Source organism: Rhodococcus sp. PvR044, from assembly GCF_040548995.1.
GTDB classification, from domain to species: domain Bacteria; phylum Actinomycetota; class Actinomycetes; order Mycobacteriales; family Mycobacteriaceae; genus Rhodococcus_G; species Rhodococcus_G oryzae.
This window is the reverse complement of record NZ_JBEPSX010000002.1, coordinates 224,201-281,355: the sequence shown is the minus strand read 5'-3', so window position 1 is coordinate 281,355 and position 57,155 is coordinate 224,201. Positions and strand designations below refer to the sequence as shown.

At 68.6% G+C, this 57,155-nt stretch carries 50 protein-coding genes (2 of these 50 running past the window's edge); 24 read left to right on the top strand and 26 right to left on the bottom strand.

The genetic code is table 11. The annotated features are described in order from the left end of the window. A protein-coding gene (gene leuS / locus ABIC28_RS07460; RefSeq protein WP_097210781.1) for a leucine--tRNA ligase crosses the window boundary here: on the top strand, nt 1-927 show its final stretch. It extends 1,920 nt beyond the left edge of the window; 927 of the gene's 2,847 nt are visible here — the last part of the coding sequence; its start codon lies beyond the left edge, outside the window; it ends in the stop codon at nt 925-927. A 70-nt stretch (nt 928-997) separates the two neighbouring features. On the opposite strand, the gene ABIC28_RS07455 is transcribed toward leuS, so the two are convergent. Further along, nucleotides 998-2,467: a lipase family protein gene (locus ABIC28_RS07455; RefSeq protein WP_245221093.1), complete on the bottom strand. Its 1,470-nt coding sequence runs from the start codon at nt 2,465-2,467 to the stop codon at nt 998-1,000. A 202-nt stretch (nt 2,468-2,669) separates the two neighbouring features. Here ABIC28_RS07455 and ABIC28_RS07450 point away from each other — a divergent pair, with 202 nt between their 5' ends. Beyond that, nucleotides 2,670-3,044 carry a nuclear transport factor 2 family protein gene (locus tag ABIC28_RS07450; protein WP_077039956.1) on the top strand — a complete coding sequence of 125 codons (375 nt, stop codon included), beginning with the start codon at nt 2,670-2,672 and terminating at the stop codon, nt 3,042-3,044. A gap of 198 nt (nt 3,045-3,242) precedes the next feature. Continuing rightward, entirely contained in the window at nt 3,243-4,394 is a 1,152-nt protein-coding gene (locus tag ABIC28_RS07445; protein ID WP_354578212.1) for a heparan-alpha-glucosaminide N-acetyltransferase domain-containing protein, read from the top strand. Here ABIC28_RS07445 and ABIC28_RS07440 read toward each other — a convergent pair. Further along, complete coding sequence (locus tag ABIC28_RS07440) at nt 4,387-4,998, bottom strand: FAS1-like dehydratase domain-containing protein (protein WP_245221094.1); 612 nt, start codon at nt 4,996-4,998, stop codon at nt 4,387-4,389. The genes ABIC28_RS07445 and ABIC28_RS07440 overlap by 8 nt on opposite strands. A 241-nt stretch (nt 4,999-5,239) precedes the next feature. Here ABIC28_RS07440 and ABIC28_RS07435 point away from each other — a divergent pair, with 241 nt between their 5' ends. From ABIC28_RS07435 to lipP1, 6 genes are all read left to right on the top strand, one after another. Then, the gene (locus tag ABIC28_RS07435) at nt 5,240-6,403 is read left to right on the top strand and encodes a 3-ketosteroid-9-alpha-monooxygenase, oxygenase component (protein WP_097210784.1); all 1,164 of its coding nucleotides are present in this window, start codon (nt 5,240-5,242) and stop codon (nt 6,401-6,403) included. 48 nt (nt 6,404-6,451) lie between these two features. After that, on the top strand, nt 6,452-7,633 hold the full coding sequence (locus ABIC28_RS07430) for an acyl-CoA dehydrogenase family protein (RefSeq protein ID WP_097210785.1): 1,182 nt from the start codon (nt 6,452-6,454) through the stop codon (nt 7,631-7,633). A gap of 42 nt (nt 7,634-7,675) precedes the next feature. After that, nucleotides 7,676-8,581 (top strand): biphenyl-2,3-diol 1,2-dioxygenase, encoded by a 906-nt coding sequence (gene bphC / locus ABIC28_RS07425; RefSeq protein ID WP_209928021.1) that lies wholly within the window; start codon nt 7,676-7,678, stop codon nt 8,579-8,581. Nucleotides 8,582-8,691: 110 nt separating this feature from the next. Next, nucleotides 8,692-10,200, top strand: a complete 1,509-nt coding sequence (locus ABIC28_RS07420) for an FAD-dependent oxidoreductase (protein WP_097210787.1) — start codon at nt 8,692-8,694, stop codon at nt 10,198-10,200. Between the two features lie 235 nt (nt 10,201-10,435). Then, the gene (locus tag ABIC28_RS07415; RefSeq protein ID WP_097210788.1) at nt 10,436-11,299 is read left to right on the top strand and encodes an IclR family transcriptional regulator; all 864 of its coding nucleotides are present in this window, start codon (nt 10,436-10,438) and stop codon (nt 11,297-11,299) included. After that, a complete protein-coding gene (lipP1, locus tag ABIC28_RS07410) occupies nt 11,296-12,228 on the top strand; it encodes a LipP1 family hormone-sensitive lipase (protein WP_097210789.1) in 933 nt (310 codons plus the stop codon). The genes ABIC28_RS07415 and lipP1 overlap by 4 nt, the downstream gene beginning before the upstream one ends. A gap of 4 nt (nt 12,229-12,232) precedes the next feature. On the opposite strand, the gene ABIC28_RS07405 is transcribed toward lipP1, so the two are convergent. Continuing rightward, nucleotides 12,233-12,850, bottom strand: coding sequence for a PadR family transcriptional regulator (locus ABIC28_RS07405; RefSeq protein ID WP_097210912.1), 618 nt, complete (start codon nt 12,848-12,850; stop codon nt 12,233-12,235). A gap of 250 nt (nt 12,851-13,100) precedes the next feature. On the opposite strand from ABIC28_RS07405, the gene ABIC28_RS07400 reads away from it, so the two are divergent. Then, complete coding sequence (locus tag ABIC28_RS07400) at nt 13,101-13,598, top strand: flavin reductase family protein (protein WP_097210790.1); 498 nt, start codon at nt 13,101-13,103, stop codon at nt 13,596-13,598. Nucleotides 13,599-13,607: 9 nt separating this feature from the next. Here ABIC28_RS07400 and ABIC28_RS07395 read toward each other — a convergent pair whose 3' ends face one another. Next, nucleotides 13,608-15,203 (bottom strand): AMP-binding protein, encoded by a 1,596-nt coding sequence (locus ABIC28_RS07395; RefSeq protein ID WP_354578207.1) that lies wholly within the window; start codon nt 15,201-15,203, stop codon nt 13,608-13,610. Between the two features lie 183 nt (nt 15,204-15,386). On the opposite strand from ABIC28_RS07395, the gene ABIC28_RS07390 reads away from it, so the two are divergent. The 3 genes from ABIC28_RS07390 to ABIC28_RS07380 are packed head-to-tail and all read left to right on the top strand — an operon-like array spanning nt 15,387 to nt 17,715. Next, nucleotides 15,387-15,758, top strand: a complete 372-nt coding sequence (locus tag ABIC28_RS07390) for a nuclear transport factor 2 family protein (RefSeq protein WP_077039968.1) — start codon at nt 15,387-15,389, stop codon at nt 15,756-15,758. A 20-nt stretch (nt 15,759-15,778) separates the two neighbouring features. After that, on the top strand, nt 15,779-17,443 hold the full coding sequence (locus ABIC28_RS07385; RefSeq protein ID WP_097210792.1) for an FAD-binding protein: 1,665 nt from the start codon (nt 15,779-15,781) through the stop codon (nt 17,441-17,443). Nucleotides 17,444-17,457: 14 nt separating this feature from the next. Then, entirely contained in the window at nt 17,458-17,715 is a 258-nt protein-coding gene (locus ABIC28_RS07380; RefSeq protein ID WP_097210793.1) for a hypothetical protein, read from the top strand. Nucleotides 17,716-17,800: 85 nt separating this feature from the next. Here ABIC28_RS07380 and ABIC28_RS07375 read toward each other — a convergent pair whose 3' ends face one another. Beyond that, complete coding sequence (locus tag ABIC28_RS07375; RefSeq protein ID WP_209928024.1) at nt 17,801-18,649, bottom strand: alpha/beta fold hydrolase; 849 nt, start codon at nt 18,647-18,649, stop codon at nt 17,801-17,803. Nucleotides 18,650-19,075: 426 nt separating this feature from the next. Here ABIC28_RS07375 and ABIC28_RS07370 point away from each other — a divergent pair, with 426 nt between their 5' ends. Both ABIC28_RS07370 and ABIC28_RS07365 read left to right on the top strand, forming a co-directional pair. Beyond that, nucleotides 19,076-20,596, top strand: coding sequence for an MFS transporter (locus ABIC28_RS07370; protein WP_269588838.1), 1,521 nt, complete (start codon nt 19,076-19,078; stop codon nt 20,594-20,596). Nucleotides 20,597-20,787: 191 nt separating this feature from the next. Further along, nucleotides 20,788-21,666: an alpha/beta fold hydrolase gene (locus ABIC28_RS07365; protein WP_097210795.1), complete on the top strand. Its 879-nt coding sequence runs from the start codon at nt 20,788-20,790 to the stop codon at nt 21,664-21,666. Between the two features lie 70 nt (nt 21,667-21,736). Here the strand turns inward: ABIC28_RS07365 and dmpG are convergent, their stop codons facing one another. Genes dmpG through ABIC28_RS07350 form a run of 3 tightly spaced genes read right to left on the bottom strand, consistent with a single transcriptional unit; the run spans nt 21,737 to nt 24,533 of the window. Continuing rightward, a complete protein-coding gene (dmpG, locus tag ABIC28_RS07360) occupies nt 21,737-22,771 on the bottom strand; it encodes a 4-hydroxy-2-oxovalerate aldolase (protein WP_354578203.1) in 1,035 nt (344 codons plus the stop codon). Then, nucleotides 22,768-23,712 (bottom strand): acetaldehyde dehydrogenase (acetylating), encoded by a 945-nt coding sequence (locus ABIC28_RS07355; RefSeq protein WP_097210796.1) that lies wholly within the window; start codon nt 23,710-23,712, stop codon nt 22,768-22,770. Before ABIC28_RS07355 ends, dmpG begins: the two co-directional genes overlap by 4 nt. Next, nucleotides 23,709-24,533: a 2-keto-4-pentenoate hydratase gene (locus ABIC28_RS07350; RefSeq protein ID WP_097210797.1), complete on the bottom strand. Its 825-nt coding sequence runs from the start codon at nt 24,531-24,533 to the stop codon at nt 23,709-23,711. The genes ABIC28_RS07355 and ABIC28_RS07350 overlap by 4 nt, the downstream gene beginning before the upstream one ends. Before the next feature lie 69 nt (nt 24,534-24,602). On the opposite strand from ABIC28_RS07350, the gene ABIC28_RS07345 reads away from it, so the two are divergent. Both ABIC28_RS07345 and ABIC28_RS07340 read left to right on the top strand, forming a co-directional pair. Further along, on the top strand, nt 24,603-25,364 hold the full coding sequence (locus ABIC28_RS07345; RefSeq protein WP_097210914.1) for an IclR family transcriptional regulator: 762 nt from the start codon (nt 24,603-24,605) through the stop codon (nt 25,362-25,364). A gap of 128 nt (nt 25,365-25,492) precedes the next feature. Further along, entirely contained in the window at nt 25,493-26,170 is a 678-nt protein-coding gene (locus ABIC28_RS07340; protein WP_097210798.1) for a PaaI family thioesterase, read from the top strand. A gap of 69 nt (nt 26,171-26,239) precedes the next feature. Here the strand turns inward: ABIC28_RS07340 and ABIC28_RS07335 are convergent, their stop codons facing one another. The 8 genes from ABIC28_RS07335 to ABIC28_RS07300 form a co-directional block, all read right to left on the bottom strand. Next, complete coding sequence (locus ABIC28_RS07335) at nt 26,240-27,727, bottom strand: HNH endonuclease signature motif containing protein (protein WP_354578199.1); 1,488 nt, start codon at nt 27,725-27,727, stop codon at nt 26,240-26,242. 117 nt (nt 27,728-27,844) lie between these two features. Further along, nucleotides 27,845-28,522 (bottom strand): SDR family oxidoreductase, encoded by a 678-nt coding sequence (locus ABIC28_RS07330; protein WP_097210799.1) that lies wholly within the window; start codon nt 28,520-28,522, stop codon nt 27,845-27,847. 31 nt (nt 28,523-28,553) lie between these two features. Further along, nucleotides 28,554-29,315, bottom strand: coding sequence for an ABC transporter permease (locus ABIC28_RS07325; protein WP_269588835.1), 762 nt, complete (start codon nt 29,313-29,315; stop codon nt 28,554-28,556). After that, nucleotides 29,312-30,280 carry an ATP-binding cassette domain-containing protein gene (locus ABIC28_RS07320; protein ID WP_245221096.1) on the bottom strand — a complete coding sequence of 323 codons (969 nt, stop codon included), beginning with the start codon at nt 30,278-30,280 and terminating at the stop codon, nt 29,312-29,314. Before ABIC28_RS07320 ends, ABIC28_RS07325 begins: the two co-directional genes overlap by 4 nt. Before the next feature lie 39 nt (nt 30,281-30,319). Continuing rightward, a complete protein-coding gene (locus ABIC28_RS07315; RefSeq protein WP_269588834.1) occupies nt 30,320-31,468 on the bottom strand; it encodes a sulfate/molybdate ABC transporter ATP-binding protein in 1,149 nt (382 codons plus the stop codon). Next, a complete protein-coding gene (locus ABIC28_RS07310) occupies nt 31,465-32,277 on the bottom strand; it encodes an ABC transporter permease (protein ID WP_097210916.1) in 813 nt (270 codons plus the stop codon). The genes ABIC28_RS07315 and ABIC28_RS07310 overlap by 4 nt, the downstream gene beginning before the upstream one ends. A gap of 23 nt (nt 32,278-32,300) precedes the next feature. Continuing rightward, entirely contained in the window at nt 32,301-33,101 is an 801-nt protein-coding gene (gene modA, locus ABIC28_RS07305) for a molybdate ABC transporter substrate-binding protein (RefSeq protein WP_097210917.1), read from the bottom strand. Between the two features lie 17 nt (nt 33,102-33,118). Continuing rightward, nucleotides 33,119-33,523 carry a TOBE domain-containing protein gene (locus tag ABIC28_RS07300; RefSeq protein WP_097210918.1) on the bottom strand — a complete coding sequence of 135 codons (405 nt, stop codon included), beginning with the start codon at nt 33,521-33,523 and terminating at the stop codon, nt 33,119-33,121. A gap of 231 nt (nt 33,524-33,754) precedes the next feature. On the opposite strand from ABIC28_RS07300, the gene ABIC28_RS07295 reads away from it, so the two are divergent. Together ABIC28_RS07295 and ABIC28_RS07290 are read left to right on the top strand one after the other, a co-directional pair. After that, complete coding sequence (locus ABIC28_RS07295; RefSeq protein ID WP_354578194.1) at nt 33,755-35,392, top strand: GMC family oxidoreductase; 1,638 nt, start codon at nt 33,755-33,757, stop codon at nt 35,390-35,392. A gap of 34 nt (nt 35,393-35,426) precedes the next feature. Then, entirely contained in the window at nt 35,427-36,926 is a 1,500-nt protein-coding gene (locus tag ABIC28_RS07290; RefSeq protein WP_097210804.1) for an aldehyde dehydrogenase family protein, read from the top strand. A 39-nt stretch (nt 36,927-36,965) separates the two neighbouring features. Here ABIC28_RS07290 and ABIC28_RS07285 read toward each other — a convergent pair whose 3' ends face one another. The 6 genes from ABIC28_RS07285 to ABIC28_RS07260 all read right to left on the bottom strand — a co-directional run bounded on the left by ABIC28_RS07285 (nt 36,966) and on the right by ABIC28_RS07260 (nt 45,839). Beyond that, nucleotides 36,966-38,480 carry an MDR family MFS transporter gene (locus tag ABIC28_RS07285; protein ID WP_269588831.1) on the bottom strand — a complete coding sequence of 505 codons (1,515 nt, stop codon included), beginning with the start codon at nt 38,478-38,480 and terminating at the stop codon, nt 36,966-36,968. Between the two features lie 135 nt (nt 38,481-38,615). Then, the gene (locus ABIC28_RS07280; RefSeq protein WP_354578191.1) at nt 38,616-39,395 is read right to left on the bottom strand and encodes a thioesterase II family protein; all 780 of its coding nucleotides are present in this window, start codon (nt 39,393-39,395) and stop codon (nt 38,616-38,618) included. A gap of 2 nt (nt 39,396-39,397) precedes the next feature. Continuing rightward, entirely contained in the window at nt 39,398-43,774 is a 4,377-nt protein-coding gene (locus ABIC28_RS07275) for a type I polyketide synthase (RefSeq protein WP_354578189.1), read from the bottom strand. Then, a complete protein-coding gene (locus ABIC28_RS07270; protein WP_354578187.1) occupies nt 43,771-44,058 on the bottom strand; it encodes an acyl carrier protein in 288 nt (95 codons plus the stop codon). Before ABIC28_RS07270 ends, ABIC28_RS07275 begins: the two co-directional genes overlap by 4 nt. A 45-nt stretch (nt 44,059-44,103) precedes the next feature. Next, on the bottom strand, nt 44,104-44,457 hold the full coding sequence (locus ABIC28_RS07265) for a hypothetical protein (RefSeq protein ID WP_502944998.1): 354 nt from the start codon (nt 44,455-44,457) through the stop codon (nt 44,104-44,106). 44 nt (nt 44,458-44,501) lie between these two features. Beyond that, complete coding sequence (locus tag ABIC28_RS07260) at nt 44,502-45,839, bottom strand: AMP-binding protein (protein WP_354578183.1); 1,338 nt, start codon at nt 45,837-45,839, stop codon at nt 44,502-44,504. Between the two features lie 209 nt (nt 45,840-46,048). Between ABIC28_RS07260 and ggh the strand changes: the two genes are divergently transcribed. The 4 genes from ggh to ABIC28_RS07240 all read left to right on the top strand — a co-directional run bounded on the left by ggh (nt 46,049) and on the right by ABIC28_RS07240 (nt 50,584). Continuing rightward, on the top strand, nt 46,049-47,389 hold the full coding sequence (gene ggh, locus ABIC28_RS07255; RefSeq protein ID WP_077039987.1) for a glucosylglycerate hydrolase: 1,341 nt from the start codon (nt 46,049-46,051) through the stop codon (nt 47,387-47,389). A gap of 106 nt (nt 47,390-47,495) precedes the next feature. Next, nucleotides 47,496-48,371 carry a TIGR03619 family F420-dependent LLM class oxidoreductase gene (locus ABIC28_RS07250; RefSeq protein ID WP_209928036.1) on the top strand — a complete coding sequence of 292 codons (876 nt, stop codon included), beginning with the start codon at nt 47,496-47,498 and terminating at the stop codon, nt 48,369-48,371. A gap of 74 nt (nt 48,372-48,445) precedes the next feature. Then, complete coding sequence (locus ABIC28_RS07245; protein ID WP_354578180.1) at nt 48,446-49,189, top strand: glycoside hydrolase family 25 protein; 744 nt, start codon at nt 48,446-48,448, stop codon at nt 49,187-49,189. Between the two features lie 90 nt (nt 49,190-49,279). Then, the gene (locus ABIC28_RS07240) at nt 49,280-50,584 is read left to right on the top strand and encodes a DUF2254 domain-containing protein (RefSeq protein ID WP_354578178.1); all 1,305 of its coding nucleotides are present in this window, start codon (nt 49,280-49,282) and stop codon (nt 50,582-50,584) included. An 11-nt stretch (nt 50,585-50,595) separates the two neighbouring features. Here the strand turns inward: ABIC28_RS07240 and ABIC28_RS07235 are convergent, their stop codons facing one another. After that, entirely contained in the window at nt 50,596-51,708 is a 1,113-nt protein-coding gene (locus tag ABIC28_RS07235; protein ID WP_354578176.1) for a serine hydrolase domain-containing protein, read from the bottom strand. A gap of 168 nt (nt 51,709-51,876) precedes the next feature. Next, on the bottom strand, nt 51,877-53,958 hold the full coding sequence (locus ABIC28_RS07230) for a PhoX family protein (protein ID WP_209928038.1): 2,082 nt from the start codon (nt 53,956-53,958) through the stop codon (nt 51,877-51,879). 397 nt (nt 53,959-54,355) lie between these two features. Between ABIC28_RS07230 and ABIC28_RS07225 the strand changes: the two genes are divergently transcribed. After that, entirely contained in the window at nt 54,356-56,104 is a 1,749-nt protein-coding gene (locus tag ABIC28_RS07225) for an AIPR family protein (RefSeq protein ID WP_354578174.1), read from the top strand. Nucleotides 56,105-56,368: 264 nt separating this feature from the next. Here ABIC28_RS07225 and ABIC28_RS07220 read toward each other — a convergent pair whose 3' ends face one another. Both ABIC28_RS07220 and ABIC28_RS07215 read right to left on the bottom strand, forming a co-directional pair. Beyond that, on the bottom strand, nt 56,369-57,109 hold the full coding sequence (locus ABIC28_RS07220) for an amino acid ABC transporter ATP-binding protein (protein ID WP_179800475.1): 741 nt from the start codon (nt 57,107-57,109) through the stop codon (nt 56,369-56,371). A 3-nt stretch (nt 57,110-57,112) separates the two neighbouring features. Then, on the bottom strand, nt 57,113-57,155 hold the 3' portion of the coding sequence (locus ABIC28_RS07215) for an ABC transporter substrate-binding protein/permease (protein WP_209928040.1). It continues 1,760 nt past the right edge of the window; 43 of the gene's 1,803 nt are visible here — the last part of the coding sequence; its start codon lies beyond the right edge, outside the window — the gene reads right to left on this strand; its stop codon occupies nt 57,113-57,115.

The following is a 57,155-nucleotide window of genomic DNA, read 5'->3' as shown; positions in this document are numbered from 1 at the left end:
GGCGGCGTCGAGCACGCGGTGCTGCACCTGCTGTACTCGCGGTTCTGGCACAAGGTCCTCTTCGACCTCGGCTACGTGAGCTCGAGCGAGCCGTACCGCCGGCTGTACAACCAGGGCTACATCCAGGCCTACGCCTACACCGACTCGCGGGGCGTCTACGTGCCCGCGGAGGAGGTCACCGAGCGCGACGGTGAGTACTTCCACGGCGACGAGCCGGTCCACCGCGAGCACGGCAAGATGGGCAAGTCCCTGAAGAATTCCGTTGCGCCGGACGAGATCTGCGAGGAGTACGGCGCCGACACCCTGCGCGTGTACGAGATGTCGATGGGGCCGCTGGACACCTCACGGCCGTGGGCGACCAAGGACGTTGTCGGGTCGCACCGGTTCCTGCAGCGCGTCTGGCGCACGGTCGTCGACGAGGAGACCGGTGAGCTGCGGGTCACCGACGAGGTGCCGACCGACGACACCCTGCGCGCGCTGAACAAGACGATCGACGGCGTCAACGCGGACTACGCCGCGCTGCGCGACAACACCGCGGCGGCCAAGCTGATCGAGCTGAACAACCACCTGACCAAGGAGTACCCGAACGGGGCGCCGCGGTCGGCGGTCGAGCCGCTGGTGCTCATGCTCGGCCCGCTGGCCCCGCACCTCGCCGAGGAGCTGTGGTCCCGGCTCGGGCACGAGACCTCGCTTGCGCACGGTCCGTTCCCGCTGGCCGAGGACAAGTGGCTGGTCGACGACACCGTCGAGTACCCGATCCAGGTCAACGGCAAGCTGCGCAGCCGGCTCACCGTGGCCGCCGACGCCGACCCGAAGTCCATCGAGGCCGCGGCCCTGGCCGACGAGAAGATCGTCGCCCTCCTGGAGGGCAACGCGCCCCGCAAGGTGATCGTGGTGCCGGGCAAGATGGTCAACATCGTCAAGTAGGCGCTCCGCGCCCGTGCGCGGTTAGCGGGTCCAGGGACCCGCTAACCGCGCACAGGTGGCGAAGCCGCCTTCAGCACTCGGTCGGTGCCGGTTCCCCGCGCAGCCGGGCGTCGACCCAGTCGAATGCCCCGGAGTTCCCGGTGAGTTCGCCGAGGATGTGTTCCCCGGGCACCTGCCGGTACAGCGCGCGCACGCCGTAGCCGCACTGCTCGTCGTACAGGTTGCGGGAGCCGAGCGCCGGGATCCAGAACTCCTGCCCGCCGCTGTAGATGTACAGCGGCGTGCCGGACTTACGGTCCGCCATCTTCATCTTCGTGTAGATGTCATGTGCGACAGGTGAATCCAGTGCTTGCTTCACATTCGCGAGTGCTTCGGCCGGTATCCCGAGGACGCCGGCCAGCGCGAGGGTGTTCGCGCACTGGTCCTTGATGGACGTGATGCTCAGCCGCTGACCGAGAGTGTTGATCAGCGGGAGGATCTCGGGGTTCTCCCTCGTGATCCCGAACAGCGCCGCGAGGAACAGCCCCCCGGCGAGGTTGCCGTTCATGGTGCGTCCGAGCATCTCGAAGTCCGCCGGTATCCCGCCCATCGCGGCGCCGACGATGTCGCCTGCCAGTTCGGGGGCATAGGAGTCGATCAGCTTGACCGCGCCGTGCGTCGCGATCGAACCGCCGGAGTAGCCCATCATGGCGAGCTTGCTGCTGCCGAACTCGGCGGGGAACACGGTGCGCATGCCGCGGATGGTGTCGAGGATCGCGTGCCCGGCGACGAAGGGTTCGGCGTACGCCATCCGGGGGCCCTCGTGATCGGGGATGAGCACCGCGTAGCCGCGTTCCTCGGCCTTCGTGGTGACGGGCCGGAGCAGCTCGAGGAAGTTCTCCGTCGGTGTGATCCCGTTTCCGAGGGTGTGGCCCGGGGTGCAGCTCCGCCCGAGCCCGTTGATCGGCACGTTGTTGACCAGGACCGGCCGCGGTCCCGGGCCGGGCCAGGGGGTTGCGGGTACGACGAGAGTCGCGGTCGCGAACGACGGCGCGCCTGCCGAGTCGGTGCTCTTCACCTTGATCTGGCGCACCTCCCGCACCGGCCCGCGCAGGAGCGCTCGGGCGGCAGGCGTCACATCGCGGGTCTCGATGACCTGGCCGTTGGTCATGCCGGGGAGGCCGGGCGGGTACACGTCGAAGAACGGATCCCCGATCGGTTTGGGCAGCATCTCGGCGCGCAGCGTCTCGAGGGGCGGGGGATCGAGATCGGGCCCCGGGATCACCGAGCCGACCACGCCCGGAATCGCGGACCCCAGCGGTGATCCGGCGGCGGAGCCGGTTCCGAGAGATCCGGTGATCAGCGTCGTCCCGTTCAAGGGCGTGCCGTCCGAGGCGGTGCCGTCGGTCAGGGACCCGGTGCCGATCGAGCCCTCACCTCCGGCGCTGCCGGAGGATTGGGCGACGGCGGTGCCGACCGACGTGCCACCCCCGATCGCGACGCTGACCGCCAAGGCGGCCACACCCATTCGTACCCAGAAACCCCCGTGCTGGATAGGCATGCGCGGCACCGTAACACCGGATTGCCGCGGCCCGAACGGCTTTCGGAGACCACGGTTATCACATCGTGAGCTGCGGTCCACCGAATACGGACGAACCGGACGCGGAGACGGATCGATGCCGGCTCCTCGTTCCATGGAATCCCGTCGGCATCGCCGGTACCCTCGCAACTAGAACAGGTTCTAACAATGAAGGGGTACCGGCATGGCGGCATCACGCGAAGACATCCTGAACACCATCGAGAGCTACGTGAAGTCGGTGGCGGGCGGCACCGTGGACGACGTCCTGGCGCTGTACGCGCCCGGCGCCACCGTCGAGGATCCGGTCGGCACCGACCCGCGGACCACCGAGGAGTCGCTGCGCGAGTTCTACGGCATCATCGAGCCGCTCGAGCAGACCGCCGAGCTCGGCGTCGTCAAGATCGCGGCGGGCACGGCCGCCTTCAATTTCACCCTCACCACCATCATGGGTGATCAGAAGGTCGAGATCTCCGTCATCGATGTGATGACCTTCGACGACGACGCCAAGATCACCACCATGAAGGCGATCTGGGGTCCGGAGGACATGGTCGCCAGCTGACCGCTCGCCCGGGTTCGGCCTGCGGGTCATACTCAGGTCGGACCCGGGATCAGCTCCAGGCCTGACGACAGCTGGCCGTCGCCGCAATACGTTCGGATCGCAACAGAATCACCAGGCGACCGAAAGCGTGTGATGACCCAGATCTTGTCCCAGGCCGAGGCCCCGCCGACTCCCCGCTCACTTACGCGCATAGTGGGCGTGGACGTCGCGCGGGGCCTTGCCGTGCTCGGGATGATCGCCGTGCACACCGCCAGCGCCGAACAGATCGGCGAGTTCGCCTTCTTCGCGCTCAGCGGCCGATCCGCCATTCTCTTCGCGGTCCTCGCCGGGGTGTCGCTGGCCCTCACCACCGGCGGCACCCGCCCGCCCTCGGGGCCAGGGCTGGCCGCGGCGCGCAGGTCCATCGCCGCGCGGGCTCTCGCCCTCTTCGTCCTCGGCCTCGTCCTCACCCAGCTCGGTTCGCCGGCGATGGTCATCCTCGCGACGTACGCGGTCCTGTTCCTGATCGCGCTGCCGCTGCTGCGGCTGAGCTGGCAGTGGCTGGCCGCCGCCGCGGCCGTGGCCGCCGTCGCGGGCCCGCTGCTCTCGTTCGCCATCCGTTCGCACGTGGCGGTGCCCGACACCTTCGGGGAGACCGCGCGATTCGACATGCTCACCTCGGTGGACGGGATCCAGCACCTCGGTTCGGTGATCCTGCTGCAGGGCACCTACCCGGTGCTCACCTGGGTGCCGTTCCTGCTCGCGGGCATGGCCATCGGCCGCTGGGGCCTGCGGCGTGAGCGGGCGGGCCTCGTCCTTGTCGGGCTCGGCTCGGCGCTGGCCGTGCTCGGGCTCGGCGGGTCCTGGGTGGCGCTGAACCTGTTCGGCGGCAAGGACGCGCTGGTGGCCCACCTGGACGAGATGATGCCGGGCGAGGGTGCCCAGCTGCTCGCGGACCTGCTCCGGATGGGGAGCTTCGGCACCGTCGGCACCGATCCCTGGCAGTGGATGCTCACCAGCACCCCGCACAGCGGGACCGCGTTCGAGGTCGTGGGATCCGGCGGCGTCGCCGTCGCCGTTCTCGGCCTGTGCCTGCTCGCGGCGAGGGTCGCCCCGCGAATCCTGGCGCCGCTGGCCGCGCTCGGTTCGATGCCGCTGACGATCTACGCCGGGCACATCGTGGCCCTGGCGCTCCTGCTGCGCATCGAGTCGTTCACCCAGTCCTGGGCGACCCTGCTCTGGTTCGTGGCGGTGCCCCTGGTCTTCGCGACGCTGTGGCGGCGCTACCTCGGGCGGGGTCCGCTCGAATGGGCTCTGAACAAGATCGGGGCGGGCGCCGCCCGGCTCGGCTCCCGGCCCGCGGTCAGCTAGCGCGCGCGAACGTCGCCCAGGCCTTGGCGGCGACCGCGCCGCCGGGCCGGGTCGCGGTGAGCACCACGTCCACCCGCGGCTCGCCGTCCTGGACGTACTCCTGCAGCACCTCGCCGGAACAGGCCAGGGTGTCCGCGGCCGACACCCGCTCCAGGAACCGGGTCCGGAACCGCCGCACCGACTCCGGGCCCAGCCAGTCGGTGGCGAAGTTGGCCAGCAGGCCGGAGGCGACGGCATCGGTCGCCGAGCCGTGCGACCAGGAGTCGGCGATCAGCCTGCCCTCGGCGTCGCGGAACTCGGTCAGCTGCTCGGACTCGTTGCCGCGGGAGTGCACGTTGAGCCGATCGCCCGCCCGCGGCGGGGGGCCGAAGAACCGGCAGTCCTGCTCGGCGGGCATGGCCTGCTGATCCGGCCTGGCCGACCCCGGCACGAACCCTTCGGAGCAGAGGTAGGTCGGCGGCACCACCGGGCGCTCGGCGTCGCGGTACGCGCCGTGGGTGGAGCGGATGGCCTCCGCGAACTCGAGGATCTTGCCGCGCTCCAGGTCGACGGTGATGCCGGTGAACGGCGCCCCCACCGGGCTCGCTGCGGTTGTGGTGATCATCGATCCGCACCTCCTTCGATCAGTTCGGATACCGCGACGTTAGGTCCGCGCGAGGGTTCGACGGCATCCCCTTCCCGCTGATCGGGAGACCCCGGGCACCGGCTTGCTGGGCGGGGGCGAAATCGTCCCGGTCAGCGGGAAGGCCCCATGAACTCGCATGCCGTCGCCCCGAAGTATGAGGCGCATCACATCAGTGCGTTTCTCGAGCGCGTTTGTCTCGAGAGTGAGAGAAGAGGTGGCAATGGCGCTGCAATCCAAGTCCGAAGCCGACGAGGTCAGGATGATCGAGGCGGCGGCGGCCCCTACCCGGTTTGCCCGCGGGTGGCACTGCCTTGGCCTGCTGAAGTCATTCCAGGACGGAAAGCCGCACGAGGTCAAGGCATTCGGCACCTCGCTGGTGGTGTTCCAGTCGGAGTCGGACGGCAAGATCAACGTGCTCGACGCGTTCTGCCGGCACATGGGCGGCAATCTCGCCCAGGGCACCGTCAAGGGTGACTCGATCGCCTGCCCGTTCCACGACTGGCGCTGGGGCGGCAACGGCAAGTGCACCGACATCCCCTACGCCCGCCGCGTTCCCCCGCTCGCGCGCACCCGCTCCTGGCCGACGCTCGAGCGCAACGGCCAGCTGTACGTGTGGCACGACCCGCAGGGCAGCAAGCCCACCGATGAGGTGACCATCCCCGAGATCGAGGGCTTCGGCTCCGACGAGTGGACCGCCTTGACCTGGAACTCCATGCTGATCGAGGGCTCGCACTGCCGCGAGATCGTCGACAACGTCGTGGACATGGCGCACTTCTTCTACGTGCACTACTCGTTCCCGCGTTTCTTCAAGAACGTCTTCGAGGGCCACGTGGCCACCCAGTACATGCGCTCCACCCCGCGGCACGACATCTCGGTCGGCACCAGCTACGACGATCCGAACTCCACCCTGCGTTCGGACGCCTCGTACTTCGGTCCGTCCTACATGATCGACTGGCTCTGGAGCGATGCCAAGGGCATGACGATCGAGACGGTCCTCGTCAACTGCCACTACCCGGTCGACGAGAACTCCTTCGTGCTGCAGTACGGCGCGATGGTCAAGAAGCCGCAGGGCATGTCGGACGAGGCGGCCGAGGGCATGGCCGAGCAGTTCGCCGAGGGCGTCGAGATGGGCTTCGAGCAGGACGTCGAGATCTGGAAGAACAAGGCGCCCATCGACAACCCGCTGCTGTCCGAGGAGGACGGCCCCGTGTACCAGCTGCGCCGTTGGTACAAGCAGTTCTATGTGGATGTCGAGGACATCACCGAGGACATGACCAAGCGCTTCGAATTCGAGATCGACACCGATCGGGCCGTGAAGAGCTGGGAGGCGGAGGTCGCCGAGAACATCGCCAACGGCGTCGTCCCGCTCCAGAGCAACGCCTGAACCACCACCGACTTCCAGCCTCACAGCTAGACAAGAAGGAACATCACCATGACCAACAAGGCCATCGACAACCTCATCGAGATCGCGGATCAGATTCGCGACCAGGCAACGGAGGCCGAGCGGATCGGCCGCCTGCCCGACGACACCGCGAAGAAGCTCAAGGCGGCAGGCCCGATCAAGCTGCTGCAGCCCAAGCAGTACGGCGGCTTCGAGGCGCATCCCCGCGAGTTCTCGGAGACCGTGATGAAGGCGGCCTCGCTCGATCCGGCCACCGGCTGGGTGTGCGGCATCGTCGGCGTGCACCCCTGGCAGCTGGCCTTCGCGGACCCGAAGGTCCAGGAGGAGATCTGGGGCCAGGACCACGACACCTGGGTGGCATCGCCGTACGCGCCCACCGGCATCGCCAAGCCGGTCGACGGCGGCTACATCTTCAACGGCCGCTGGCAGTTCTCCTCCGGCACCGATCACTGTGACTGGATCTTCCTCGGCGCCATGGAAGGCGACAAGGACGGCAACATGGCGCTGCCGCCGCGGATGCTGCACATGATCCTGCCGCGCAAGGATTACGAGATCGTCGAGGATTCCTGGAACGTCGTGGGCCTCAAGGGAACCGGCTCCAAGGACATCATCGTCCGGGATGCCTTCGTGCCCTCCTACCGGGTGATGGACGGCGACGAGGTGATCAACGGGACCGCGCAGAAGAACGCCGGGATGACCGAGACCCTCTACAAGATGCCCTGGTCCAACATGTTCCCGCTCGGCATCTCCTCCGCCGTCATCGGTATCGCCGAGGGCGCCCTGGCCGCGCACCTGGACTACCAGCGTGACCGGGTCGGGGCGCAGGGCACCGCGGTCAAGGACGACCCGTACGTGCTCTTCGCGATCGGCGAAGCCGCCGCGGACATCAACGCCGCCCGCCAGGAACTGCTGGCGAACGTCGACAAGATGTGGGAGATCGTCGAATCCGGCAAGGAGGTCTCCTTCGCGGATCGCGCGGCCGGTCGTCGCACCCAGGTTCGTGCCGCCTGGCGCGCCGTCGGCGCCGTCGACCAGATCTTCGCCCGCTCCGGCGGCAACGCGCTGCGCATGGACAAGCCGCTGCAGCGATACTGGCGTGACGCGCACGCCGGCCTGGCCCACGCCATCCACGTGCCCAGCACCGTCTACCACGCTTCCGCGGTGAGCTCGCTCGGTCTCGACCCGGCCGACAACCTCAAGTCGATGATCTGATCCGGTCCCGCACAAGCACTGAAAACAGAAGAAGGACAACACATGACTGACATCAAGGGCTTGGGCTACATCAAGGTCCAGACCAACGACATGGAGCGCTGGCGCAAGTTCGCGTTCGAGGTGCTCGGCTTCGCCGAGGGCTCCGGTCCGGACGAGAACGCCATCTACCTGCGGATGGACGAGCGCGCCGCGCGCATCGTCATCGTGCCGGGTGACACCGACGAGGTCGTCACCATCGGCTGGGAGGTGCGCGACCACGCCGCCCTGGTCCGCGTGCAGGAGGCCGTCGAGGCCGCGGGTATCGCGGTCAAGCCTCTCGCGCTGGAGGAGGCCGACGCCCGCCGGGTCGAGGAGGTCATCACCTTCCAGGATCCGACCGGTGCCACCCTCGAGATCTTCCACGGCGCGGTCCTCGACCACAGCCCGGTCGTCACCCCGTTCGGTGCCAAGTTCGTCACCGGCGCACAGGGTCTCGGCCACGTGGTGCTGCCGGTGATGGACATCAACGGTGCGTTCGCCTTCTACACCGAGGTGCTCGGGTTCCTGCCTCGCGGCGCCTTCCGCATCCCGGCTCCGCCGGAGTTCGGCCCGATGCGGGTGCGCTTCATGGGCGTCAACGAGCGCCACCACAGCCTGGCGCTGTGCCCCGCCCCGCACGGCGGTGCCCCCGGCCTGGTGCACATCATGGTCGAGGTCGACACCCTCGACGCGGTCGGTCAGGCGCTCGACCGCGTCGTCAAGGACGGCTTCTCGGTCTCCTCGACCCTGGGCAGGCACACCAACGACAAGATGGTCTCGTTCTACGTTCGCGCTCCCGGAGGCTGGGACATCGAGTTCGGAACCGAGGGCATGCGGGTCGACGAGAAGTACTACTCCTCGGAAGAGATCACCGCCGACAGCTACTGGGGCCACGACTGGTCCGGCAGCGAGCCCCTGGCGGCTATGTAGTCACACCCCCCCTCACTTCGCGCGCGGTCCCACCGTTCGTGTGCTTCACCAGAGCACAGGCACCGGGTCCGCGCGCGAGGTGTATCCAGACCCAGATCGAGAGGACCGCAATGACGAGCAACACCGTGACCGTCCATCCGAGGTCGGCCGACGAGATCGAACAGTGGGACCACGAGGCCGATGTGGTGGTGGCGGGGTTCGGCGTTGCCGGCGCGTCCGCGGCCGTGGCCGCGGCCCAGGAAGGCGCCGACGTGCTGGTGCTCGAGCGCACCGGCGGATGGGGTGGCGCGGCCGCGATGGCAGGCGGGTTCATCTACCTGGGCGGCGGCACCCCGCTCCAAAAGGCCTGTGGCTTCGATGATTCCGTCGAGAGCATGAAGGCCTTCATGACGGCGGCGCTCGGCCCCGGCGTGGACGCGGAGAAGATCGACGCGTATTGCCAGGGCAGCGTGGACCACTACGGCTGGCTGGTCGAGTGCGGCGTGCCGTTCAAGGCGAGCTTCTGGGGTGAGCCGGGCTGGGAGCCGCCGGGCGACGACGGTCTGCAGTACACCGGTGGCGAGAACGCCGCGCCGTTCGCCGCTACCATCCCGCCTGCCCCGCGCGGGCACGTGCCGCAGATGGCGGACAAGCAGTCCGGCGGCGAGCGCGGTGGCGGCTACATGTTGATGAAGCCGCTCACCGACACCGCGGCCGAGCTCGGCGTGCGCTCGGTCTACGACATCCGCGTGCAGGCGCTGGTCACCGACGACAGCACCGATGGCCCCGAGGCTTCGCCCGAGGGGATGGGCCGGGTGGTGGGCGTGGTGGCGACGCAGTACGGGAAGGAGATCGCCATCCGGGCCCGCCGCGGCGTCGTGCTCGCAACCGGCAGTTTCGCCTACAACGACCGGATGGTCGAGGCGTACGCGCCTCGGCTGGTCGGCCGTCCCGCCGCCTCGATCGAGGAGCACGACGGCCGCGCGATCCTGATGGCGCAGGCGCTCGGCGCGGACCTGGCGCACATGGACGCCACCGAGGTCGCGTTCTTCTGCGACCCGCAGCTGTTCATCCGCGGCATCCTGGTCAACGGCCGGGGGCAGCGCTTCATCAACGAGGACACCTACCCCGGCCGGGTCGGGCAGGCGACCCTGATCGAGAACCAGAACCAGGCGTTCCTGGTGATCGACGAGGCCGCGTACGAGGAGGCGTTGACCACCCCCACCGCCACCCCGTTCCTGCGGCATCAGCCGACGTGGGTCTGCGAGACGGTCGAAGAACTCGAGGCGGAGATGGGGCTGCCCACGGGGACCCTGCAGTCCACCGTCGAGGTCTACAACCGGCACGCTGCGAATGGTGAGGACCCGGTGCTCGGCAAGAAGCCGGAATGGGTCAAGCAGATCGGGTCGCCGGTCGCGGCGATCGACCTGCGCGGGTTCACCGGCGGGTTCACCCTCGGCGGGCTGCGCACCAGCGTCGACTCCGAGGTTCTGCACGTCTCGGGTGCGCCGATTCCCGGCCTGTTCGGCGCCGGCCGGTGCACCGCGGGGGTGTCCGCGGGCGGGTATGCCAGCGGTGCGTCGCTCGGCGACGGCAGCTTTTTCGGCCGCCGTGCGGGCCGGTCCGCCGCCAAGGGCTGATCCCACTGAACGGACGATAACCGCTGGTCAACAGCAAAGGGCCCCGGGTCGAGTCAATCGACCCGGGGCCCTTTGCCGTCCCGTGACAGAAAACGAACCACTCGGTCGTGTGTGACAGCCGACACAAGCTCGTGCTATCAATAGTCATATTCCTAATCGAAACACCCCGGTCGGACCCCCAGCCGATCGTCGCACCAACCCGGCGCCCCCTGCCGCAGCACTCCCGGAGGACCCCATGACAACTTTGGTCGACGCCAGCACCCCGAGCGCCGTACTCGATCGCGTCTCGCTCGTTCTGGATGCCTTCGACGGACCGGGCCGGCTGACGCTCGCTCAGGTGGTTCGGCGCACCGGGCTGCCGCGCTCCTCGGCACACAGGATGCTCGAGCGGCTCGTCCACCTCCGCTGGCTGCGCAGGCAGGGTCGCGACTACGAGCTGGGCATGCGCCTGGTCGAGCTCGGCTCCCTCGCGGTGCACCAGGATCGGATGCACCGGGCCGCGCTGCCCTTCCTGCACGAGCTGCACCGGGTGACCGGCCACGTCGTCCACCTGGCGATCCTCGACGGGCCCGACGTGGTGTACCTCGAGAAGATCGGTGGCCGGATGGCCGCAGCCATCCCGACCCGCGTCGGCGGCCGCTACCCCGCGCACTGCACCGGGGTGGGCAAGGCGATCCTCGGGTTCGCGGGCGAGGCCCAGCTCGCGGCTCTCGACGGCGACCTCCTCAGCCGCAAGACCAAGTACTCCATCTCCACGGGGGCCCAGCTCCGCGCCGAGCTGGCCAAGGTGCGCGAGCAGGGCATCGCCTACGAGCGCGAGGAGTCGCTGCCCGGGTTCGGCTGCGTGGCGGCCCCGATCGGGAACATCGGCGAGGCGGTCGCGGCCGTCTCGATCTGCGGGCCGGTCTCGCAGATGAAGCTCGACCACCGGCTGGCCGCACCCGTGCGGATGACCGCGCTGGGAATCTGGCGCAACATCGAGGGCGGCCCGGTCCGGGTCCAGCCGACTCTGCAGCAGCAGCCGCGCCCCATCCTCGGCGGGCCGTCGGCCCACCGCGCCCGCCCCGCGGCGGCCCCGACGGATCTGCAGTACGCATGAGCGTCGACGCCGAGGTGGCAGCGATCCTCGACGCGCTGAATGCCGGCTTCCCGAAGGTCGAGACGATGACCGGCGCGCAGGCGCGCGCCGCGATCCGGGCCAGGCTGGTGGTGCCGGATCAGCCGGAGCCGGTCGCCGAGGTCGCCGAACGTGTGCTCCCCGGTCCCGGCTCTGACCTGCCGGTCCGGATCTACCGGCCCGTGGCCACCTCGGGTGCAGAGGCCCCGATCGTGGTGTTCGCGCACGGCGGCGGGTTCGTCTTCTGCGACCTGGACACCCACGACGGGATCTGTCGGGCGATGGCCAACGGCGTCGGGGCGATCGTGATCTCGGTCGACTACCGGCTGGCCCCGGAGACGCGGTGGCCCGCCGCCGCCGAGGACGTCTACGCCGTGGTGGCGTGGGCGGCCGACCACGCGGCGGAACTCGGTGGCGACGCCGGCCGCATCGTGGTCGCCGGGGACAGCGCCGGTGGCAACCTGGCCGCGGTGACCGCGCTCATCGCCCGTGAGCGTGGCGGCCCGGCCCTCGCGGCGCAGCTGCTGCTGTACCCGGTGATCGCCGCGGACTTCGAGACCGATTCCTACCGGGAGTTCGCGACCGGGCATTTCAACACCCGTGCCGCGATGCAGTGGTACTGGGACCAGTACGTCGCGGTCGAGGACCGGGATCACCCGCATGCCTCTCCCCTACGCGCGGAGCTCGCCGGCCTGCCGCCGGCCGTGGTGGTGACCGCGGGCTGTGACCCGCTCCGCTCGGAGGGTGACGCCTTTGCGGATGCCCTTGCCGCCGAGGGTGTTCGGGTCAATCATCGTCGATACGACGGGGCGATTCACGGGTTCATGACGATGGGCATGCTGGCCCTTGCGCGCACAGCGCAGAAGCAGGCGTGGGCGGACATGAGGGAAATCCTCGACCCGGCCCGCTAGGGGCTCACTCGAGGTCGGGGTTCTCCGACTCGGTCTCGACCTCCACCTGGCGCCAGGCGCCGGGGGTCGGCTTCGGGAAGCCGGCGTCGTCGCCGTCCTTGACCTGTGCGAGGACGGCGTCGGCCTTGTCGATGTCGGCGATCAGCTGCTCGGCCAGATCGCGCTCGGCGGCGTAGTACCGCTCGGCCCACCGCAGCACGATCTGCGAGTACGCCCATGCCGGTTCCTTGTCCGCGCCGGAGGCATCGGCCGCGGCGCGCCGTTCCATCTTCGACACGTACTCGATGTGCTCGCGGAGGATCTCCTTGAGCCGTTCCGGTTTGTTCAGGTGCCCGAGCCAGATGCGAAGCATCACACCGTGTTTGAGAATGGGCGGATCGATCGGCGCCTCGTTGGACCAGCGCCCGACCGCGGCGGTGCCCGCCTCGGTGATCTTGTAGAGGCGGCGGCCGCGGACGCCGTTGTCGTGCTGCACCCGGGAGGTCACGAAACCGTGCTTCTCGAGCTTCTTCAGCTCCGTGTAGACCTGGCTGAACGACGGGCTCCAGTAGAAGAACTTGATGCTCCAGTCGGCCCACTTCTTGAGCTCGTAGCCGGACAGCTCCTCGTCGAACGCGAGCATGCCGAGTACGGCCCAGCTGGTCGCGGGCAGATTGGGTAGGTCGGACTCGGAGGCCGGTTCGGTCGGTGCCACCTGGGGAGCCTAACAACTGGACAGATGACCTGGACAAGGCAAGCTACCACTGACCGGGAACCTGGATGGTGCCGCGCACAGGGTGTGGCGATCCTGGTTGTTGCCCGTTTCATCAGGAGGAACCGCAATGAGTGCAGAGATCACAGCCGTCGCGTCGAGGCGAGCGGAGCGACGGGGGATGTCAGAGCAGGACGCTCTCTCGGCTCCCGACGCCGCCACACTGAGAAAGGTGATGGGGCACTTCTGCACCGGCGTCGCGGTGATCGCCGCCCACGACGGCGACCGGCCCCTCGGGTTCGCCTGCCAGTCGGTGGTGTCGGTGTCGCTGGATCCGCCGTACATCTCGTTCTGCCCCGCGAAGACCTCCACCAGCTGGCCGTTGCTGCGGGAGGCCGGTTCGCTGTGCATCAACATCCTCGCCCACGATCAGAAGGACGTCTGCTCGACCTTCGCGGTGAGCGGCGGCGACAAGTTCGCCCAGGTCGACTGGAGCCCGGCGGGCAACGGCGCTCCGGCGCTCGGCGGCGCGCTCGCGAGGATCGAGGCCACGGTCGAACTCGAGCACGACGCGGGCGACCACACCATCGTGCTCGCCCGGATCACCGACCTGACCGCGGATGCCGAAGGCAGGCCCCTGCTGTTCTTCAAGGGCGGGTTCGGCGGGTTCTCGGAGTAGCCACGCGCCTCAGGCGGTGCCGCGGTGCTCCGCGCGCCGCTGCAGGGCCAGCTCGCGCAGCGTTCGCCGGGACGGCTTGCCCGCGGCGATCCGCGGCATCTCGCTGAGCAGGATCACCTCGGATGGCACCTTGTAGCCGGCGAGCGCATCGAGACAGTGCTCGATCAGCTGCCGTCCGGTCACACTGTGCCCGGGGCGCGGGACCGCATACGCGATCCCGCGCTCCCCCATGCGCTCGTCGGGCACCCCGACGACCGCGACCTCGCCGACCGCCGGGTGCCGGCTCAACACCTGCTCCACCTCGGAGGGGTACACGTTGAAGCCGCCGACGATGAACATCTCGCCGATCCGGTCGACGATCCGCAGTTCCCCGTTCTCGAGCACCCCCACGTCGCCGGTGTGCAGCCAGCCGTCGCCGTCGAGAGTTCTCGCGGTGGCCGGCTCGTTCTCGAAGTAGCCCGACATCACGTTGTATCCGCGGACCAGGACCTCGCCCGAGGTGCCGTCCGCGACGGCGTTCCCCTCGGCGTCGACAACGCGCAGCTCCACCCCCGGCAGCGGCGGTGCGGCGAGTGAGACGGTCTGTGGTTCGGGGTGTCTCGCGGTCACGGTGCCGCTGGCCTCGGTGAGTCCATAGCCGGTGACGATCAGGGGGATGCCCAGCACCCGGCGGATGTGGTCGAGCAGCGGGGCCGCCACCGTCGCCGCGCCGGTGACCGCGAGCCGCGGGGTGTGCGCCCGCGGGTCTCGCTCCGCGGGCGAGGCGGCGATCAGATCGGTGAACAGCGTCGGCGGCCCGGACAGCACGGTGATCCGTTCGGTCGCGATCCGGGTGAGCGCGGCCGCCGGGTCGAACACGTCCACGGCGACGTAGCAGCCGCCGGCGGCCAGCGCCGCCAGCAGGCCGGCGTTGAGGCCGAACGAATGCGACAGCGGGGTCACCCCCAGGATCCGGTCGCCTCTACCGATCCCCAGCCGCCCGGACAGGGCTCGGTACACGCGCACCAGTTGTCCGTGCCGGAGCATCACGCCCTTGGCCGGACCGGTCGAGCCGGACGTCGACATGATGTAGGCGAGGTCGTCGGGCCCGGGCGGTCCCGGCCGGTGGTGCGCCCGCAGGTCGACGGTGCGTGGCTTCGCCGCGCACCCGAGGAACTGCGCCCAGCTCGTGATGTGCAGGTCCGGCTCACGGTGGAAATCGACGATCCGCTCCAGATCCGGGAGACCGAGCACCGGCCGGCCGGGTCCGGATTCTCCTGCGGCCGCCCGGAGCATCGCGGCGTAACCGGTGCCGAGGAACCCGTCGTCAACGAAGAGCACCCGGCTCCGGGTCGTGCGCAGCTGATGCGCGGCCTCGGTGCCGCGAGCCCTGGTGTTGACGGGCACCACCACCGCGCCGATGGAATGGGCGCCGAGGGCGACCACCGCCCATCGCGCGGAGTTCGGCGCCCACAGGGCGATGCGGTCGCCGTGCCGGATCCCGCTGGCGGACATCGCCATCCCCGCGCGGGAGGCGGCCGCCGCGAGCTGTTCGTAGGTGAGCCGCTCCCGTCCGTCCACGACGGCCTCGCGTTCGGGGTGGCGCCGCGCGGACTCGCTCAGCACAGCCCATATCGTGTCGGGGGAAATGTCGCCGACGGTCATAACCGAGGGACCGTACCGGACATCGGGGCACCTCTGTTCCGCTGGTCGGCGGTCTCCCGCTGGGCGGGAAGGCCGGGGGGCACGTGCGGGCCGTTGTGGCTACCGTCACACGTACAGACCGTACCCATATGCCCGGGAGAGATCATGGCCTCAGCAGACGACATCCGTTCGACGGTGTCGAAGTACCTCGACGCGGTGGGGGGCGGAACGTCGGCCGACGTCGCCGCCCTGTACGCGGACGACGCCACCCTCGAGGATCCGGTCGGCACCGAGCCGCTGGTCGGCCGCGAGGCCATCGAGAAGTTCTACAGCGCGCTGGACGCGGTGCAGAACAAGACCGAACTGCTCTCCATCCGGGTCGCGGGCAACTCGGCCGCCTTCGCGTTCCGGGTGGTCACCGACACCGGCGAGCAGACCATCACGATCGAACCGATCGACGTCATGACCTTCGACGACCAGGCGCGGATCACCAGCATGCGCGCGTTCTGGTCGCAGGACGACATCAGCTTCGGCTGAGTATCACCAGAGAGAGAACTATGTCTGCAAGCGAACAATCCTGGGACCATGAGGTCGATTTCGTCGTGGTCGGCAGCGGTTGCGGCGGCCTCACCGGCGCCCTCTCCGCGGCCGACCGGGGCCTGGACACCCTCGTCATCGAGAAGGCCGCCGTGTACGGCGGCACGACCGCACTGTCCGGCGGCGGCATCTGGGTCCCCAACAACCCGCTGCTCGTCCGTGAGGGACTCGGCGACTCGCGCGCGGACGTGCGCACCTACCTCGACGCCGTCGTCGGGGACCGGGTGCCCTCGAAGAACCTCGACGCGTTCATCGACGAGGGCCCTCGCACCCTCGAGTTCCTGGAGACCTCGAGCCCGCACATGCGGTTCCAGTGGTGCACCGGCTACTCCGACTATCACCCCGAGCAGCCGGGTGGCCGCCCCAACGGCCGCACGATCGAGCCGCTCCCGGTGAACCTCAAGGAGCTCGGCGAGGACGAGGACCTGCTGCGTCCGGCCGCGCTGGCGACTCCCCCTGGGCTGTTCATCACCTCGAAGGACTTCGTGCAGCTCAACATGGTGACGCGGACCTGGAAGGCAAAGTGGACCGCGCTGCTCACCGGTCTGCGTGCCGTCAAGGCCATCGTCCTGCGCCGGCACATGGACACCCTCGGCCGCGCGCTCATCGCCCGGCTGCGGCTGGCGCTCAAGGATGCCGGTGTCCCGCTGTGGCTGAACACCGCGCTGCAGTCCCTTGTCACCGACGAGTCCGGCGCCGTCACGGGTGTGGTCGCCGAGCGCAACGGCAAGCAGGTGCGGATCCGCGCCCGCCGCGGCGTGCTGCTGGCCAGTGGCGGCTTCGAGTACAACGAGGAGATGCGCAAGCGCTACCTGCGCGAGGGCGGCAAGGACAACTTCAGCGCCGCCGCGGTGGAGAACACCGGTGACGGGATCATCGCGGGCGAGAAGCTGGGCGCCGCTTTGGATCTCATGGACGATGCGTGGTGGATGCCTTCCTTCAGTCGCCCCGACGGCATCAACCAGGTGCTGGTCTCGGAGCGCTCGATCCCGCGTTCGATCATCGTCGACCAGCACGGCAAGCGCTTCACGAACGAGGCGTCGCCGTATGTGACGTTCGTGCACGATCAGCTCGCGGGCGGACACGAGCCCACCTGGTTCGTCTTCGACCACAAGGCCAAGGGCCGCTACCCGATCGGTGGCATCATGCCCGGCCAGAAGTTTCCGAAGGCCTGGCTGGAGAGCGGTCTGATCCAGACCGCCGAGACCGTCGAAGAGCTCGCGGCGAAGATCGATGTCCCGGTGGCGGCGCTCGCCGACACCGTCAAGCGGTACAACGGATTCGCCAGGGCAGGCCGGGACGAGGACTTCAACCGGGGCGCCAGCGCCTACGACAACTACTACGGCGACCCGACCCTGGCGCAGCCCACGCTGGACGTGCTGGACCAGGGACCCTACTACGCGCTGCGTACCCGGGCCGGGGACCTCGGCACCAAGGGCGGGCTGGTCTACAACGAGAAGGCGCAGGTGCTTCGTGCCGATGGCGAGCCCATCGCGGGCCTCTACGCCACCGGCAACACCTCGGCCGCGGTGATGGGCAACGACTACGCCGGTGCAGGCGCGACCATCGGTCCGGCAATGGTGTTCGGCTACATCGGCGCGCGGCACGCCGCCGGGGTCAACTAGGAGACGAGGCGACCATGCAGGAACTGAGCTGCACCAGCTGTGGGAACCGGGTGTTGGTGGAGAAGTACAGCCCCACCCACACCAGCATCCAGTGGCTGGCGGACGCGGAGGAGTCCTGCCCCGAGTTTGCGCGGCAGGCCGCGCTCGGCATGGACAGCAAGTGGATCCCCACCTGCACCGCGTTGCGTGACTCGATCGAGGAGGCCGCGATGAAGGGTGTGCTCGAGACCGACGCGCTCCGCAGCTATCCGGTTCCCGGTCGCCTGGACTGATCCGAGCCAGACCCGTTGACCCAATGTCACATTCGTTCAGTTCGGCCGAACGAGTGTGACATTGGGTCACAGTCGTTTCTGGGGCCTAACGCCCGAGGAACTCCAGGGTGAGGCGCTCGAAGTCCGCCTTGCGCTCGATCTGTGCCCAGTGCCCGCAGCGCGAGAACACGTGCAGTTCCGCGTTCGGCATCTGCCGGAACGGGAACAGGCTGCCCTCGTAGGGCAGCATCCGGTCGTCCCGGCCCCAGACGAGCAGCGTCTCCTGCTGCACCTGGGACGCCCTGGCCCACAGCTGCGGTCGGTCCGCGAACCGCGGGTCGGAGAACGTCTGAAAGATCTTGAAGGTGTTGGCGATCGCGCCCGGCGCAAGGGCGTTCGCCAGCCGCTGATCGATCAGTTCGTCGGTGACCACCGCGGGGTTGCCCACCATCGTGTCCACCCACGCGACCATGCCCTCGCGCGTCGGGTTCGCCAGGAACTCGAACAGCCGGCGTGAGCCCTCGCTCACCGGCGGCGCGAAACTGTTGACCGCGAGCCCGCCGGGGCCCATCAGCACCATCCGGCGCACCCGCTCCGGGTGGGCCAGGGCGAATTCCGTACCGACGTTGCCGCCCATGGAGTTTCCGACGATGTCGACGCTCTCGATGCCGAGCTCGTCGAGGAAGAAGCGGATCGCGTCGGCGGCCACCCGCGGGTACACGTCGTTCCACTCCAGCGCCGGGCTGCGTCCGAAGCCGGGCATGTCCAGGACGATCGTGCGGTGGTGCTCGGCGAACACGGGGAGGTTCCCCGCGAAATTCGACCAGCCGCTCACCCCGGGGCCGGAGCCGTGCAGCATCAGCAGCACCGGCCCGGTACCCGCCTCGTGATAGTGCAGCTCGTACTCGCCGGTGATGGTCCTGCTGGTGCTCTCGAAATCAAGGGTGGCCGTCATGGAACTCCTTCTGGTGGTCGACATCACATTCTTCGGCTCCAAGGTAGCCAGCGCGCGTGGCGTGCGCGGCGATCTCGTACCGCTCATCGGGAGATACGGACGCGGTCGCGGGTGCAGCTGCCCTAGGCTGCCCAGCCCCGTGGTGAGGGCTCGTGACGATCGTCTCGTGGCGGGCGGCGCCGGACAGTGCTACACGCCCGATTTGCCTATTTACCTCTGCATTTCGGTCCGAATCGACGCGCAAACCGCTCGGATCTCCCGCTGGGCGGAACAACGGATGGTGCTGGGAGGGCATCGCGAACTGTGATGTCGATTACACATTCAGTCGGCAAGCACCTGGTGAATGTGAACACCCACCACATGCCCGGCTCGAATCCTCGTCGGTCTCCGACACCGAGTTCGCGGAACACCCGAAAGGACCCGATGATGGTCGCTCCAGCTCAACCCGGCGGATCTGTCCCGCCGCAGGTTCAGGACGCACTCCCGCAGCGGTGGACGCCGCGGCTGATCTTCTCCCTGGCCTCGATCGTGCTCGTGCTCGAGATGCTCGCGATCAGCTACATGATGATCTCGATGGCGATCCCGGCGATCGCCGGGCACTACCAGACCACCCAGGGCGCGTGGCTGCTCACGTCGTTCCTGCTCGTCGGCGCGATGACCGCGCCCCTGATCGGCAAGCTCGCCGACATGTACGGCAAGCGCAAGCTGCTGCTGGCGTGCATCGCGATCGCCGCGCTTGGGTCGTTCGTCTCGGCGATCGCGGGGAGCTACGCCGTGCTCATCGTCGGACGCGCGCTGTCCGGCCTGCTGGTGCCCTGCCTGTTCCTGAGCTACTCGCTGATCCGTGACGTGTTCCCGGCCAAGACGATCGCGCTCGCGGTGAGCATCGCGACCAGCGGCATGGGCCTGATCGCCATCCCCGCCCCGTTCATCACCGGCTGGCTGATCGACAACCACGGCTTCCGCAGCATCTTCTGGTTCTTCGTGATCGGCCTGGTGATCCTGGGCGGGATGATCTTCGTGAGCACCGACGAGTCCACGGTGCGGCTGCGCTCGCGCCTGGACTTCCTCGGCGCCCTGCTGCTCGGTGGCGGTATCGCCGGCATCCTCATCGCGATCAGCTTCGGCCCGACCTGGGGCTGGAAGTCAGGCTCGACCCTGGCCTACCTGTTCGGTGGCATCGCGCTGGTCGTGGCGTGGCTCGTCTCCGCGGCCACCATGAAGGAGCCGCTGATCGACCTCAAGGTGCTGCGTCGCCGTCCGGTCATCCTGACCGCCACCGCGGCCGGGTTCATCTACGGCGTCAGCGGCCTGTACACGATGCTGCTGCCGATGATGGTCATGACGCCGGCGATCATGGGTCTCGGCTACGGGTTCGGTGTCGACGCCGAGGGCTTCGCGATCTTCCAGGCTCCGATCGGCGCCATGACCGTGGTCGGCGGCCTGATCGTCGGCGTGCTGGTCGGTCGCCACGTCAAGCCGCGTCCGCTGCTGGCCATCGGCATGGTCTCGGCCGCCATCGGTTGCTCCCTGACCGCCTTCTCGCACGACTCCAAGGGCACGCTGATCGTGTTCGCGGGCCTCGTCGGTCTCGGCATGGGCATGGGCTACGCATCGATCCCGAACCTGCTGATCGAGGCGGTCCCGCCGCAGCTGCAGGCGTCCACCGCGAGCATCGTCGGCGTGTTCCAGAGCGTGTTCCCGGCCGCGCTGCCGGTGATCGCGTTCACTGTCATGAACAACTCGCACATCGCGCCGATCCCCCTGGAGATGACGCAGGGCATGGCGTTCTACACCGACAAGGGCTTCCAGATCGCCTTCCTCATCGCGGCGGCCGCCGCGGTGGCGGGCCTGGTCGCGGGTCTGCTGCTGCCGCGCCGCATCGAGCAGGTGGCGGTGCCCACCTCCGCGGCCGCGGGCGAGCCCGCGATGGCCACGGTCGACTAGTCGCCCGCAGGCGACACCTCGCCAGGTGAAGGGCACCCCGTCCGGTCCGACCGGATGGGGGTGCCCTTCACCCGTGTCCGGGCTCGGGTTGCCCACTGACCGGAACGGCACCTGGGAGTGGGGCCGCGGCGGTGGCAGCGTGGCGGGTAATCGGCGGGCTGAGACACCGCATCTTGAGACGGAGGTAGGCGATGACATCGGACCTGAGCTACGAGGGCACCCTGCGGGAGGTCACCACCGACGCGGGCGTCCTGCGCTATCACGAGGCGGGCGACGGTCCCCCACTGTTGCTGCTGCACGGGTCGGGCCCCGGCGTCACCGGGTGGCGTAACTACCGGGGCAACCTCGGGTTCTTCGCCGAGCATTTCCGTTGTCTCGTACTGGAATTCCCGGGCTTCGGCGTCAGCGACGACTTCGGCGGCCACCCGATGGTCACCGCGCTGCAGTCGGTTGAGGTGTTCGTCGACGCGCTCGGTCTCGACAGCGTCGACATCATCGGCAACTCGATGGGCGGCGGCGTCGGCATCAGCTACGCGATCAACCACCCCGACAAGGTGCGCCGGCTCGTGACCATCGGCGGCATCGGCAAGAACATCTTCAGCCCAGGCCCGGGCGAGGGCATCAAGCTGCTCCAGGAGTTCACCGAGGCGCCGACCCGCGAGCGCCTCATCCAGTGGCTGCACTCGATGGTCTACGACCCGGCGATGGTGACCGAGGAACTCATCGAGGAGCGCTGGACCCAGGCCACCGATCCGGAGACCCTCGACAGCGCCCGCCGGATGTACGGCAAGGCAGCATTTGCGCAGATGGTGAAGATGATGGAGGCCTCGGATGCGCCGCCGCCGTGGGCGATGATGCACAAGGTGAAGGCGCCCACGCTGCTGACGTGGGGTCGCGACGACCGGGTCAGCCCGCTGGACATGGCGCTGATCCCGATGCGCACCATCCCCAACGCCGAGCTGCACGTGTTCCCCAACTGTGGGCACTGGGCGATGATCGAGCAGAAGGAGGCGTTCGAGTCCGCCGTCCTCGCCTTCCTGCTGCGCAAGGACGCGGCGGGCAGGCCCTGACGCTACCGTCGCCTGGGAACGACAAGGGGGCTGTGACCTTTCGGTCACAGCCCCCTCGTCGTACCTGAGGTCAGGCGCTGGCGCCCTCGCCCTCGCGCTCCGCAACCAGGTTCAGAGCGATGTCGACGAGCATGTCCTCCTGGCCGCCGACCAGCTTGCGCTTGCCGGCCTCGAGCAGCAGGGTGCGGACGTCGATGCCGTAGCGGGCCGACGCCGTCTCCGCGTGCCGCAGGAAGCTCGAGTACACACCGGCGTAGCCGAGGGTGAGGGTCTCGCGGTCCACCCGGACCGGCCGGTCCTGCAGCGGACGGACGATGTCGTCGGCGGCGTCCTGCAGGGCGAACACATCGCAGCCGTGCTTCCACTCGTACAGGTCGGCGACCGCGATGAACGGCTCGATCGGGCAGTTACCCGCGCCCGCACCGTGCCCGGCGAGTGACGCGTCGACGCGGTACACACCCTCCTCGACGGCGACGACGCTGTTCGCCACCGACAGCGAGAGGTTCTCGTGGGCGTGGATGCCGATCTCGGTACCCTCGTTGAGGACCTCGCGGTAGGCGCGGACCCGGTCGCGGACCCCACCCATGGTCAGGCGTCCACCCGAGTCGGTGACGTAGACGCAGTGCGCGCCATACGATTCCATCAGCTTGGCCTGCTTGGCGAGCTCCTCGGCGGGAGCCATGTGGCTCATCATCAGGAAGCCGGAGACGTCCATGCCGATTTCGCGGGCGGTCTCGATGTGCTGGGCGGAGACGTCGGCCTCGGTGCAGTGTGTCGCGATGCGCACCGACCGCACGCCCAGCTTGTAGGCGTGCTTGAGCTCCTCGATGGTGCCGACTCCGGGCAGCAGCAGTGTGGTCAGGCGGGCGTTCTGGATGGACTCCGCCGCGGCCTCGATCCACTCCCAGTCGGTGTGCGAGCCGGGACCGTAGTTCACGGACCCGCCGGCGAGACCGTCACCGTGGGCGACCTCGATGGCGTCGACGCCGGCGGCGTCGAGGGCCGACACGATGCGCTTGACGTCCTCCGGCGAGATCCGGTGGCGCACCGCGTGCATGCCGTCCCGGAGGGTGACGTCCTGGACGAAGATGGTGGGGTTGCTCATCGGGTGGCTTCCTTCTTCTGTGCGATCCGCTCCGCGATCTGCTGTCCGGCGGAGGTCATGATGTCGAGGTTGCCGGCGTAGGCGGGCAGGTAGTGTCCGGCGCCCTCGACCTCGAGGAAGATCGACACCTGGTGGGTCGGGCGGTTGCCGTCGACGACCAGGGTCTCGACCGGCTGGTCGGCGGGGATCTCGGTGATCTGAACCTGCTGCTTGAGGCGGTATCCGGGGACGTAGGCCGAGACGTCGCCGACCATCTTCTCGATCGACTGGCGGATCTCGTCGTGGGTGGCCGGGTCCGGCGCGTCGACGAGGCAGAAGACCGTGTCGCGCATGATGAGCGGCGGCTCGGCGGGGTTGAGGATGATGATGGCCTTGCCGCGCTTGGCGCCGCCGACCGACACGATCGCCGCGGACGTGGTCTCGGTGAACTCGTCGATGTTGGCGCGGGTACCGGGGCCCGCCGACTTCGACGCGATCGACGCGACGATCTCGGCGTACGCCACCGGGACCACCCGTGAGACGGCCGCGACCATCGGGATGGTGGCCTGGCCACCACACGTCACCATGTTCACGTTCGGCGCGTCGAGGTGGTCGTCGCCGTTGACCGCTGGGATCACATACGGCCCGATGGCGGCCGGGGTGAGGTCGATCATGCGCTTGCCGAGCGGGGCCAGACGCGCGTCGTTTGCGACGTGCGCCTTCGCCGACGTGGCATCGAAGACGATCTCGATCTCGTCGAAGTTCGGCAGCGCGACGAGGCCCTCGACGCCCTCAGCGGTGATCGGCACGCCGAGCTTCGCCGCCCGTGCCAGACCGTCGGAGGCGGGGTCGATACCGACCATCGCGCCCATTTCCAGGTGCTCCGAATGGTTGAGCACCTTGATCATCAGATCGGTGCCGATGTTGCCCGATCCGATGATCGCAACCTTGACTTTGCTCATGCTTCCTTCTCTCCCACGAAACTGGCGGTCACGGTGCCGAGACCGGACACGGTGACGGTGACGGTATTGCCGGCGGCGACGGTCGCCATCGGGCCGAGGGCGCCGGACAGGATGACCTGACCGGCGAGCAGCGGCTGGCCGAGGTCGCGCGCCGCGCGGGCGAGCCACACCACGGCCTCGATCGGGTCGCCGAGGCAGGCGGCGCCGTTTCCGGAGGAGACCTCCTGGCCGTCGACGGCCATCGACATGACGACGTCCACCGGATTGATCTCGTCGAGCGTGCGCTGCTCGGATCCGAGGACGTAGACACCGGACGATGCGTTGTCGGCGACGGTATCGCCGAAGCGGATATCCCAGTTCTCGATGCGGCTGTCGCAGATCTCCAGTGCGGCGACGGCGTACTCGATCGCGCCGCGGACCTGGGCGGCGTCCAGCGGGCCGTCGGCCAGGTCGGCGCCGAGCACGAATGCGACCTCGCCCTCGATCTTCGGCTGGATCAGCAGGCTCATCGGGATGTCGGCGCCATTGGCGTACGCCATGGTGTCGAACAGGACGCCGAGGTCGGGCTGGTCGACGCCGAGCTGCTGCTGGACGGCGACCGAGGTCAGGCCGATCTTGCGGCCCACGACTGTGGCGCCGGCCTGCTGCCGGAGGTCGTTGACGCGCTGCTGGACGGCGTAGGCGGCGGCGAGGTCGTCGGCGCCGATCAGATCCCGCACCGGCGAGCAGGGCACACCGGCCGCGGTGGCGGACGCGAGGCGTTCCGCGGCGGTGGCGATGTCGGACTCGCTCGCCGCGATGGAGTTCGTGGGCTGGCTCATGGCCCCTACTGTTACGGGATCCGTGCGGCCGAACCAGCCCTTCGTCTCACTCAGCGATACGCTCGAATGATGACGGGCGCCGCGGACCTCGATACCGTGCTCGGCAAGGCGGTGACGATCCTGCGCGCCTTCCGGGCCGAGGACCAGGTGCTCACCCTCGCCGACCTGGTCCGACGCACCGGGCTGCACAAGGCGACCGTGCATCGACTCGCCGGTGATCTGGTCGCGAACCGACTGCTCGACCGCGTCGATGGCGGCTACCGCCTCAGCGGCGGGCTCTTCGAACTCGGGATGCGGGCTTCGGTCGAACGCAGCCTGCTCGAGGTCGCGATGCCCTTTCTGCAGGACCTGTACGAGCGAACCCACGAGACCGTCCATCTCGGCGTCCGGGAGGGTCACGACGTCGTCTACATCGCGAAGATCGGCGGTCACCGCCAGGCGAAGTCGCCGTCGCGAACCGGAGGACGAAATCCGTTGCACTGCACCGCGATAGGCAAGGCACTCCTTGCGCATGCGGGTCCGGACATCCAGCGGGAGGTGCTCTCGTCGCCCATGGCCAGGCGTACCGCGCACACGGTGGTGGCGCCGGGACTGCTGCGCCGTCAGCTGACGAGGATCGTGGAGACGGGCGTGGCCTTCGAACACGAGGAATCCGCCCTCGGCCTCACCTGTGTCGCCGCGCCGGTACTCGGGCAGGGCGAGGAGCCCCTCGCCGCCATCAGCGTCACCGGCCCGACCGGGCGGTTTCGGCCGGAGAGCCAGGTCGGGGCCGTGCGTGCGGCGGCCGCGGGGCTGGGGAGCACGTTGGCGCGGCGCGAGCGCCTCCGGTAGGACCGGCCGACGGCGTCCGGGGGCGCACCCTCGGCCGTATGTAGAGTGCACATCGCACGCATGACGCTCCGTGCACCAGGACCGTTGCCCTCGTGCCCGGTGTCGACTTCCCGCACTAGTGAGGCACTGTGACTGACTCGATCGCTCACCAACAACAGCTCTATGTCGCCGACGGACTGTCTGACGACGAGATCGCGCAGCAGGCGGACCTGTATGGGCCGCTGACCGACAGCGTCCGAGAGCTGATCGAGATCGCGCTGCTGACCGAGGTCGACGACCCGGAGGTGCGCGCAGCGATGGAGCACATCGAGTCCGCCAAGCAGTTGCTGCGGAAGCGGATGATCCCCGGACCGTACGGCGTGCGCTGGGGCGCCTCGGGTCAGAAGCGGGCCTGGGGCAATGCCGCGGCCGGGCTGCGCAACGCGATCGCGCCGCCGTTGGTCATCGACTGCGACCCCGACGGGCGCGCGTCGACCGACTTCCACCTGGGGTCGGCCTACGAGGGTCCCGCCGGCCTCACGCACGGTGGTGTGTCCGCTCTGGTGCTCGATCAGGTGCTCGGTGCGGCCGCTGAGGCGGGCGGTGCGCCCGGCATGACCGGGACGCTGACTCTGCGTTACCGCCGCCCCACCCCGCTCGGCGCGTTGCATGCCGAGGCGCGCATCGATCGCCTCGAGGGCGTCAAGACCATCGTCGTCGGACATCTCGCCGGGCCGGACGGTGTCTGCGTGGAGGCGGAGGGGGTCTTCATCCTGCCGCGCTGGGTTCGGGACAGGAACAGCGCCACGGTGTCCGATCCGGTCTGATCGCCGGGCGTCCGCCCCTACTCCTCCGCACGCTGTCACGGCTCGTCGTCATCACCTGTTCTGTCGTCGCTATGTGGCGTTCCGCTCACCCGGCCACGTCGTCGGACGTGGGTTTCGTTGTGTTCCATCGCTGTTCGACTGGCGCGGTCGAGGAGTTCCCCGGGATGGTGGCGGTGGTTGACCCGCGGCCGCTGCAGCGGGTCGATGCGCGGGGGTGGGGTCCATTGGGGCACGGCCGGCGAAGGCGGTGCCCTCGGGGGCGATGCCGGTCTGCCGGCCGCCTGGCCCGTCGTGGATGAGGGCGTGGCAGGCGTCGCAGCCCAACGTCAGCTCATCGATGTCGGTGTTGCCGCCCTTGCGCCAGTCGTGGACGTGATGAACTGCCGTCATGGTGGCGGGGGCGTCGCAGCCGGGCCGGGTGCAACCGCCCTCGGAGGCGATCAACGCAAGGCGTTGATCGGCGGAGGCGAGCCGTTTGACACGCCCCAGGTGGAGCGGTCGGCCGTTGTGATCGAACAGCGCCAGCACAGGGTGGGAGCGTTCGGCCATCCTGAGTGCGTCCTTGATCGGGACCGCGCCTCCGGAGGCCGTGGTGACGACGCCGGTGGCGTGCTCCAGGTGATCGACGCGGATCGTGATGATCGCGGTCACGGGCGGCCCGCGGTGGGTGCCCAGCCCTCCGGACCCCAGTAGCCCGCGCAGGACCTGCTTGAGGGCGTCGTGATTCCGTTGTGCGGCGGTGCGGGTATCTCGGGCGGCTGCCCTACCGAGCTCGTTCCGATCGATGCTCGCGGATTCTGCGTCTCCACAGGGTGATTGGGGGTCGTCGGGATTGTTCATCCCCGGTCGGGCGAGTTTGGCCAGTACCGGATCCAACAGTGCCCTGGTCTCCGGATCCAGCCACCCGGACACGGGCGTCATGAGGTCGGAGTCCTGGCGCCCGAGTCGGAGCCCCCGGCGGCGGGCCCGATCCTTGTCGTCGGTGAGCTTGCCGTCCGGGTTCAGGTAGGCCAGTAGTCGTTGGCCTGCTCTCGCCACGTCCTCGGGCGTACCGCGCCGGGCCAACTCCGCCAGTACCCGCTCGGCGGTCTCGACCTCAGGGGTGGGGGTGGTGCCGGGAATCTTGTGGACCACCTCGCGCACTGCCGCGGCATGCTCGGCGCCGATGTCGCCGTCGCGTTGTGCGGCGGCGGTCGCCGGGAGGGTCGCCGGTAGCTCCTCGCCCGACAGGGTGCGCCAGGTGCCGAGCTTCCTCGCGGCGGTCACCCTCCGGCTCGCGTCCCCCGCGGAGATCCGCAGCACTTCGATCAGGAGCTTGTTGACCGACGCGCAGCCGTTCTTTCCTGGGAGTCCACGCTCGACTGATTCGACGATCAGGCGGTGCCCGATCGCGGCGGCCGTGCGCAGCGTGGCCTCCATCCCACGTAGCGCTCCCAGGATGTCGGAGTCCGGCAGTCCGGTGAGATCATCGGCGCACAGTCCGTCGACCGCAGCGGCCAGTCCCGACAGGTGCTCTGCGACCTGATCGGATCCCCCACCGCACGCGCTCGAACGCATGTGCTAATTCTAGCGAGGGGGTCCGACACGGATGCGTCGTCGATACAACGCGCGAATCGGTCCGAGCTGCCACCGGTGAAGCGACACCAGAGCCGCCGCGGCGTCCGGGAGGACGGACTACCGTGCGATCGGGCGCAGGATGACCTCGGTCGGGTGTCCGTCGCGTGGCGTCTCGATCGCGGCCCGAACCGCGCCCGCGACCGTGCCTGCCTTGAGGAACTGGTCCGGGTCGTACTCGCCGCCCTCGGTCGTGATGATGTCGCGCTGCATGTCGGTGTCGATCCGTCCCGGGTGGATCGAGGTCACCCGCAGGGCGGGCTCCTCCAGCCGCAGCGTGTCGCCGAACGCGCGCAGGGCGAACTTGCTGGCCGCGTAAGCGCCCCAGCCAGCGTTGGCACGGATCCCGGCACCCGAATTGATCAGCACCACATGACCGTTCGCCGCGCGCAGTGCTGGCAGCAGCAGCCGGGTCAGCTCCGCGACGGCCACCACGTTCGCCTCGAACGTCCGGCGCCACACCTCGGCGGGGATCTCGGCTACCGGGCCGAGCTCGACTACCCCCGCGTTGTGCACCAGGACATCGAGGCGTTCGATTCCCGCGACCGCGGCGGCGACCGCGGCGTGGTCGGTGAGATCTGCCGGCCAGCCGACGGCACCAGGCAGCTCCGCGAGTATCGGCTGCAGGGACTCGGGGCGGCGCGCGCCGAGCAGCAGGTCGTGGGTGGGCGCGAGCTCGCGGGCGATGGCGGCGCCGAGCCCGCGGCTCGCCCCGGTGATCAGTGCAGTCGGACGCATGGATTCGAGGCTAGCCGAACCGTCGGGGCGCCTACGCGTTCTCCTTGGCGAAGGTGCGGGCCCCGATCAGGCCCAGCACCAGCGCGAGGCTGACGGTGACGAGGGTCCCGATGTAGACGTCGGAGGACCCGAAGTCGCCGCGGAACAGGGCGCGGGCGGCGTCGACGGTGTGCGAGAGCGGGTTGAGCCGCGCCAGCGTCTGCAGCCACCCGGGGCCGAGGGTCATCGGCAGCAGGATTCCCGAGAGCAGCAGCAGCGGAACCGAAACCATGTTCAGTACGGAGGCCAGCGAATCCTCGGACCGCGTGGCCAGGGCGAGCGCGTAAGAGGCGGAGGACATCCCGGCCGCGATGATGGCGACCAGGATCAGCGTCAGTACGAAGCCGAGCGGGTTGGGCCGCAGGTCGAAGAGGACCACCGCGACCAGGGTCAGGATGGTGGCCTGGACCATGAGCACCACCATGTCCTTGAGTACCCGGCCGAGCAGCAGTGCCCCGCGGCTGGCCGGGGTGACCCGCTGGCGTTCGATGATCCCGGCGCGCAGCTCGTAGACCATCGCGAAGCCGGCGAACATCGAGCCGAACAGTCCGATCTGCATGATCAGTCCTGGCGTGAACACCAGCCAGGGGTCGGTGCCCGCGCCCATCGAGCCGGCGACGCCCTCGAGCAGCGGGCCGAACAGCACCAGATAGAGGATCGGCTGGGTCAGCCCGATCAGGACCCACAGCGGGTTGCGCAGGTTCGCGCGCAGATGCGCCCAGAAGATCAGGCCGGTCTCGTTGAGGAAGATCATGCTCGGTCTCCGTCCCGAAGGGATCGTCCGGTCACGGTCAGGAACACGTCGTCGAGGCTCGGTCGTTTCACGGTCAGCGAGCCGGGGACGATGCCTGCGCCCTGCAGCGCGTGCAACAGCGGGATGACCGCCGCGTCACCGTGCTCGACGGTCAGGTGCACGTGGTGGCCCTCGGTCAGCTGCGAGCGCAGGTCGAGGGCGTCGTCGGCGACCGCGATCGCGCGCGCGGCCAGTTCGGGTGCGATCTCGAGGCTGATCACGTCGCCCGAGATGCGCCGCTTGAGCTCGTCCGGGGTTCCCTCCGCGACGATCTCCCCGTGGTCCATCACCAGGATGCGGTCGCAGAGGGCGTCGGCCTCGTCGAGATAGTGCGTGGTGAGCACGATGGTGGTGCCGCGATCGCGAAGCGAGCGGATGTGGTCCCACAGGTTGGCGCGGCTCTGCGGGTCCAGTCCGGTGGTCGGCTCGTCGAGATAGATGAGGTTCGGCTGGTGCACGAGTCCGAGCGCGATGTCCACCCGTCGCCGTTGACCGCCCGAGAGCTGCTTGCACTTTCGGCCGCCGAGGCCGTCCAGGTCGAGGGCGGCGAGCAGCGCCTCGGCGTTCGCGACGGCGGCCGCCTTGCTCAGCCCGAACAGCCTGGCCTGCAGGATCAGTTCGTCGAGGACCAGTTCCTCCTCGTTGGTCGACCCGCCCTGCGCGACGTAGCCGATCCGGGAGCGGACCCCGCGTGGGTCCCGGCGCAGGTCCGCGCCGGAGACCGTGGCCTCGCCCGCGGTCGGGTTGATGAGGGTGCTGATCATGCGCAACGTGGTCGTCTTGCCCGCACCGTTGGGACCGAGCAGTCCGAGGATCTCGCCCTCGTACACCTGGAAGTCGATGCCCTTGACGGCCTCGACGGGTCCGGTCTTGGTCGTGAACGTGCGCGCGAGCCCCGAGACGCTGATCATGGCTGGGATGCTCATGGGCTCACGATAAGCAGACCCACCGACATCCGCGACCGATTAGTTGTCCGTCGGGCGCGCGGGCGCGGTCGGGGCCAGCGCCGGATGCAGCTCCATCTCCTGCGTCTTGACGACGAAGTAGACGTGCTGCCCCGGGGCGAGGTCGAGGTCGGCGACCGCGGCCGCCGTGACATCGGCGGCGGGTCCGGTGCTGCCGTCCGGGTGGTCCACTCCCCTGACCCGGACTGTGGCCCCGTGCACGTCCAGCTCCGCGATGGTCACCGCGATCACGTTGCGGGGGCTGGCGTGTGGTGGCGGCTCGAGGTGCACGGCGACCGCGCCCGGCCGGAACAGGGCGACGGCATCGGACCCGACTGCGGCCTCGCCGATCCCGGACAGCGTTGTGCCCCAGGATGTCCGGAGAATTCCCTGCTCCTCGATCGTCCCGGACACCAGATTGACCCCCGCCATCCGGGCGGCGAAGGCGCTGCGCGGAGAGGTCAGCACCTCGCGCACGCTCCCCCGTTCGACGATCCGCCCGGACTCGAGGACGATCACGCGGTCGGCGAGCGCGAGGGCGTCGAGCAGGTCGTGGGTGACGAGCACGGCGGTACGCCGCTCCTCCCGCAGGATCCGGCGCAGCAGCCGGCGCACTGCGGGCGCCGAGCCGACATCGAGGGCCGCCATGGGTTCGTCCAGCAGCAGTAGTCGCGGGTCGGCGGCGAGGGCGCGGGCGATCGCGACGCGCTGGGCCTGGCCGCCGGACAGCTGCGTCGGCCGCCTGCTCGCGAGCTCGTCCGCCTCCACCTCGTGGAGCCAGCGGTCGGCGATCCCGCGTGCCGCGGAACGGGTTTCGCCCCGGCTGCGCGGCGCGAACGCGACGTTCTCGGCGACGCTCAGGTGCGGGAACAGCAACGCCTGCTGCGACAGCATCGCCACGCCGCGCGCGTGGGCCGGTACGAATTCCCCCGACGCCGTGTCGGTGAGCACCCGTCCCTCGAGTTCGACGCGTCCCCGGTCGGGCCGGACCAGCCCGGCGATCAGCGAGAGCAGCGTCGACTTGCCTGCCCCGTTCGGGCCGAGGACGGCCAGCACCTGCCCGGGCTCGAGGTCCAGGTCGAGGTCGACGTCGCGATGGTCGAGGCGGGCATGGACCCGGAGCCCGTCGCGGCCCGTCGCCCGGGCCCTGGTCTCGGCGGCCCGGTTCACAGCACACCGCCGGACCGGCGCCTGCTGGTGCCGATCACGATCAGCGCGGCGACAAGGACGAGCAGCAGCGACAGTGCCACCGCGGCCTCCGGATCGGTCTCGCGTTGCAGGTAGATCTCCAGGGGCAGGGTCCGGGTGACACCCTGCAGCGAGCCCGCGAAGGTGAGGGTGGCGCCGAACTCTCCGAGAGAGCGCGCGAAGGCCAGCACGGCGCCGGAGATCAGTCCGGGCAGCACGAGCGGGAGGGTGACCCGGCGCAACACGGTGGTGGGCCGGGCGCCGAGGGTGGCGGCCACGGTCTCGTAGCGCCTGCCGGCCGTGCGCAGCGCGCCCTCGAGGCTGACGACGAGAAACGGCAGCGCGACGAAGGTCTGCGCGAGGACCACCGCGGTGGTGGTGAACGCGATCCGGATCCCGAACGCCTCGAGCTGATGCCCGAGCAGGCCCTGGCGGCCGAAGGTGTAGAGCAGCGCGATGCCGCCGACGACGGGGGGCAGCACGAGCGGCAGCAGCACAAGCGATCGCAGCACCGACTGGCCGGGAAAGCTGCTGCGGGCCAGCACGAGCGCCATCGGGACCCCGACGAGCACGCACAGGACCGTGCTCGCGGTTGCGGTCTTCATGCTCAGCAGCAGTGCGGCCCTGGATGATTCGGAGGTGACGAGCGGCACGAAGTGGGCCCAGTCGATCTCCAGCAGCATTGCCACCAGCGGCAGGATCACGAAGCATGCGCCCAGCAGGGCCGGGAGGTACACCCATCGGGGCAGTCCCACCGCGACCTCGCCCCCGGGTCCCCGGGAGCGGGTCACGGTGCGGAGCACCCCGAGGGGCGTCACGGTGCGGCGAATCCCGCCCCGGCGAGCACCTGGCGGCCGGTGGGCCCGGTGACGAGTTCGACGAACTCTGCTGCGACGGGGCTGTTCTCGGAGCTCTTGAGCTCGGCGATCGGGTAGGTGTTCACGGCGCCCGACGACTCGGGGAACGGGACCGTGGTGACGGCGGCGCCCGCGCCCGCGGCGTCGGTGACGTAGACCAGCCCGGCGTCCGCCTGGCCGGAAGTGACCTTCCCGAGCACGTCGGTGACCGAGGCCTCCTCGCTGACCGGCGTGATGTCGGTGCCGGTTGCCTCTTCGATCTTCTGGGTCGCCGCCCCGCACGGCACCTGCGGCGCGCACACGACCACCTGGTTGCCGGGGTTCGCGAGGTCGGCGAAGGTGGCGATGTGCCTCGGGTTGCCGGGTGGGGTCACGATGGTGAGCGTATTGGTCGCGAAGTTCACCGGGGCGGCGGCGGTGAGCCCGGCGTCGACGGCCTTGGTCATGTTCTTGGTGTCGGCGGAGGCGAACACGTCCGCGGGCGCGCCCTGGGAGAGCTGGGCGACCAGGTCGGACGAGCCGGCGAAGCTGAACTCGACGTTGGTGCCGGGGTGCTCGGCCTCGAACTTCTCGCCGAGCTCGGTGAACGTCTTCTTCAGCGAGGCCGCGGCGAAGACGGTGATGTCGCCGGTGACCGGGGAGGCCGCCGCGGACGTGGTGGTGTCCCCGGCCGGCGTGGAGTCCGAGCTGGAGCAGCCGGCGACGAGGGTGGCGGCGGCCAGGGCCGCGAGCGCGGCGGCCGTGGGGCCGATGCGCATCGCGCGGGAACTGCGGGTCACGACATTCCTCCTGGAGTTTCGACGATCACGGTGGTCGCCTTGACCACCGCCACGGCGACCTTCCCGGGCTCGAGCCCGAGTTCGGCCGCGGATTCGCTGCTCATCAGCGAGACGACGGTGAAGGGGCCGCATTGCATCTGCACCTCGGCCATCACCTTGTCGGCGGTCACCTTGGTGACCAGGCCGACCAGGCGGTTGCGGGCGGAGCTGCCCACCCCGAGCGGGTCCGGCGGGGGCGTTGCGTGCTCGCGGGCAAAATCGGCGAGGGCCTTGCCGTCGACGACCTTGCGCCCCGACTCGTCCTTGGTTGCGGCGAGGCTGCCGCCGTCGATCCAGCGACGAACGGTGTCATCGCTGACCCCGAGCAGCGCGGCCGCGTCCTTGATCCGTATCGATGACATGAGCATTCCCGTCTATGTTCTTATCTGCGTCCTCAAACTCACTCTAGATCTGTGAATGCGGAAGTGCAGCCCTAGATCATCCGTGTTTGCGTATCCCTCGCTTCAGTTGCTGAGCGGGGAGCATCCCGGATTCTTCAAAGGCTGTGGTGTCGGCTCCGGTATTCCTAGACTGGACGGTGCGGTGAGACATCCGTCGCGCCGCGGCGGCACGACCGAGGTCGAGGAGCACCCGTGGCTGGAGAAACCGCGTCGGAGCAGGCTGGCTTGAAACAAGACGTGTTCAACTACGTCATCGTCGGGGCGGGTAGCGCCGGATGCGTGCTGGCGGCCCGCCTGACGGAGGACCCGAGCGTCTCCGTGCTGCTGCTCGAGGCAGGCAGCGAGGACGACGCCGACGAGATCAAGATCCCGGCGGCCTTCCCGACCCTGTTCAAGACCAAATGGGACTGGAACTACGAGACCACCCCGCAGAAGCACCTGGACGAGCGCCGCGCGTATTGGCCGCGGATGAAGGCGCTGGGTGGCTGCTCGTCGATGAACGCGATGATCTACATCCGGGGCAACCCCGCCGACTACGACGGCTGGCGAGACGAGCACGGAGCGCAGGGCTGGGGGTACCAGGATGTGCTGCCGTATTTTATTCGCGCGGAACACAATTCGAGCCTCTCGGGTCCGTATCACGGCACCGACGGCCCGCAGCGCGTGGAGGACCGCCGCTACACGCACGAGTTGACCGACGCCTGGGTCGCCGCCGCGGTGTCGGCGGGGATCAAGCCGACCGAGGACTTCAACGGCGCCGAGCAGGAGGGGGCGGGCCGGTACCAGGTCACCTGCCACAAGGGCAGGCGCTGGTCCACCGCCGACGGCTACCTCAGGCCGGCGCTCGGGCGGCCGAACCTCACCGTGCGTACCGGCGCCCACACCACGCGAGTGCTGCTGCGCGGGGACCGCGCGGTCGGCGTCCGCTACCTGCGTGGCGGTGTCGAGGGCACCGCCCATGCGTCCGTCGAGGTGATCCTGAGCGGCGGAGCCGTCAACAGCCCGCAGCTGCTGATGCTCTCCGGTATCGGCCCCGCCGACCACCTGCGTGAACTGGGCATCGACGTGGCGGTGAACCTGGCGGGGGTCGGTGAGAACCTGCAGGACCACCCGGTCACCCCGATGCTGTGGGACACCAGGAACACCACCGATCTGGCCGACTTCTCCACCCCGCTGCGGCTCGCGCAGTGGCAGGCCACCGGGCGCGGACCGCTGGCGTCCAACGTCGGCGAGGGCGGTGCCTTCTTCGCCAGCCGCGACGGTCTCCCGGCGCCGGACCTGCAGATCCTGGTGGCCGCCTCGGGCTTCTACGACAACGGACTCCGGGAACCGGTGGGCAAGAGGTTCACGGCCGGGGTCACCCTGGTCGACGTCGCGAGCCGCGGCCGGCTGCGGCTACGTTCGGCGAACCCGCTGTGGCGGCCCGAGATGGATCCCGCGTACTTCGAGGAGCAGGTCGACATGGATGCGATGCTGGCCGGCTGCAGGCGCGCCGTCGACATCGCCGGTGAGTCCGCCATCGCGGCGTTTCTCGACGGGCCGAGCCTGCCGATCCGGATGGACAGCGACGGCGATCTCGTCGATCACATCCGCGCCTGGTGTCAGACCCTCTACCACCCCGTTGGCACCTGCGCGATGGGCGACGGCGAGGATTCCGTGGTGGATTCGCAGCTGCGCGTCCACGGGGTCGAGGGGCTGCGGGTGGTCGATGCCTCCGTGATGCCGACCGTGCCCCGCGGAAACACCAACGCCCCCACGATCATGATCGCCGAGAGGGCCGCGGACCTGATCCTCGGCAAGACGGTGATCGACACACCGGCACCGCGATGACCATCTCTCCCACAACCAGATTCGAGGACATCACATGACCACGCTCGAGACCGACCCCACGACCGATGCGGGCGCCACCTTCGACTCGCTGAACCCCGGGACGGGTGAGGTCGTCGGCACCTACCCCGTGCAGGACGCGGAGGCGGTCGCCGCCACGGTCGAGCGCGCGCGGGCCGCGGCGAAGTGGTGGTCCGGGCTGAGCTTCGCGGAGCGCCGGACCCACCTGGACGCGTGGGCCGGGGTGCTCACCCGCCGGATCGCCCAGCTGGCCGAGGTGATGCACGCCGAGACCGGCAAGCCGCATTCCGATGCCCAGCTGGAGGCCGTGATGGCGATCGGCCATCTCGCATGGGCGGCCAAGAACGCACCGAAGGTGCTGGGGCGCAAGCGTGTTCCGTCGGGCCTTGAGATGATCGACCACTCCGCGAGCGTGGAGTACCTCCCGCTCGGGGTGGTCGGCGTGATCGGGCCGTGGAACTATCCCGCGTTCACGCCGATGGGCTCGATCGCCTACGCGCTCGCGGCGGGTAACGCGGTGGTCTTCAAGCCCAGCGAGTTCACCCCCGGTGTCGGGGCCTGGCTCGTCGACACCTTCGCGCAGGTGGTTCCGGATCAGCCGGTGCTGCAGCTGGTCACCGGTCTCGGGCCGACCGGGGAGGCGCTGTGCCGCTCCGGCGTCGACAAGCTCGCCTTCACCGGATCGACCGCCACCGGGAAGAAGGTGATGGCCGCCTGCGCGGACACCCTCACGCCGGTGGTCATCGAGGCGGGCGGCAAGGACGCGCTGCTGGTGGACGCCGACGCGGACCTCGACGCCGCCGCCGACGCGGCGCTGTGGAGCGGGATGTCGAACGCGGGGCAGACCTGCGTCGGGACCGAGCGGGTGTACGTGCACGAGCGGGTGTACGAGCCGTTCCTGGCCAAGCTCGTCGCGCTCGCCGATGGCGTGCGTGCGGGCACCGATCCCGAGGCGAAGATCGGCCCTATGACCATGCCGACCCAGTCCGCGGTGGTGCGCAGCCACGTGCTCGACGCCATCAAGCGGGGCGGCCGCGCGGTGGTCGGAGGCCCGGACTCGGTGGGAGACAGCCTGGTCCAGCCGACCATCCTCGTCGATGTCCCCGAGGACTCGATCGCGGTGACCGAGGAGACCTTCGGCCCGACGCTGACGGTCGCGAGGGTTCGCGACATGGACGAGGCGATCGAGCTCACCAACGCCTCGCGTTACGGACTGGGGTCGGCGGTGTTCAGCAAGCGCCGCGGCACCGAGCTCGCCCGCCGGATCCGGTCGGGGATGACGGCGGTGAACTCGGTGATCGCGTTTGCGGCGATCCCCTCGCTGCCGTTCGGTGGGGTCGGCCAGTCCGGCTTCGGTCGCATCCACGGCCCGGACGGGCTCAAGGAGTTCACCTACTCGAAGGCCGTCGCCCGCAGGCGGATGCCCGCGCTGATGGCGCTGACCAGCTTCACCCGCACGGCCAAGACCGACAAGATCCTCGCCACCATCGTGTCGCTGAGGCACGGACGCGGGTGACATGAACCGCCTTTCGCGCCCCCTGAAGGGTTACCCCCTTCATGGGCGCTGAGCAGGTACGTCCACAGGTGCGGTGGCTGGGTGGTCTACCGCGCCGTCCGCCGGTTCCACCGAGTCCGCCGGCTTGCGAACGAAGAGGCACACCGCGATCAGTACGAACGACAGGATCCCGGCGAGGAGAAAGACCGCCCGCACACCCTCGACGATGGCCTCGGGTGAATCGGCAGGGTCAACGGATCGCGAGGAAACCACCGTCATCACCGTGACGAACAATGCCGTGCCCGCGGCACCGGCAACCTGCTGGAACGTGCCGACAACGGCCGAACCGTGCGCGTAGAGGTGCGGGGCCACCGATCCCAATCCCGATGTCATCAGCGGTGTGAACGTCGCCGACAGACCAAGGCACAGCGCCATGTTCGACAACAGCAGCCACCACAGCGAGGTCGAAGTGCTCACCGCCGTCAGCATCCACACACCGATGCTGACGAGGATCGATCCGGGGATGACCAGGACGAGTGGACCCCGCCGGTCGTAGATGCGGCCCACGATCGGCCCGGCGAGACCCATGAGTAGGCCGCCGGGGAGGGTGATGAGACCCGTTTCGAACGGGTCGAGGTGAATCACCGACTGCGCGAAGTACGGGACGATGATGAAGGTGCCCATCATCGTTCCCATGCCGACCAGCATCGCGACAACGGAGATGGTGAACTGGCGGTATCCGAACACGCGCAGGTCCAGCAGGGCGCGATCCTCGCGTTGCAGCCTGGACTGTCGTGCGATGAAGCCGAACATCGCGGCCGCACCGATGAGGAACGGCAACCACACCGGGGTCGTCGAGGATCCCTGCGCCGATTCACCGATGCTCACCAGGCCGTACACGAGTCCACCGAATCCGAGTACCGCGAGTGGGACCGACAGGAGGTCGATGCGTGCCTTTGATGTCTCGGACACCGACACGACGAATCGTGCGCCGATGACCAGCGTCGCCAACGCGAACGGGGCCACGAATCCGAAGATCCAGCGCCACCCGAAGTGGTCGAGGATGAATCCCGACACGGTGGGGCCGAGGGCAGGCGCAACCGCGATCACGATGGAGATGTTTCCCATCATCGCCCCCCGGCGCGCGACCGGTACGAGTGTCATGATCGTCGTCATCAGCAGTGGCAGCATGATGGCCGTACCCGATGCCTGCACGATGCGGGCGATCAGCAGCACACCGAAGCCGGGTGCGGCGAACGCGATGAGAGTTCCCGCCGTGAACAGCGACATGGCGAGCGTGAACAGGGTGCGGGTGGGGATGCGCTGGATGAGATAGCCGGTGAGAGGGATGATCACCGCCATCGTGAGCATGAACGCGGTCGTGAGCCACTGCCCCACGCTCGGAGGTACGCCCAGTTCGACCTGCAGGACCGGGATGGCGATGGTCATCACCGTCTCGTTGAGGATCACCACGAAGGTGGCTACCAACAGGACACCGATCACCTGGAGGTGGCGCCGTTCGATTCGGTCGCCGACGACGACGCCATCGGTCTCGAGACGGGTGGACTCGGTCACGGTGGACCTTTCGGGTGGTGGGAACTGGGGTCACCCCGTCGGCCGACGGAACAGGGTGGGGTGGTTATCGAACTTACTGGTCCGTCACGCAGCCTGCCACTCGATTTCCGTGCGTGATTCGTGACCATGATCCGATCACTCCTCGCGGTCGGCGGAGGCGGCGCGCGCGTAGCCGCGGACCAGCGGCCGCATCAGGCGGAACAGCTCGTCGGGTGATTCGTCGAGGTAGAAGTGATCGCCCTCGAGGATCTGCGGGTCGGTCGGGTGGGTGGTGTGCCGGCTCCAGGCACGGAGGTCGAGCTCGCCGACCAGTGGATCCGCATCGGCCCCGAACAGGTGCATCGGGCAGGCCAGCGGCGCCTCGCCGGGATCCCGGTGATCCGCGCACATCCGGACGTCGTCCCGGATCACCGGTAGCGCCGCGTCCAGCCAGGCGGGCCAGCCGAGGATCTCGGCCGGCAGCCCGCCGATGGCGGTGAGGAACCGAGCGAGCAGGGCGTCGTCCAGGTGGTCGATCGGCGGCAGCGGTGCAGGGAGGTGCGGGGCCGCGTACGCCGAGAGCAGCAGCGCCTCGGGCAGCCGGCGGCCGCCCGCATCGCGGCGCCGCGCCAGCCGGTACGCGACGAGTGCGCCCATGCTGTGTCCGAAGAACACGTGGGGGCTCGAGAGGTGTTCGGCGAGATGGTGTTCGAGATCGTCCAGCAGCAGGTCGAGGTCGACGAACCGTTCGTGTTCCGCCCGCCTGCCCCGTCCCGGCAGGTGTACGGGCACGACGGTGACGTGCGGGCCGAGGGCGCGATGCCACGCCCGGTACATCGACGATTCGCCGCCCGCGTGATGGAAGCAGAACATCCGCAGCGTCGTGTCGGATCCGACCCCGTCCTCGAGATAGGGCGTCAGGGGCGCGGTCTCCATGATCAGTGCCCCTCTTCCAGCAGGGCGAGCTCCTCGGCCGTGGTCTTCACGGTGTAGCGGATCTGATCCTCGGTGTGGCAGGACGTCACGAAGAAGCGCAGCCGGGCCTGATCCTCCGGCACCGCCGGATACAGGATCGGGTTGACGTTGATCCCCCGGGCGAGCAGCGCGTTGGACAGCTTCAGTGTCTTGATCGAATCGCCCACGATGCAGGGGATGATCGGGGTGTCGCAGCTGTCGCCGGTGTCGAGCCCGGCCTCGACTGCCTGGGTCAGGAAGAATCGGGAGTGCCGGTGCAGGCGCTCGAAAAGCTCTGGCTCGGATCGCATCTGCCGCAGGGCGGCCAGCGAGGCGGCGGCGTTCGACGGTGTCATGCCGACGCTGTAGATGAACCCGGGCGTGGTGTATTTGAGGTATTGGATCAATGCGCGGCTGCCGGCCACGTAGCCGCCGCACCCCGCCAGGGCCTTCGACATCGTGCCGGACCACAGCTCGACGTCGGCGCGGTCGACGGCGAAGTGCTCGCCGATGCCGCCGCCGGTGGCCCCCAGCACCCCGACGCTGTGTGCCTCGTCGATCATCAGCAGGGCGTGATGCTTGCGTTTGACCGCGATCACGGCGGGCAGATCCGGGATGTCGCCGTCCTGGCTGTACACGCCCTCGACGAGGATCAGCACTCGGCGGAATCGCGGCCGAATCTCGGTGAGGATGGCGTCGAGGGCAGCGTGATCGTTGTGCGGGAACGACCTTCGGGTGGCGCCGGAGAGTTTGCAGCCCTGCAGAATGCTGTCGTGGGCCAGGCTGTCGTGGATGACGAGGTCGCCCTCGCCGACCAGGTGACCGATCACGGTCACGTTGGTGGCGTGGCCGCTGACGAGCGCGATCGCGTCCTCGGTGCCGAGCAACCCGGCGAGCTCCGCCTCGAGTTGCCCGTGCAGGGGCTTCTCCCCGGAGATCAGCCGGCTGGCCGAGCAGGAGCTGCCGTAACGGGCGACCGCGTCCTGTACCGCGGAGACGACGCGTGGGTGGCCGGACATGCCGAGGTAGTTGTAGCTGGAGAAGTTGAGGACCTCCTGCCCGTCGATGATCGAGGTGTCCCTGGTGATCCCGTCGTTGACCAGGAAGTAGGGGTTGGACAGGCCGTTGGCCTCGCCGAGAGTCAATCGCTCGGCGATCTCCCTGACCTCGGGGAACTGCTCGATGCGGTAGGTCTCGGTCGCGATCTCGTCGGTTGCTGCGATCGGTGGCGCGACGGGACGCGCGGACCCGGTATCGGCCGCCTTGTCCGGCGCCGCCGGGGCGGGCGCCGCGCCGAGCTGCGCGGACACCAGGGCCACCAGGTCACCGACTGTGCTGGTCGGCGAGAACCAGGCGGGCTCGGCGGTGAGTTCGGGGAACCTGCGCGCAAGCCCGGACACCAGGTCGGCCACCATGATCGAGTCGAACCCGAGCTCACCGGACATCGTCTGGGAGGACCGCAGCGTGTCGGCGGAATAGCCTGCGATCCGGGCGATCTCGGCACGGACCGCGGCGGCAACGGTGTCGGCGGTGACCTCGCGGGCCGGAGACACGGCGGTCGCCTGCGGCCGGATCGCCGCCGTGGCGGTCACGGTGTCGGGTCCGGCGCCCGCTGCCGCCGGGCCGGACTGGGCGGCGGCGAGCAGTGCGGTCTGCTCACGGAAGAGGGAGATCAGGTTGTCCATGGAGGTGTCCTCGGTGTGTGCGGGTATGGGGGCATCGGTGGGTGACTCTTGTTCCGGTGCCGTCGTTTTCGTCGATGGTGTGGAGGCGCCGTGCGTCCAGTAGCGGTGGGTGGTGTCGAAGTCGTAGCCGCCGAGCGCCATACGGACCCGCTGCGCCGGTTCGTACAGGGCATCCCAGTGCGGGTTGTGGCCGTCCCGGTACAGGGCCGCGACGACCTCCGTGAGCTCGCGCCCCGTCGCCGCCGGACCCGGGCAGGGAACGAGGCAGCTGAGTTCGGGGTTGGCGCGGGCGACCATCGGTGCGAGTACGCGCCTCGGCCCGACCTCGATCAGGTGGGTGGGGCCGTCTTCCAGCCCGGCCGTCAACGCATCGCCGAACCGGACCGTCCCGCGGATGTGCTCGGTCCAGTAGTCGGCGTCCATCGGATCGCCGAGGCCGAGGAGGCCCCCGCGCAGGGTCGAGTAGACCGGGATGCGGGGCGGCTCGAAGGTGCAGTCCGCGGCGACGGCGCCGAACGCGGCCACCATCGGCTCCATCAACGGGGAATGGAACGCATGGGAGACGGACAGCCTCCGGACGGACACGGAGCGGGCGGTGAGTTCCTCGGCGATCCGCGCGAGGGTCTCGGCGGCGCCCGAGAGCACCAGCTCGCGTGGGCCGTTGACGGCGGCGACCGCCGCCATGGGCTCGTCCGCGAGGAGATCGGCGACCTCCGCCTCGGCGGCACGGACGGCGAGCATGGCGCCGCCGGCGGGGAGCTGCTGCATGAGCCGTCCCCGCGCGACGACCAGCCGGCAGGCATCGTCGAGGCCGAACACCCCGGCGAGCGTCGCGGCCGCGTACTCGCCGATGCTGTGGCCGCTGACCCACGACGGTTCGATGCCGGACTCGGTGAGTGTCCGTGCCAGCGCGTACTGCACCGCGAAGATGGCCGGCTGTGCGTGCTCGGTCCGGTCGAGATCCTCCCCGCCCAGCACCAGGTCTCGGATCGACCGGCCCAGGTGCGTCGCCATCCTCTCGTCCACCTCGGCGAGCGCGCGCCGGTAGCTCCCGGACTCCGCGTGCAGCGCCCCGGACATGCCCCGGTACTGCGATCCCTGGCCGGTGAACAGCCACCCGGTGCTCACTCCCCCGGCCAGGCCCGCCGCGGCGGCGAACCGGCCGTCGTCGGTGACCAACCCGCGTAGGTCCGAGACCGCCTGGTCGCGGTCCCGCACCGGCAGGGCCAGGCGATGGCGCCCGGACGACTTGACCTTGTTGCTGGACCAGCACATCTGCGCCAGCCGTCCCTCGGGCAGTCCGGCGAGATCATCGGCGATCCGGGCCGCGTTGCGCCGCAGGCCGTCCCGGCTCGCCGAGGAGACGGTGAGCACCCCACCGCCGGGGCATTCGGAGGCCGGTGCGCATTCGGGTGCGCTCCCCAGCAGCAGGTGCGCGTTGGTGCCGCCCATGCCGAAGCTGCTCACGCCGCCGTAGACCGCGCCTTCGGGCAGGGGCAGCGCCTCGGTGAGCAGGTGGAGGCCGTGGCCGGCCAGGCGAAGGCGTGAATTCTCCTGTGCGGCAAATCGACTGGGTGGAACCATGCGGTGGTGCAGGCTCAGTGCCGCCTTGATCAGTCCGGCGACGCCGGCGGCGCCCTCGGTGTGGCCGAGGTTGCCCTTGATGGAGCCGATCGCGCAGGGCTTCGGCCGCGGCACCGCGTGCAGATGGCCGAGTGCTTTGGCCTCGATCATGTCGCCGAGCACGGTCCCCGTGCCGTGGGCCTCGACGAAGGCGACCTGCTCGGGGCGCACACCCGCGCGCCGGTACGCCTCGCCGACGACCTGCTGCTGAGCCCAGCGGTTCGGCGCGGTGATCCCGTTGCTGCGGCCGTCGGAGTTGACCGCGCTGCCCTTGATCACCGCATAGATCGGAAGTCCTTCGCGCTGAGCGTCATCCAGGCGGCGCAGCGCGATTGCGGCAACACCCTCGCCGCGGCCGATGCCATCGGCATTCTCGCTGAACGGCTTGCAGCGCCCGTCGGGCGCGGAGAGCCCGGCCTGGGCGTAGAAGACGTTGAGGGTGGGCGTGAGGATGATGTTGACACCCCCCGCGAGGGCCTGATCGCACTCGCCGGCCCGGAGGGCCGCGCAGGCCATGTGGACGGCGACCAGCGAGGACGAGCAGGCGGTGTCGACCGCCATGCTCGGGCCCCGTAGGTCCAGCTGGTAGGAGATCCGGTTCGCGGTCATGAAATATCCGTTGCCGGAACCGAGTTGGGGTGTGATCTTCGCGTAGTCGCTCAGGTGCAGGTTCGCCCATTCGTTCGCCATCACACCGACGTAGACGCCGGTGTTCGAGCCGGCCTGGGCGCGCGGATCGAGCGTCGCGTTCTCGAACGCGCGCCAGGCGGCCTGCAGCAGCAGTCGCTGCTGTGGATCCATCGCCTCGGCCTCGCGCGGGGGGATGCCGAAGAACTCGGGGTCGAAGGCGTCGGCGTCGCTCAGGAAGCCGCCGCTCCGGTTGTTGACGCTGCCGGGGCCGCCCTCCGGGTCATAGAAGTCGTCGGCGCGCCACCGTTGCGCGGGGATCTCGGTGATGCCGTCCGCACCGTCCATCAGCAACGCCCACAACGCTTCCGGGTTCGGGGCCTGCGGGAACCGGCAGTCGAGTCCGACGATCGCGATGTCGGTCATGATGCCGCCGCTTTCGGCGCGAGCTCGTCCGCGAGGTATCCGGCGATCTCCGCGATCGTGGGGTAGTCGAAGACCAGGGTGGCATCCGCCGGGATCCGCCACCTCTCCTCGACGTCGCCGCACAGGCTCAGTGCGGATACCGAATCGATCCCGATCTCGGCGAGAGGCGTCGTCGGATCGATGTTCCGGGCGGGGACGTCGAGGTAGCCGGCGACCCGTTCGACGAGCCAGCGCGTGATCGGCGCGAGAGCGGCGGCGGTGGGGGTGGAGATTGTGTTGGACATGGGGGTACTCCTCGTGGTTCCGGGGTGAGTGGCAGCGGACCGCGTTTACGCGGAGCCGCGCAGCCGTTGCACGGTTGTGGCGATGTCTTCGTGGAGCAGCGGGTGGATCCGGTTCTCCAGGAACGACGTGCGCATGGAGCGGCGCTGAACCTTGCCGCTGGTCGTGCGGTGCACACCCCGACGATCGACCAGGACAACATCGGGGGCGGGTACGTCGAAATGTCGGGACACCGCGACCTTGATCAGCGAGGTGACCTCGGCCAGGGAGGCGCCGTCGAGCAGCGCGGTCCGGACCTCCTGGATCACCAGCAGTCGCTCCTGCTGACCGGCGTCGATCGAGAGAGCCACCCCGGCGGTCCCGGCGAGAGCGGGATGAACGTCACGGACGACCTCTTCGATGTCCTGGGGATAGAGGTTGCGCCCGTTGATGATCAGGAGATCCTTCAGCCGGCCGGTGACGAAGATGTGGCACTGGTGGCGCAGGCCGAGGTCCCCGGTGCGCAGGTACGCCCCCTCCCCCGCCAGCTCGGCGCCGAACCTGGCCTCGGTCTCGTCCGGGCGGTTCCAGTAACCGGCGGTGACGCTCGCTCCCGAACCCAGATCTCGCCGACTCGGTTGTCCGGCAGCGCTATTCCGGTGTTTGGGTCCACGATGCGGATGTCGAGATCCCGCGGGGGTCCGCTGCTGACCAGCCGGACGCCGGTGTCGTCGGTGGTCAGTACGGCCACGTTGCGTTCCAGGGCCGCCGCGTCGACGTCGATGCGGACCGGCGGGTCGCCGACCCGGCTCGCGGTGGCGAGCAGCGTCAGCTCGGCCATGCCGTACGCGGTGACGAACGCGTTCGGCGGGAATGCAGCGGTCCCGAGCCGCTCGATCACGGCGTCGAGGGTGCGGGACCGGATCGGCTCCGCACCGTTGAGGGCAACCCGGAGCGAGGACAGGTCGAGCCCGGCCAACTGCTCGTCGGTCGCGCGCCGGGCGACCAGCTCGTAGGCGAAGTTCGGTGCGAGGGTGAACTCGGCGCGGTAGCGGTCGATCATCTCCAGCCAGCGGACCGGCCGCTTGAGGAAGGCCAACGGGGACATGAACACGAGGTCACCCCCGGCGTAGAGGGGCAGCAGCATCGAGATCAGGCCCATGTCGTGGAAGTGCGGAAGCCAGCTGACCCCGGTCGCCGCGTCGTCGAAGCCGACCGTCGCCGCGATGGTCGCCTCGTTGTGCAGCAGGTTGCCGTGGGTCACCATGACGCCCTTGGGTTCGCTCGTCGAACCGGACGTGTACTGCAGGAAGGCCACCGTGTCTCCGTCGAGGTCGGGCATCCGCCATGATTCGGCGTCGCCCAGGTCGTCGGCGTCGGTGTACACGCAGGACACCGTCTCGGCGCGCCCGTTGTCGGCGATCCACGCGGTCAGGAGCTCCGCGTAGGCGGAGGTGGTGAGGACGAGGCCGATGTCGGCGTCGTCGAGCATCCCGGCGACCCGCTGTGTGCTCTGCTGGTCGTGCGGCAGCGGGGCGGGCACGGCGATGACTCCCGCGTACAAGCAGCCGAGGAAGGCGGGCAGGAAGTCGATGCTGTCCAGGTACAGCAGCAGGACCGGTCGGTCGGCCTCCGGACGCTGCGACAGCCAAGCGGCCGTTGCCCTGGCCCTGCGGTCGATCTCGCGAAAGCTGAGAACCTCCTCGACCAGCTCGAGCCCGACCTCGCGGTGGTAGGCGTAGAAGCGGGTGTCGCCGTGAACGTCGGCCTGGGCGCGGACGTGTGAAACGAAATCGGGATACACGGGGGCTCTTTCCTCGGGGTGCACGATGCTGTCGAATGACGAGTTCGGGGTGCGCTGGGAACGTCCTCAACACTTGTTGGCCGCGGCCCCGGTGACTACGGACCCTTGGGGTGGTGCGACGGACCCCGGGTGTGGGCATTTCTCACCAAGGAAGGCCCGAGACGTCACCCCGACGGGCGCAATCGGCGCGGCGGACGCAAACTAGGACGATGGCCGCCGATCCCGGATTCATCCCGACGCAGCTCGCGGCCCGGGCCGCGTACCTGCTGCGCGGCAACGACCTGGGCACCATGACCAGCGCGGCGCCGCGGTTGTACCCGCACATGTGGAGCTGGGACGCGGCGTTCGTCGCGGTCGGACTGGCGCCGCTGAGCGTGGAGCGGGCCGTCGTCGAGCTGGACACGCTGCTGTCCGCGCAGTGGGGCAACGGAATGATCCCGCACATCGTGTTCGCGAACGGCGTCGACGGGTACTTCCCCGGACCCGCGCGCTGGGCCTGCGGGGATCTGGCGGCGACGGCCCCCGTCGTCCCGCAGACCTCGGGCATCACACAGCCGCCGGTGCACGCGATCGCGGTCCAGCGCATCCTCGACCACTCCCGCAGGCACGGTCGCAGCACCCGGGCGGTGGCCGAGGAGTTCCTCGACCGGCGCTGGGGCGACCTGGTGCGCTGGCACCGGTGGCTCGCGACCGCCCGTGACCCGAAGGACAACGGACGAATCAGCCTGTACCACGGCTGGGAGTCCGGCATGGACAACTCGCCACGCTGGGATGCCGCGTACGCGAACGTCATTCCGGGACCGGTGCCGCCTTATCTGCGCGAGGACACCGCGATCATCTCCGACCCCACGCAGCGGCCCTCGAACGCCGAGTACGACCGCTACCTGTGGCTGCTCGAGGAGATGAAGTTGGCGCGCTACGACGACGCCGAGCTGGCGTCCACGATGAGCTTCGCCGTCGAGGACGTGTTCGTCAGCGCCGTCTTCTCGCTCGCCTGCGACGTTCTCGCCACCATCGGCGAGGAGCATTCGGCGCCGAAGTCCGATGTCCGGGACCTGCGGTACTGGGCGGAGAAGTTCCAGCGGGGCACCATCGCCACCACGGACCCGCGTTCGGGCGCCGCCCGCGACTTCGACCTGCGGTCGGGGCGCTGGATCCCCACCGAGACGCTCGCGATGTTCGCCCCGCTGCTGTGCGGCGGGCTGGACCGCGACGCCGAGCGCGCGCTGGTGCGGATCTTCGAGGGACCGCGGTTCTGCGGTCATCCGGATCTTCGGTACGCGGTGCCGCCGTCGACCTCGCCGGTCTCGGGCGACTTCCGGCCGCGCGAGTACTGGCGCGGCCCGGTGTGGCCGGTGATGACCTGGCTGTTCTCCTGGGCGTTCGCCCGTCGCGGGTGGGCCGAGCGGGCCCGACACCTGCGGGCGGAGGGCCTGCGACAGGCCGCCGACGGCAGCTTCGCCGAGTACTACGAGCCGTTCACCGGTGCACCGCTGGGCAGCATGCAGCAGTCCTGGACCGCGGCCGCGGTGTTGGACTGGCTCGGCTGAACCCACCCGCCGATTTCGTCTCGCTGGGCGGGAGGTCGGGATTCGGTACCCCGGGTGCGTCGGGTCAGGTATGACGTAGACCACACCGGATCGAAGGAGGAGGGCTGTGCGATTCACCTATGCCGAGGCCATGACCGACCCGGCTTTCTATGTGCCGCTCGCGCAGGCGGCGGAGGAGGCCGGCTATCACGGGATGTCGATCGCGGACAGCCTCTGCTATCCGAAGGAATCCGATTCGGTCTATCCCTACACGCCCGACGGAAGCAGGGAGTTCCTCGAGAACAAGGCGTTCGTCGAGGCGTTCGTCCTCGCCACCGCGCTCGGGATGGCGACGACCACGCTGCGCTTCACCACCTTCGTGCTGAAGCTGCCGATCCGTCCCCCGGTCCTCGTCGCAAAGCAGGCCACCTCGGTGGCCTACATGATCGACAACCGGCTGAGCCTCGGAATCGGTCTGAGCCCGTGGCCGGACGACTTCGAGGTGCTGGGCGTGCCGTGGGAGCGGCGCGGCAAGCGGACCAACGAGGCGATCGACATCCTTCGCGGTCTGGTGAGCGGTGACTACTTCGAGTACCACGGCGAGATCTTCGACCTGCCCGCGATCAAGCTGAGCCCGGTACCGAGCGAGCCCATCCCGATCCTCGTCGGCGGGCACAGTGACGCCGCGCTCCGGCGCGCGGTGGTCCGGGGCGACGGGTGGATGCATGCGGGCGGCGGCGACGAGGAACTCGACGTCCTGCTCGCGAAGCTGCAGCGGATGCGCCGGGAGGAGGGCACGGAGAACAGCCCGTTCGAGATCCACGTGATCTCGCCACAGGCCTACACGGTCGACGGGATCAGGCGACTCGAGGACAAGGGCGTGACCGACGTGATCGTCGGCTTCCGCGACCCCTACAGCGTCGCGCAGGACACGGAGCCGCTGGGCCAGAAGGTCGCAGCCCTGACGCACTATGCCGAGACCGTGATGTCGAACTGCGGGTGACGCGGGCGGGCCGACGCCAAAAGTTCATCCTCGGTTTCGTGGTCGTGTCCGAAATATCGGTTTAGTCTCGGGCGATGAGGCCGTCGAGTCGTAAGCGTGTCCGAGCCGTCACCCGCCTGGTCCCGGTGCTGATGGCCGGTGCCCTCGCCTTCGCCGTGCCTGGCACCGCGACCGCCGAACCGTACAACGGTCCCGACGTCGCTTCGTGGCAACACCCAGGCGGCTCGGGCATCGACTGGTTCGCCGTGCGCGCCTCCGGCCACGAGTTCGCGATGGTCAAGGCCACCGAGGGTCTCTGGTACGTCAACCCGTTCTTCGTGCAGGACGGGATCGGCATGCGCGCGGCCGGGATGTCCCGCGGCGCCTACCACTACGCCGACGTCCGGGAGTCGCCCGAGGCGCAGGCCGCGTTCTTCGCATCGACGTCGTTCCCGGTGATCGGGGGCGACGGATTGCCGCCGGTGCTCGACATCGAGGACGCCAAGGGCCTGCCGCCCGCCGCGGTGATCGACTGGACGCGCCGCTACCTCAACTCCGTCCAGGCGCTCACCGGCAAGCAGCCGATCATCTACACGTACCCGAACTTCTGGCGCACCGCGATGGCGAACACCACGGAGTTCTCCAACTACCCGCTCTGGATCGCCGACTACAACGGCAGGGACGAGCCCGGCCCGCTGCCCGGCGGCTGGCGGCACTGGACGTTCTGGCAGTACACCAGCACGGGCCGGATCCCCGGCGTGAACGGCAACGTGGACCTCAACATCTACGGCGGCGGCCTCGGCGACTTCGGCAGCTCCGCCAACCCGTTCGGTTCCTGAGGTCCCGTTCCGTTCTGAGCTCGCCGTTCGGCTCCCGAGGTCACGGATCGGCCATCCGCGCAGCGCGATCGGCGGGCGTACGCTTCGGGGGTGCGCAGGCGCGAGGCAGCCTGGGAGTATCTCCGCGGCGCGCTGTGGGTGCTACCCGCCATAGCCGTGGTGCTGGCGCTGGCCCTCGGGTCGATCCTGTCGTCCGTGAACACCCGCCCCGGCACCTGGATGCACCGGTTGGCGTTCCAGGGCACCCCCGATGACGCCCGCACGCTGCTCATCGGCACGGCGGGCACGATGATCACCGTCATCGCGCTGACCCTCGGGCTCACTGTGGTGGCGCTGCAGCTCTCGTCCACCCAGTTCTCGCCGCGGATCCTGCGCAACTTCCTGCGTGACCGCCCGAATCAGGTGGTGCTCAGCGTCTTCGTCGCGACCTTCGCGTACAGCATCGCCGGGCTCTACACGGTTGGCGTGTCCGCGGGCAGCCGGACCGCGGACTATCCGCGGTTCGCGGTGAGCTGGGCGATGGTGCTGCTGTTCCTCAGCCTGGGCGCGCTGGTCTACGAGATCCACCACCTGACCCATTCGCTGCAGATCGACGAGGTCATGCGCACGGTGGAGCGGAACACGCGCGAGGTGGTGCGGCACGGGCTGCCGGGCACCACGGCGCCGTCGGCGCTCCCTGACCCGCCGCCGTCGGCGACGGTGGTGCCCTCGAGCCGCACCGGCTACGTGCAGGCGGTGCACCCGGACGAGCTGGTCGGGCACGCCGCACGGCACGGGGTGAGCATCAAGATCGCGCCCCGCGTCGGGGACCACATCGCCGCCGGATCCACCCCGCTGGCCTGGGTGTGGAGCGAGGCCGGCCGCGATTTCGACGCGGTGGGGGTCGGCCGCGCGGTCGAGCAGTCCGTGCGGATCGGGTTCGAGCGGACACTCGAGCAGGACGCCGCGCTCGGCATGCGTCAGCTCGTCGACGTCGCCTCGAAGGCGTTGTCCCCCGCCATCAACGACCCGTACACGGCGGTCCAGGCACTGGATCACCTCACCGCGATCATGTCCTCGCTCTCCCGTCGGGACCTCGGGTCGCTCGTATTGTCGGCCGGCCCGGGAGGCGGCACGGTCACGGTCCCCGCCTACACCTTCGCCGATTATCTCGATCTGGCCTGCGCCCAGATTCGGCGCTACGGCGCGCGCGAGCCCACCGTCGCGCTCGCGCTGATCCGGCTGTTGCGGGACAGCGCGGCGGCCACCACCGATGACGGTCGCCTCACCGCGATCGGGTTTCAGCTCGGGCTGCTCGAGGCGGACGCCACCCGCGAGATCGTGCAACCGGCGGACCTGACCGCCGTCACCGCGGCCGCGGGCGAGCTCCGGGATCGGCTGGAGCGCGCCCGCTGACCGAGGGCGGGTCAGCCGCAGATGGCCGCGTCCACGATCCCGTAGACGGCGTCCTCGGAGTCGGGGCCGAGACCATTGGTCACCGACGCCTCCATCCGCCTGCTGCCGTCGAGGGTGGTGAAGGCGAGGGTGGTGTAGCCGGGGATGCCGCCGCTGTGACCCCATGCCGTCACCCCGCACGGGGTGTTCCTGGACTGGGCGCCCAGCCCGTATCCGTGCCCGTCGGTGATCGACCGGGCGGAGGTCAGCTCGGCGAGCTGGGCGGGCCGCAGGAGACGCCCGTCGGCCAGTGCGGTCAGGAAGAGGTCCAGGTCGGAGGTGGTGGAGATCATCTCGCCCGCGGCGCCGCCCCAGCTCGGGTCGAGTTCGGTGGTGTCCACCGGCACCCCCGCGACGGGGTGGTAGCCGCGGGCGTGCGGTCCGGGGATGAACAGGCTGCCGTGCGGGGCGCTGGTCGCGAGCATCCCGAGCGGTGTGGTGATCCGAGCGGCGACCTCGGTGTCCCAGGATCGTCCGGTCACCTTCTCGATCAGCATGCCAAGCACGATGTAATTGGTGTTGGAGTAGGCCCAGTCGGTGCCGGGCGCGAAGTTCAGAGGCTTGCTCGTCGCCAGGTCCACCAGCTCGTTCGGGGTGTAGGGCCGGAACCGGATGCCGAGGAACTCGCCGTCGTCCAGCGGGAGGGAATCGGTGTAGTTGTACAGCCCGCTGGTGTGCTGCAACAGCATCCGGACGGTGATGGTGTCGCCGTCGGGCAACAGGCCGGGCAGGTACCGGGCCACCGGCGCGTCCAGCTCGACCCGTTCGTCTTCCACCAGCTGCAGCAGCACGGTGGCGACGAACGTCTTGGTCACGCTGCCGATCCGGAACCGGCCGTCGTCGGGAACCGCCCACGGCGTGCCGAGCACACTCGAACCGGCGGTGGCGGTCGTGGTCCGTCCGTCCCACGTCGTCCGGACCTGTACACCGACCGCCCCGTTCGCGAGGATGCGGTCCATCGCCTGCTGCACCGCCGCGCCGGTGGCGGTGGCGGGTGCCTGCGGCTGCGCGAGCGCGGGCGTCGCGCCGACGAGCAGGGCGGTGACCGCGACGGCGAGCCCGGAGGCTACGAGTCTGCTTCTCATGGTGGGGTTCTCCTCGATTGTCGCCCGATAACTCTCGGCACCGACGCTATTGACGCGCGACGGGTGCGACGATCCCCCTGACTACCGGATCTGAGGTACAGCCTGCCCCACCTCGGACACGAAAGGGCGCCCTCCGGAGAACCGGAGGGCGCCCAGGGTTCGCGAGGGTCAGACGCCGACCCGCCCGCCGCCCGACTTCCAGGCCGCGACGACCGACGGCCGGGGCTGGCTGTCGCCGCCGTCCGGCCAGTGCGAGGCCGGCTTGTCGGCGCTGGCGCCGTCGAGCTCACCCGGGTGCTGCACACAGACCACGACGCGGGACTCGCCGATGATCGGTCCGCAGGTCTCGCCGCCCTTCGGGACGGTGAGGAACTGCTTGGTCTCGCCGCGCCGGTCGCCGTCGAGCACCACGCTGAACAGGCCGTCGTTCGACTTCAGCGCGTTGCCATCGGTGGAGATCCACAGGTTGCCGTGCGGGTCGAACGCCAGGTTGTCGGGGCAGGAGATCGGGCTGACCTGCGTCTTGTCGAACCCACCGAAGTAGGTGTCGGCTGCCGCGGGATCGCCGCAGACCAGCAGCAGGTTCCACGTGAAACCGGTGCCTGCGTGCTCGTCCTCGATCTCGAGGACCTGCCCGTTCTTGTTGTTGTTGCGGGGGTTCGGCTCGTCGGCGGCGGGCTTGCCCTCCTCGCCGCGCTTGGTGTTGTTGGTCAGCGCGACGTACACCTTGCCGGTCTTCGGGTTGGGCTCGAAGTCCTCTGGGCGGTCCATCTTCGTGGCGCCCACCTTGTCGCCGGCGATCCGGGTGAACACCGCGACCTCCTCCGCGCTCATCCCGTCTACCAGGGACTCGGCCTTGCCGTCCTCGCCGGTGCGCAGCAGCGGAATCCACTCGCCCTTGCCTGCGAAGCGCCCGGAGGACGGCAGCTTGCCGGAGCCGTCGATCTGGTCCGGCTCGTCGCCGGTCAGCTTGGCGACGTACAGCGTGCCTGCGTCGAGGATGGTCAGGTTGTGCCGCATGCTGGATTGGCCGTTGCCGGGCATCATCTTTCGCGCGGACACGAACTTGTACATGTAGTCGAACCGCTCGTCGTCGCCGCTGTAGGCGACCACAGTGCCGTCGTCGGTCACGTAGATGGTCGCGGCCTCGTGCTTGAAGCGGCCCATCGCGGTGTGCTTGATCGGGGTGGACGCCGGATCCCACGGGTTCACCTCGACGACGTAACCGAAGCGGTTCGCCTCGTTCGGCTCCTGCACGAGGTCGAAGCGGGGATCGAAGCGCTCCCACTTCCGCTCGCTCGCCCCGCCCTCGATGCCGTACCGCTTCAGCCTGGCCGCGACGGTCGGGTCGGTGACCTGATCGGCGTTGGCGAAGTACTGGTTGAAGTTCTCCTCGCCGGAGAGCACCGTGCCCCATGGGGTGACGCCACCGGAGCAGTTGTTGAGCGTCCCGGTCACCCGGGTGCCGGTGGGGTCGGCGGTGGTCTTGAGGAGGTCGCTGCCCGCGGCGGGCCCGGTCACCAGGAACTCCGAGTTCGCGGTGATACGGCGGTTGTTCGGACCGAATTCCGGTGTGAGCCTGCCTGTTCCGGACTCGCCCTTGACCTGGACGACGGAAAGGCCGTGCGCGGCGATCGCGGTCTGGAACTGCTGGAGGGTGGGGTTCGCGGGGTCGTAGCCGGTGAACATGAAGGGCTCGGTGGTGTACTCGTGGTTGACCACCAGCAGATAGGTGTTCGGCTGGCCCTCCACGGGGAGCAGGCCGGCGAAGTCGTTGTTGAAGCCGAACTGCATCTCCTGCGCCTGCGGCGTCTGGTTGGCGAAGTCGAAAGCGGGCGCGCCGGGCAGCACCGGGTCGCCCCAGCGGATCACGACGGCCTGCTCGTAGCCCTCGGGCACCACGACGGCGTCCTCGGTGTTCGGTGCGACTGCGGTGAACGCGGTGCCGCCCGGGGCCTCGCCGCCGCCCGCCGCCGCCGTCGTGGAGCCCCCGGCCGAGCCGCTGCCGGAGTCATCGGAACACGCGACCAACGCGCCGCCCGCACCGACCGCGAGCACCGCGACGGCGCCGGACTTGAGCAGCCCGCGCCGCGACATCGCGGCGCGCACGATGTCGCCGAAGTACTCACCGCCGGAGGTGTTGGGCACCTCGTGCGAGCAGGCATTGCCGCACTTGTACTGGCAGGTGATCGATGCCCGCGATGATTTGCCGTCGTGATTGACAAACAGCGCGAGGGGCTTCAGCTTCACGTGGTTCTCCTGATCGAAGGTTCAACTCGGGAGACCGTAGAAGTCTTAAGCGAGGGCAAAGGAACGGCAAAGTGAACGACCGGACAATGAGGGTGCCCTAACGGGCCACCCAGATCGGCTGCCGATCAACGATGTTTGGGTACAGCCGCAGTCGTCCTGGCGGTGACGGTTCAGTCGCAGGCAAATCGGCATGCCCGCGGACTCGGGTCCGCCAGTTCCACGCGCGCGCCCTCGCCCATTCCAGGGCAGGAGTGATGGTGTCCTGGACGTCGTGGTCGTGGTGGTAGCTGGCCGTTTCCGTAGAACGATTACTTCAGTGGGTGAATTTCAAGCGGTGATACTAACTCAGTTGTATGCTGGCGATCTATTCTTGTGTCGACGAAAGTGGTGTTAGCGAATGACCAATGCGCTGCAGGCTTTTTCCAGCAGGGCCGATCTTCAGCAGTTCAATCCAAACGGGCTTTTACTGTTTGCTCTCGAATTGCGATTCGGAATTGATGATATAGCAACAGTTGCGGCGAGTGCGATTACAGATGGATCGAAAGACCGAAAGTGTGATCTAGTATATATCGATGCAGAAACGCGAACCGCGGTGCTCGCGCAAGGTTACTTTGCGGGCGATTCTTCAAAGGCGTCGGCGCCCTCGAACAAAGCTGCGGATCTGGGCATCGCAGCGTCCTGGGTGTTGGGAAATCAGCGTGCCGATGATTTGGGAGTCAGCCTTCGAGCTGCCGCTGAAGATCTTCATGAAGCGATTGAAGCGGGCGAGGTTGACGTTGTAGAGCTTTGGTATTCGCACAACCTGCCCGAATCAAAGAACGTTGCAGACGAGCTTGACAGGGCAACTCATTCAGCGAAGGCGCTATTGTCGCAATGCTATCCCGATCATCAGGTCGAAGTTCGTTATCTTGAGGTTGGAAGTGCGACCCTCAACGATTGGTACGCGAGTACCAAAAGTCCAATTTTGGTAACCGATGATCTGGATGTCCCTGCGACCAGTTGGTTTTCGGAGACTGGGGACGGTTGGGAGGCGGTCTGTACATCAGTGCCCGCAACGTGGCTGCACGGTCTATTCGATAAGCATGGTGACAGGCTCTTTTCGGCAAACGTGCGTGGATATATGCCGCGCCGTCGTACAGCGCTCAACATTAACTTTGGGATTGAAGAGACAGCCCGGAACCATCCGGGAAGATTTTGGGCATTCAACAACGGGGTTACCGCGCTCGTCAATTCGATAAGTGCGGATGAACCTAACAGTAGCCTCAGCCTGTCGGGGATTGCGGTGGTAAATGGAGCGCAGACAACGGGCTCGCTTGCGCGCGTAGAGCTATCTGCGTTGGATGAAGCCCGTGTTCTAATCAGGTTTGTCCAGGCCAGCAATCCTGATCTCGTTCAGAACATTATCCGATACAACAATAGTCAGAATCAGATCAAGCCCTCAGATTTTCGAAGCGGAGATCGCATACAAAAGCGATTGCGTGAAGATTTCAAGAAGATCCCAGATGCGACCTATCTCGGAGCAAGGCGCGGTGGGAGCGATGACAGGGCGCGAAAACCATCGAATCTAATTGCATCGGATACTGCTGCTCAGTCTTTGGCGGCATTCCATCAGGATCCGACTACCGCATATCATAATCTCAGTAGCATCTGGGACAACGACGAAGTATATGCACGGTATTTCTCAGACCATACCACTGCAGCACATATCGTCTTCTGTTATTCGCTATGGCGTGCAGTTGCTCAAACGAAGGCTGATCTGACGGGCCTGCCCGCGGCGGCGCAAACGTCGGATGACAAGGAGGCACTTGACTACCTGCGGAAACGGGGTTCACTCTATCTTCTTGTTGCCGGTATTGCAAACGCTGCTGAGATTTACTTGGGTCGAGCACTCCCAAATACTTTTGCGCTATCTTTCGGCAAGCGTGTTAGCCCTGAGGAGGCAACCAAATACTGGATGCCGCTAGTCGATGCACTATTGCCTTTTGCGCCTAGTCAGCTGGGGCCTGCATTCGATAATGGTGGTGTGAGGCGACGAGAGATCGTAAAGAACAATGTCAGCGCCTTCCGGTCCGTCGTTGCATCGACCAAACGCGCGAACGCCTCCGTTTTTGATGAATTCCGCAATCGAGTGGACATCGCAACCTAATCGGATAGACGATCAGTGCGCGAATATATCTGCCGGAGGAGGGTGCTTTCATAAAGGAGTTCGAGGTTCGCGGCCCTAGCGCATCTTTGGCTAGGGCCGTGAGCCTTCATGTTTGCACCTACATGATTTTTAGTGAAGGTCAGTGAGACGCTGCTCCGGAGGTGATTTGTTAGGGGTCAACGTCGATGCCGACTACTGGAATCGCAGTCGATAGAGTCTGTGATCGTGTGGGCGATCAAGGTCTATCGACCTCTCGCGTAAGCGCTACAGCACCTGGGAGAGGAAGGCCTGCAGGCGCTCGGTCTGTGGGTCGTCGAAGAGCGCCTCCGGTTTGCCGGTCTCCACCACCACCCCGCGGTCCATGAACAGCACGGTGTCGGAAACCGAACGGGCGAAACCCATCTCGTGCGTGACGACGACCATCGACATGCCGCCGGACGCCAGGTCCGTCATCAGCGCCAGCACGCCCTTGACGAGCTCCGGGTCCAGCGCGGAGGTGGCCTCGTCGAAGAACATGATCTCCGGCTTCATCGCCAGAGCCCGGGCGATCGCGACCCGCTGCTGCTGGCCGCCGGACAGGTTGCCCGGCCGGGACTGTGCCTTCTCCGCCAGCCCCACCAGTTCGAGCTGTTCGAGGGCGACCGCGCGCGCCTGCTCCTTCGACAGCCCCCGCAGCTTCCGGGGTCCGAGGGCGATGTTGTCGAGCACGGTGCGGTGCGGGAACAGGTTGAAGTGCTGGAACACCATGCCGATCCGCTGGCGCAGGGTGTCCGGGTTGTCGCCGAGCACCGACCGGCCGTCGAGCAGGATGTCGCCCTGTTCGGGTTCGTGCAGACGGTTGAGCACCCGCAGCAGCGTCGACTTGCCGGAGCCGGACGGGCCGATGACCGAGGTGGTCTTGCCTGCGTCGACGTGGATGTCGACGCCGCGCAACACCTTGTTCGTGCCGAAGGACAAGTGCAGGTCGGTGCCGGTCAGCGAGACCGAATTGGTCGCGGTGGTCATGGGCTATCCCCTTTCCACGACGATGGCTTGTTCGAGCGGGTCGAGT

Excerpts from the sequence above, each read along its gene's own strand:
- ABIC28_RS07270 (WP_354578187.1), bottom strand. The coding sequence starts at position 44,058 with ATGTCCAACACAATCTCCACCCCCACCGCCGCCGCTCTCGCGCCGATC.
- ABIC28_RS07365 (WP_097210795.1), top strand. The coding sequence starts at position 20,788 with ATGACATCGGACCTGAGCTACGAGGGCACCCTGCGGGAGGTCACCACC.
- ABIC28_RS07380 (WP_097210793.1), top strand. The coding sequence starts at position 17,458 with ATGCAGGAACTGAGCTGCACCAGCTGTGGGAACCGGGTGTTGGTGGAG.
- ABIC28_RS07420 (WP_097210787.1), top strand. The coding sequence starts at position 8,692 with ATGACGAGCAACACCGTGACCGTCCATCCGAGGTCGGCCGACGAGATC.
- ABIC28_RS07290 (WP_097210804.1), top strand. The coding sequence starts at position 35,427 with ATGACCACGCTCGAGACCGACCCCACGACCGATGCGGGCGCCACCTTC.
- ABIC28_RS07235 (WP_354578176.1), bottom strand. The coding sequence starts at position 51,708 with ATGAGAAGCAGACTCGTAGCCTCCGGGCTCGCCGTCGCGGTCACCGCC.
- ABIC28_RS07370 (WP_269588838.1), top strand. The coding sequence starts at position 19,076 with ATGGTCGCTCCAGCTCAACCCGGCGGATCTGTCCCGCCGCAGGTTCAG.
- ABIC28_RS07300 (WP_097210918.1), bottom strand. The coding sequence starts at position 33,523 with ATGTCATCGATACGGATCAAGGACGCGGCCGCGCTGCTCGGGGTCAGC.
- ABIC28_RS07350 (WP_097210797.1), bottom strand. The coding sequence starts at position 24,533 with ATGAGCCAGCCCACGAACTCCATCGCGGCGAGCGAGTCCGACATCGCC.
- ABIC28_RS07385 (WP_097210792.1), top strand. The coding sequence starts at position 15,779 with ATGTCTGCAAGCGAACAATCCTGGGACCATGAGGTCGATTTCGTCGTG.
- modA (WP_097210917.1), bottom strand. The coding sequence starts at position 33,101 with ATGCGCATCGGCCCCACGGCCGCCGCGCTCGCGGCCCTGGCCGCCGCC.
- ABIC28_RS07245 (WP_354578180.1), top strand. The coding sequence starts at position 48,446 with ATGAGGCCGTCGAGTCGTAAGCGTGTCCGAGCCGTCACCCGCCTGGTC.
- ABIC28_RS07220 (WP_179800475.1), bottom strand. The coding sequence starts at position 57,109 with ATGACCACCGCGACCAATTCGGTCTCGCTGACCGGCACCGACCTGCAC.
- ABIC28_RS07455 (WP_245221093.1), bottom strand. The coding sequence starts at position 2,467 with ATGCCTATCCAGCACGGGGGTTTCTGGGTACGAATGGGTGTGGCCGCC.
- ABIC28_RS07275 (WP_354578189.1), bottom strand. The coding sequence starts at position 43,774 with ATGACCGACATCGCGATCGTCGGACTCGACTGCCGGTTCCCGCAGGCC.
- ABIC28_RS07415 (WP_097210788.1), top strand. The coding sequence starts at position 10,436 with ATGACAACTTTGGTCGACGCCAGCACCCCGAGCGCCGTACTCGATCGC.
- ABIC28_RS07450 (WP_077039956.1), top strand. The coding sequence starts at position 2,670 with ATGGCGGCATCACGCGAAGACATCCTGAACACCATCGAGAGCTACGTG.
- lipP1 (WP_097210789.1), top strand. The coding sequence starts at position 11,296 with ATGAGCGTCGACGCCGAGGTGGCAGCGATCCTCGACGCGCTGAATGCC.
- ABIC28_RS07320 (WP_245221096.1), bottom strand. The coding sequence starts at position 30,280 with ATGAGCATCCCAGCCATGATCAGCGTCTCGGGGCTCGCGCGCACGTTC.
- dmpG (WP_354578203.1), bottom strand. The coding sequence starts at position 22,771 with ATGAGCAACCCCACCATCTTCGTCCAGGACGTCACCCTCCGGGACGGC.
- ABIC28_RS07440 (WP_245221094.1), bottom strand. The coding sequence starts at position 4,998 with ATGATCACCACAACCGCAGCGAGCCCGGTGGGGGCGCCGTTCACCGGC.
- ABIC28_RS07390 (WP_077039968.1), top strand. The coding sequence starts at position 15,387 with ATGGCCTCAGCAGACGACATCCGTTCGACGGTGTCGAAGTACCTCGAC.
- ABIC28_RS07400 (WP_097210790.1), top strand. The coding sequence starts at position 13,101 with ATGTCAGAGCAGGACGCTCTCTCGGCTCCCGACGCCGCCACACTGAGA.
- bphC (WP_209928021.1), top strand. The coding sequence starts at position 7,676 with ATGACTGACATCAAGGGCTTGGGCTACATCAAGGTCCAGACCAACGAC.
- ABIC28_RS07335 (WP_354578199.1), bottom strand. The coding sequence starts at position 27,727 with ATGCGTTCGAGCGCGTGCGGTGGGGGATCCGATCAGGTCGCAGAGCAC.
- ABIC28_RS07345 (WP_097210914.1), top strand. The coding sequence starts at position 24,603 with ATGACGGGCGCCGCGGACCTCGATACCGTGCTCGGCAAGGCGGTGACG.
- ABIC28_RS07375 (WP_209928024.1), bottom strand. The coding sequence starts at position 18,649 with ATGACGGCCACCCTTGATTTCGAGAGCACCAGCAGGACCATCACCGGC.
- ABIC28_RS07355 (WP_097210796.1), bottom strand. The coding sequence starts at position 23,712 with ATGAGCAAAGTCAAGGTTGCGATCATCGGATCGGGCAACATCGGCACC.
- ABIC28_RS07325 (WP_269588835.1), bottom strand. The coding sequence starts at position 29,315 with ATGATCTTCCTCAACGAGACCGGCCTGATCTTCTGGGCGCATCTGCGC.
- ABIC28_RS07435 (WP_097210784.1), top strand. The coding sequence starts at position 5,240 with ATGGCGCTGCAATCCAAGTCCGAAGCCGACGAGGTCAGGATGATCGAG.
- ABIC28_RS07225 (WP_354578174.1), top strand. The coding sequence starts at position 54,356 with ATGACCAATGCGCTGCAGGCTTTTTCCAGCAGGGCCGATCTTCAGCAG.
- ABIC28_RS07280 (WP_354578191.1), bottom strand. The coding sequence starts at position 39,395 with ATGGAGACCGCGCCCCTGACGCCCTATCTCGAGGACGGGGTCGGATCC.
- ggh (WP_077039987.1), top strand. The coding sequence starts at position 46,049 with ATGGCCGCCGATCCCGGATTCATCCCGACGCAGCTCGCGGCCCGGGCC.
- ABIC28_RS07330 (WP_097210799.1), bottom strand. The coding sequence starts at position 28,522 with ATGCGTCCGACTGCACTGATCACCGGGGCGAGCCGCGGGCTCGGCGCC.
- ABIC28_RS07405 (WP_097210912.1), bottom strand. The coding sequence starts at position 12,850 with ATGCTCGCGTTCGACGAGGAGCTGTCCGGCTACGAGCTCAAGAAGTGG.
- ABIC28_RS07430 (WP_097210785.1), top strand. The coding sequence starts at position 6,452 with ATGACCAACAAGGCCATCGACAACCTCATCGAGATCGCGGATCAGATT.